General features: G+C 64.8%; 54 protein-coding genes (2 of these 54 only partly in view). 20 read left to right on the plus strand and 34 right to left on the minus strand.

Annotated features, from left to right (window positions below; translation table 11 throughout):
* Positions 1-329: the 5' portion of an Lrp/AsnC family transcriptional regulator gene (locus tag AB3X95_RS21390; protein WP_217710841.1), read on the minus strand. It extends 184 nt beyond the left edge of the window; only the first 329 of its 513 coding nucleotides appear in the window; the start codon lies at positions 327-329; the stop codon falls past the left edge of the window.
* Positions 330-462: 133 nt separating this feature from the next.
* On the opposite strand from AB3X95_RS21390, the gene AB3X95_RS21395 reads away from it, so the two are divergent.
* A complete protein-coding gene (locus AB3X95_RS21395) occupies positions 463-1,479 on the plus strand; it encodes a 1-aminocyclopropane-1-carboxylate deaminase (protein ID WP_368622473.1) in 1,017 nt (338 codons plus the stop codon).
* Between the two features lie 15 nt (positions 1,480-1,494).
* Here AB3X95_RS21395 and AB3X95_RS21400 read toward each other — a convergent pair whose 3' ends face one another.
* Positions 1,495-2,406, minus strand: a complete 912-nt coding sequence (locus AB3X95_RS21400; protein ID WP_184227397.1) for a LysR family transcriptional regulator — start codon at positions 2,404-2,406, stop codon at positions 1,495-1,497.
* 138 nt (positions 2,407-2,544) lie between these two features.
* Between AB3X95_RS21400 and AB3X95_RS21405 the strand changes: the two genes are divergently transcribed.
* Complete coding sequence (locus tag AB3X95_RS21405; RefSeq protein ID WP_176123768.1) at positions 2,545-3,270, plus strand: pirin family protein; 726 nt, start codon at positions 2,545-2,547, stop codon at positions 3,268-3,270.
* A 97-nt stretch (positions 3,271-3,367) separates the two neighbouring features.
* Positions 3,368-3,781, plus strand: coding sequence for a DoxX family protein (locus tag AB3X95_RS21410; RefSeq protein ID WP_176123767.1), 414 nt, complete (start codon positions 3,368-3,370; stop codon positions 3,779-3,781).
* A gap of 110 nt (positions 3,782-3,891) precedes the next feature.
* Here the strand turns inward: AB3X95_RS21410 and ahpF are convergent, their stop codons facing one another.
* From ahpF to prpR, 3 genes are all read right to left on the minus strand, one after another.
* Positions 3,892-5,484 (minus strand): alkyl hydroperoxide reductase subunit F, encoded by a 1,593-nt coding sequence (gene ahpF, locus AB3X95_RS21415; RefSeq protein WP_184227395.1) that lies wholly within the window; start codon positions 5,482-5,484, stop codon positions 3,892-3,894.
* Positions 5,485-5,657: 173 nt separating this feature from the next.
* Complete coding sequence (gene ahpC, locus AB3X95_RS21420) at positions 5,658-6,221, minus strand: alkyl hydroperoxide reductase subunit C (protein WP_176106032.1); 564 nt, start codon at positions 6,219-6,221, stop codon at positions 5,658-5,660.
* 149 nt (positions 6,222-6,370) lie between these two features.
* On the minus strand, positions 6,371-8,392 hold the full coding sequence (gene prpR / locus AB3X95_RS21425) for a propionate catabolism operon regulatory protein PrpR (RefSeq protein ID WP_184227394.1): 2,022 nt from the start codon (positions 8,390-8,392) through the stop codon (positions 6,371-6,373).
* A gap of 201 nt (positions 8,393-8,593) precedes the next feature.
* Here prpR and AB3X95_RS21430 point away from each other — a divergent pair, with 201 nt between their 5' ends.
* From AB3X95_RS21430 to AB3X95_RS21440, 3 genes are all read left to right on the plus strand, one after another.
* Positions 8,594-9,478 carry an oxaloacetate decarboxylase gene (locus AB3X95_RS21430; protein ID WP_176106034.1) on the plus strand — a complete coding sequence of 295 codons (885 nt, stop codon included), beginning with the start codon at positions 8,594-8,596 and terminating at the stop codon, positions 9,476-9,478.
* Positions 9,479-9,722: 244 nt separating this feature from the next.
* The gene (locus tag AB3X95_RS21435; protein WP_176123763.1) at positions 9,723-11,162 is read left to right on the plus strand and encodes an MFS transporter; all 1,440 of its coding nucleotides are present in this window, start codon (positions 9,723-9,725) and stop codon (positions 11,160-11,162) included.
* Positions 11,163-11,199: 37 nt separating this feature from the next.
* Positions 11,200-11,637, plus strand: a complete 438-nt coding sequence (locus tag AB3X95_RS21440) for a GNAT family N-acetyltransferase (RefSeq protein ID WP_368622474.1) — start codon at positions 11,200-11,202, stop codon at positions 11,635-11,637.
* Positions 11,638-11,645: 8 nt separating this feature from the next.
* Here AB3X95_RS21440 and AB3X95_RS21445 read toward each other — a convergent pair whose 3' ends face one another.
* The 8 genes from AB3X95_RS21445 to AB3X95_RS21480 all read right to left on the minus strand — a co-directional run bounded on the left by AB3X95_RS21445 (position 11,646) and on the right by AB3X95_RS21480 (position 17,905).
* Positions 11,646-12,506, minus strand: coding sequence for a 2OG-Fe(II) oxygenase (locus tag AB3X95_RS21445; protein ID WP_368622475.1), 861 nt, complete (start codon positions 12,504-12,506; stop codon positions 11,646-11,648).
* Between the two features lie 93 nt (positions 12,507-12,599).
* Positions 12,600-13,085 (minus strand): nuclear transport factor 2 family protein, encoded by a 486-nt coding sequence (locus tag AB3X95_RS21450; protein WP_176123760.1) that lies wholly within the window; start codon positions 13,083-13,085, stop codon positions 12,600-12,602.
* Positions 13,086-13,297: 212 nt separating this feature from the next.
* The gene (locus tag AB3X95_RS21455) at positions 13,298-13,717 is read right to left on the minus strand and encodes a winged helix-turn-helix domain-containing protein (protein ID WP_254905988.1); all 420 of its coding nucleotides are present in this window, start codon (positions 13,715-13,717) and stop codon (positions 13,298-13,300) included.
* Between the two features lie 38 nt (positions 13,718-13,755).
* Complete coding sequence (locus AB3X95_RS21460; protein ID WP_368622569.1) at positions 13,756-14,289, minus strand: nitrogen fixation protein NifQ; 534 nt, start codon at positions 14,287-14,289, stop codon at positions 13,756-13,758.
* Positions 14,290-14,326: 37 nt separating this feature from the next.
* Positions 14,327-15,766 (minus strand): nicotinate phosphoribosyltransferase, encoded by a 1,440-nt coding sequence (locus tag AB3X95_RS21465; protein WP_368622476.1) that lies wholly within the window; start codon positions 15,764-15,766, stop codon positions 14,327-14,329.
* A 136-nt stretch (positions 15,767-15,902) separates the two neighbouring features.
* Entirely contained in the window at positions 15,903-17,105 is a 1,203-nt protein-coding gene (locus AB3X95_RS21470; protein WP_368622477.1) for a CpaE family protein, read from the minus strand.
* 184 nt (positions 17,106-17,289) lie between these two features.
* Positions 17,290-17,559 carry a hypothetical protein gene (locus AB3X95_RS21475; RefSeq protein WP_176123834.1) on the minus strand — a complete coding sequence of 90 codons (270 nt, stop codon included), beginning with the start codon at positions 17,557-17,559 and terminating at the stop codon, positions 17,290-17,292.
* 163 nt (positions 17,560-17,722) lie between these two features.
* The gene (locus AB3X95_RS21480; protein ID WP_176367106.1) at positions 17,723-17,905 is read right to left on the minus strand and encodes a hypothetical protein; all 183 of its coding nucleotides are present in this window, start codon (positions 17,903-17,905) and stop codon (positions 17,723-17,725) included.
* A 980-nt stretch (positions 17,906-18,885) separates the two neighbouring features.
* Between AB3X95_RS21480 and AB3X95_RS21485 the strand changes: the two genes are divergently transcribed.
* Both AB3X95_RS21485 and AB3X95_RS21490 read left to right on the plus strand, forming a co-directional pair.
* Positions 18,886-20,313, plus strand: a complete 1,428-nt coding sequence (locus AB3X95_RS21485; protein WP_176123755.1) for a sigma-54 dependent transcriptional regulator — start codon at positions 18,886-18,888, stop codon at positions 20,311-20,313.
* A 418-nt stretch (positions 20,314-20,731) separates the two neighbouring features.
* Positions 20,732-23,263 carry a mechanosensitive ion channel domain-containing protein gene (locus tag AB3X95_RS21490; RefSeq protein ID WP_368622478.1) on the plus strand — a complete coding sequence of 844 codons (2,532 nt, stop codon included), beginning with the start codon at positions 20,732-20,734 and terminating at the stop codon, positions 23,261-23,263.
* 51 nt (positions 23,264-23,314) lie between these two features.
* On the opposite strand, the gene AB3X95_RS21495 is transcribed toward AB3X95_RS21490, so the two are convergent.
* The 6 genes from AB3X95_RS21495 to AB3X95_RS21520 all read right to left on the minus strand — a co-directional run bounded on the left by AB3X95_RS21495 (position 23,315) and on the right by AB3X95_RS21520 (position 31,335).
* Positions 23,315-25,576 (minus strand): ATP-dependent DNA helicase, encoded by a 2,262-nt coding sequence (locus tag AB3X95_RS21495; RefSeq protein WP_368622479.1) that lies wholly within the window; start codon positions 25,574-25,576, stop codon positions 23,315-23,317.
* On the minus strand, positions 25,573-27,342 hold the full coding sequence (locus AB3X95_RS21500) for a VRR-NUC domain-containing protein (RefSeq protein WP_368622480.1): 1,770 nt from the start codon (positions 27,340-27,342) through the stop codon (positions 25,573-25,575). Before AB3X95_RS21500 ends, AB3X95_RS21495 begins: the two co-directional genes overlap by 4 nt.
* A 69-nt stretch (positions 27,343-27,411) precedes the next feature.
* A complete protein-coding gene (locus tag AB3X95_RS21505; protein WP_368622481.1) occupies positions 27,412-27,996 on the minus strand; it encodes a lactate utilization protein C in 585 nt (194 codons plus the stop codon).
* A complete protein-coding gene (locus AB3X95_RS21510; RefSeq protein ID WP_368622482.1) occupies positions 27,983-29,386 on the minus strand; it encodes a lactate utilization protein B in 1,404 nt (467 codons plus the stop codon). Before AB3X95_RS21510 ends, AB3X95_RS21505 begins: the two co-directional genes overlap by 14 nt.
* A complete protein-coding gene (locus tag AB3X95_RS21515) occupies positions 29,383-30,126 on the minus strand; it encodes a (Fe-S)-binding protein (protein WP_368622483.1) in 744 nt (247 codons plus the stop codon). The genes AB3X95_RS21510 and AB3X95_RS21515 overlap by 4 nt, the downstream gene beginning before the upstream one ends.
* Positions 30,127-30,342: 216 nt before the next feature.
* Positions 30,343-31,335, minus strand: a complete 993-nt coding sequence (locus tag AB3X95_RS21520) for a LacI family DNA-binding transcriptional regulator (RefSeq protein ID WP_368589989.1) — start codon at positions 31,333-31,335, stop codon at positions 30,343-30,345.
* A gap of 227 nt (positions 31,336-31,562) precedes the next feature.
* Here AB3X95_RS21520 and AB3X95_RS21525 point away from each other — a divergent pair, with 227 nt between their 5' ends.
* The gene (locus tag AB3X95_RS21525; RefSeq protein ID WP_368622484.1) at positions 31,563-32,330 is read left to right on the plus strand and encodes a sugar phosphate isomerase/epimerase family protein; all 768 of its coding nucleotides are present in this window, start codon (positions 31,563-31,565) and stop codon (positions 32,328-32,330) included.
* Positions 32,331-32,333: 3 nt separating this feature from the next.
* Positions 32,334-33,473, plus strand: coding sequence for a Gfo/Idh/MocA family protein (locus tag AB3X95_RS21530; RefSeq protein WP_368622485.1), 1,140 nt, complete (start codon positions 32,334-32,336; stop codon positions 33,471-33,473).
* 47 nt (positions 33,474-33,520) lie between these two features.
* Here the strand turns inward: AB3X95_RS21530 and AB3X95_RS21535 are convergent, their stop codons facing one another.
* The gene (locus AB3X95_RS21535) at positions 33,521-34,267 is read right to left on the minus strand and encodes a FadR/GntR family transcriptional regulator (RefSeq protein WP_176106054.1); all 747 of its coding nucleotides are present in this window, start codon (positions 34,265-34,267) and stop codon (positions 33,521-33,523) included.
* Between the two features lie 95 nt (positions 34,268-34,362).
* A complete protein-coding gene (locus AB3X95_RS21540) occupies positions 34,363-36,102 on the minus strand; it encodes a S10 family peptidase (RefSeq protein ID WP_368622486.1) in 1,740 nt (579 codons plus the stop codon).
* A gap of 217 nt (positions 36,103-36,319) precedes the next feature.
* Here AB3X95_RS21540 and AB3X95_RS21545 point away from each other — a divergent pair, with 217 nt between their 5' ends.
* A complete protein-coding gene (locus AB3X95_RS21545) occupies positions 36,320-37,309 on the plus strand; it encodes a ferritin-like domain-containing protein (RefSeq protein WP_176123744.1) in 990 nt (329 codons plus the stop codon).
* Positions 37,310-37,502: 193 nt separating this feature from the next.
* Positions 37,503-38,300 carry a sulfotransferase gene (locus tag AB3X95_RS21550; protein WP_368622488.1) on the plus strand — a complete coding sequence of 266 codons (798 nt, stop codon included), beginning with the start codon at positions 37,503-37,505 and terminating at the stop codon, positions 38,298-38,300.
* A gap of 9 nt (positions 38,301-38,309) precedes the next feature.
* Here AB3X95_RS21550 and AB3X95_RS21555 read toward each other — a convergent pair whose 3' ends face one another.
* Both AB3X95_RS21555 and AB3X95_RS21560 read right to left on the minus strand, forming a co-directional pair.
* Complete coding sequence (locus tag AB3X95_RS21555; RefSeq protein ID WP_368622489.1) at positions 38,310-39,485, minus strand: pyridoxal phosphate-dependent aminotransferase; 1,176 nt, start codon at positions 39,483-39,485, stop codon at positions 38,310-38,312.
* A 165-nt stretch (positions 39,486-39,650) separates the two neighbouring features.
* A complete protein-coding gene (locus AB3X95_RS21560) occupies positions 39,651-41,135 on the minus strand; it encodes an RNA polymerase factor sigma-54 (RefSeq protein ID WP_176123741.1) in 1,485 nt (494 codons plus the stop codon).
* 509 nt (positions 41,136-41,644) lie between these two features.
* Here AB3X95_RS21560 and AB3X95_RS21565 point away from each other — a divergent pair.
* Positions 41,645-41,983, plus strand: a complete 339-nt coding sequence (locus tag AB3X95_RS21565; RefSeq protein ID WP_176123740.1) for a BON domain-containing protein — start codon at positions 41,645-41,647, stop codon at positions 41,981-41,983.
* Between the two features lie 92 nt (positions 41,984-42,075).
* Here the strand turns inward: AB3X95_RS21565 and AB3X95_RS21570 are convergent, their stop codons facing one another.
* Positions 42,076-42,528 carry a PA2169 family four-helix-bundle protein gene (locus AB3X95_RS21570; RefSeq protein ID WP_176123739.1) on the minus strand — a complete coding sequence of 151 codons (453 nt, stop codon included), beginning with the start codon at positions 42,526-42,528 and terminating at the stop codon, positions 42,076-42,078.
* 220 nt (positions 42,529-42,748) lie between these two features.
* Between AB3X95_RS21570 and AB3X95_RS21575 the strand changes: the two genes are divergently transcribed.
* Positions 42,749-42,988: a hypothetical protein gene (locus AB3X95_RS21575; protein WP_368622490.1), complete on the plus strand. Its 240-nt coding sequence runs from the start codon at positions 42,749-42,751 to the stop codon at positions 42,986-42,988.
* Between the two features lie 86 nt (positions 42,989-43,074).
* Here AB3X95_RS21575 and AB3X95_RS21580 read toward each other — a convergent pair whose 3' ends face one another.
* The 5 genes from AB3X95_RS21580 to AB3X95_RS21600 form a co-directional block, all read right to left on the minus strand.
* Positions 43,075-43,656, minus strand: coding sequence for a hypothetical protein (locus AB3X95_RS21580; protein ID WP_176383051.1), 582 nt, complete (start codon positions 43,654-43,656; stop codon positions 43,075-43,077).
* Positions 43,657-43,756: 100 nt separating this feature from the next.
* Positions 43,757-44,101: a DUF1488 domain-containing protein gene (locus tag AB3X95_RS21585; RefSeq protein WP_176123736.1), complete on the minus strand. Its 345-nt coding sequence runs from the start codon at positions 44,099-44,101 to the stop codon at positions 43,757-43,759.
* Positions 44,098-44,670 (minus strand): DUF4142 domain-containing protein, encoded by a 573-nt coding sequence (locus tag AB3X95_RS21590; protein WP_368622491.1) that lies wholly within the window; start codon positions 44,668-44,670, stop codon positions 44,098-44,100. Before AB3X95_RS21590 ends, AB3X95_RS21585 begins: the two co-directional genes overlap by 4 nt.
* Before the next feature lie 80 nt (positions 44,671-44,750).
* The gene (locus AB3X95_RS21595) at positions 44,751-45,302 is read right to left on the minus strand and encodes a type 1 glutamine amidotransferase domain-containing protein (protein ID WP_013091830.1); all 552 of its coding nucleotides are present in this window, start codon (positions 45,300-45,302) and stop codon (positions 44,751-44,753) included.
* A gap of 146 nt (positions 45,303-45,448) precedes the next feature.
* Positions 45,449-45,793: a chemotaxis protein gene (locus AB3X95_RS21600; protein WP_368622492.1), complete on the minus strand. Its 345-nt coding sequence runs from the start codon at positions 45,791-45,793 to the stop codon at positions 45,449-45,451.
* Between the two features lie 123 nt (positions 45,794-45,916).
* On the opposite strand from AB3X95_RS21600, the gene AB3X95_RS21605 reads away from it, so the two are divergent.
* The gene (locus AB3X95_RS21605; protein WP_368622493.1) at positions 45,917-47,197 is read left to right on the plus strand and encodes a DNA topoisomerase IB; all 1,281 of its coding nucleotides are present in this window, start codon (positions 45,917-45,919) and stop codon (positions 47,195-47,197) included.
* Positions 47,198-47,224: 27 nt separating this feature from the next.
* Here AB3X95_RS21605 and AB3X95_RS21610 read toward each other — a convergent pair whose 3' ends face one another.
* Positions 47,225-47,521 carry a hypothetical protein gene (locus tag AB3X95_RS21610; protein WP_176106067.1) on the minus strand — a complete coding sequence of 99 codons (297 nt, stop codon included), beginning with the start codon at positions 47,519-47,521 and terminating at the stop codon, positions 47,225-47,227.
* A gap of 86 nt (positions 47,522-47,607) precedes the next feature.
* On the minus strand, positions 47,608-47,919 hold the full coding sequence (locus AB3X95_RS21615) for a hypothetical protein (protein WP_018438198.1): 312 nt from the start codon (positions 47,917-47,919) through the stop codon (positions 47,608-47,610).
* A gap of 325 nt (positions 47,920-48,244) precedes the next feature.
* Between AB3X95_RS21615 and AB3X95_RS21620 the strand changes: the two genes are divergently transcribed.
* The gene (locus AB3X95_RS21620) at positions 48,245-48,751 is read left to right on the plus strand and encodes a PRC-barrel domain-containing protein (RefSeq protein WP_176106069.1); all 507 of its coding nucleotides are present in this window, start codon (positions 48,245-48,247) and stop codon (positions 48,749-48,751) included.
* A gap of 62 nt (positions 48,752-48,813) precedes the next feature.
* Entirely contained in the window at positions 48,814-49,227 is a 414-nt protein-coding gene (locus tag AB3X95_RS21625; RefSeq protein ID WP_368622494.1) for a DUF3175 domain-containing protein, read from the plus strand.
* A 24-nt stretch (positions 49,228-49,251) separates the two neighbouring features.
* Here the strand turns inward: AB3X95_RS21625 and AB3X95_RS21630 are convergent, their stop codons facing one another.
* Entirely contained in the window at positions 49,252-50,400 is a 1,149-nt protein-coding gene (locus tag AB3X95_RS21630) for a branched-chain amino acid ABC transporter substrate-binding protein (protein ID WP_184227372.1), read from the minus strand.
* Between the two features lie 35 nt (positions 50,401-50,435).
* On the minus strand, positions 50,436-51,668 hold the full coding sequence (locus AB3X95_RS21635) for an NAD(P)/FAD-dependent oxidoreductase (RefSeq protein ID WP_368622495.1): 1,233 nt from the start codon (positions 51,666-51,668) through the stop codon (positions 50,436-50,438).
* 344 nt (positions 51,669-52,012) lie between these two features.
* Here AB3X95_RS21635 and AB3X95_RS21640 point away from each other — a divergent pair, with 344 nt between their 5' ends.
* Positions 52,013-53,440: a PLP-dependent aminotransferase family protein gene (locus tag AB3X95_RS21640; protein WP_176106073.1), complete on the plus strand. Its 1,428-nt coding sequence runs from the start codon at positions 52,013-52,015 to the stop codon at positions 53,438-53,440.
* A gap of 72 nt (positions 53,441-53,512) precedes the next feature.
* Positions 53,513-54,085, plus strand: coding sequence for an aromatic acid exporter family protein (locus tag AB3X95_RS21645; protein WP_176123728.1), 573 nt, complete (start codon positions 53,513-53,515; stop codon positions 54,083-54,085).
* Between the two features lie 27 nt (positions 54,086-54,112).
* Here AB3X95_RS21645 and AB3X95_RS21650 read toward each other — a convergent pair whose 3' ends face one another.
* Positions 54,113-55,090, minus strand: a complete 978-nt coding sequence (locus tag AB3X95_RS21650) for a cupin domain-containing protein (protein ID WP_368622496.1) — start codon at positions 55,088-55,090, stop codon at positions 54,113-54,115.
* A gap of 116 nt (positions 55,091-55,206) precedes the next feature.
* Between AB3X95_RS21650 and AB3X95_RS21655 the strand changes: the two genes are divergently transcribed.
* Positions 55,207-55,272, plus strand: the beginning of a protein-coding gene (locus AB3X95_RS21655; RefSeq protein ID WP_176123726.1) for a carboxymuconolactone decarboxylase family protein. The gene runs 276 nt beyond the window's last position; 66 of the gene's 342 nt are visible here — the first part of the coding sequence; the start codon lies at positions 55,207-55,209; its stop codon lies beyond the right edge, outside the window.

Raw genomic sequence — 55,272 nt, forward strand, 5'->3', positions numbered from 1 at the left:
GCCACCTTCTGCGCGGCCTTTTCGAATTCGGCGAACGACTCGGGCGTCGAGCGATCGAGCACCACGCCGATGATCACCAGCATGCCCGCGCCCGCCGCCTTCGGGTCGAGCAGCGCGACCACGCCGCGAATCAGCCCCGATTCCTTCAAGCGTTCGACGCGCCGCAAACACGCCGGCGCGCTCAGCTTCACTTTCGCGGCGAGCGCCACGTTCGAAATGGACGCGTCGGTTTGCAGCTGCCGCAGGATCGCGCGATCGATGCGATCGAGCGCGTGGTGGGGATCGGATGGTTTCGACCCAGTACGAACTTTTGTTGCGCTGATGGCCATGTACACGAACTTTTATGGGGAAGAAGACATTCGTCAATTTTTAAAAGTACGTGCGCGCGATTTTTTTCGCAAGCTCATTTCTGATGGTTTTTTCTAACATGAACCCACGGAAATCACCCACCACGGAGCCGCGATGAACCTGCAACGTTTCCCCCGCTACTCGCTCACCTTCGGGCCGACGCCGATCCAGCCGCTCAACCGTCTGAGCGAGCATCTCGGCGGCAAAGTCAAGCTTTATGCCAAGCGCGAGGACTGCAACAGCGGCCTCGCGTTCGGCGGCAACAAGACCCGCAAGCTCGAATATCTGATCCCCGACGCGCTCGCGCAGGGCTGCGACACGCTCGTGTCGATCGGCGGCATCCAGTCGAACCAGACGCGCCAGGTCGCGGCGGTTGCCGCGCATCTGGGCCTGAAATGCGTGCTGGTGCAGGAGAACTGGGTCAATAACTCGGATGCGGTGTACGACCGCGTCGGCAACATCCAGATGTCGCGCATGATGGGAGCCGACGTGCGGCTCGTGCCGGACGGCTTCGACATCGGCTTTCGCAAGAGCTGGGAGGACGCGCTCGACAGCGTGCGCGCGGCCGGCGGCAAGCCGTACGCGATTCCGGCCGGCTGCTCGGATCATCCGCTGGGCGGGCTCGGCTTCGTCGGCTTCGCAGAAGAGGTGCGCCAGCAGGAAGCCGAACTGGGCTTCAAATTCGACTACATCGTCGTGTGCTCGGTGACGGGCAGCACCCAGGCGGGCATGGTGGTCGGCTTCGCCGCCGACGGCCGCGCCGATCGGGTGATCGGCATCGACGCCTCGGCGAAACCGGCGCAGACGCGCGAGCAGATCACCCGCATCGCGAAGCGGACCGCCGAGAGCGTCGAGCTGGGCCGCGACATCACCGCGAAGGACATCGTGCTCGACGAACGCTACGGCGGCCCGGAATACGGTCTGCCGAACGACGGCACGCTCGAGGCGATCCGTCTGTGCGCGCGGCTCGAAGGCACGCTGACCGATCCGGTGTACGAGGGAAAATCGATGCACGGCATGATCGACAAGGTGCGTAACGGCGAATTTCCGGCCGGCTCGCGCGTGCTGTATGCGCACCTGGGCGGCGTGCCGGCGTTGAGCGCGTACAGCTTCATCTTCCGCGACGGTTGATGTGGTTCAGGTGATTTAGCCGCCGGGCGTCCGCGGTTCGGCCGCGAGCTTTTTCCTCAAATGCTTGCGCAGAAACTCGACGAATGCCCGGATCGTGACCGAGCTTTGCCGATGCTGCGGATACACGGCATAGACGCCCGTCGCCGACGGCAGAAACGCTTCGAGCACGGGCACGAGCTGTCCGCTGGCGAGCGCATCGGCGATGATGAAATCGGGCAGCCGGACGATTCCCAGTCCCGCGACGGCCGAATCGCGAATCAGCTCGCCGTTATTGGCCCGCAACGGCCCGCGCACCTCGACGCTCCTGACCGCGCCGTCGACCCGAAACTCCCAGCTCACCGCGCCGCCGTGGCCGTACAGCAGGCAATCGTGATTCACGAGATCGGCCGGCACGGCCGGGCTGCCACGCCGCCGCAGATAACCGGGGCTGCAGCACGCGATCATCCTCACATCGATCAGCTTTTGCGCGATCAGCGACGAATCCGCCAGCGTGCCGATACGGATCGCCATGTCGAAGCCCTCGCCGACCACATCGACGGAGCGATCGCTCAGTTCCATATCGAAGCGCACGTCGCGATGCTCGCGCAGAAACGCCGCGACGAGCGGCGACAGATGCGTCATGCCGAACGACATCGGCGCGCTCACGCGTAGCAGCCCGCGCGGCCCGGCACGGCGCAACGACATCGCCTGCTCGGCGTCCTCGACCTCGCCGAGGATGCGCCTCGCCCGCTCGTAGAACTCCTGGCCCAGATCGGTCACCGCCAGCTTGCGCGTATTGCGAATCAGCAGTTGCACGCCGAGCGCTTCCTCGAGCGCCATCACACGGCGGCTCACGAACTGTTTCGACAGCGACAGCCGGTTTGCCGCGGCGGTGAAATTGTGGGCGTCGACGGTCGCGACGAAGATTCGCATGTCATCGAGTTGCATCGTATTGTCCACTTCATTGCGACAGTGTTTCCGTTTTTACCATGATTATAACGATCCGGATTGACCTACACTGTCATTCATCGATCGCAGCCAAACATCTGGCCTGGATCACACGACAAAACTCAAGGAGAAAACAGCATGCTCGAAATCAGACACGCCAACCAACGTGGCCGCGCGGAACACGGCTGGCTCAGCTCGCGCCATACGTTTTCGTTCGCGCACTATCATGATCCGAAGCAGAACGGCTTCTCCGACCTGCTCGTGATCAACGACGACCGTGTGGCGCCGGCGCAAGGCTTCGGCAAGCATCCGCATCGCGACATGGAGATCTTTTCGTACGTGCTCGAAGGCGCGCTCGAACACAAGGACACGATGGGCACGGGCTCGGTGATCGTGCCGGGCGACATCCAGTTGATGAGCGCGGGCACCGGCGTGGCGCACAGCGAATACAACCATTCGAAGAGAGAGCCGGTGCATTTCCTGCAAATCTGGATCGCGCCGTCGCAGCAAGGCACGAAGCCGCGCTATCAGCAACAGCACTTCGGCGCGGCCGACAAGCGCGGCGTGCTGCGGCTGGTGCTGTCGCCGGACGGTGCGGACGGTTCGCTGCAATTGCAACAGGACGCACGTGTGTATGCGGGTCTTTTCAACGGCGACGAAACCGCGCGGCTCGAACTCGCGAAGGACCGTTACGCGTATGTTCATGTGGCGCGCGGCAGCGTCACGGTGAATGGCGTCGAGCTTGGCGAGGGCGACGGGGCACGGGTGCGTGGCGAAGAAGCGCTGACGTTCACGCAGGGCCGCGACGCGGAAGTGCTCGTGTTCGACCTGCGCAACATCGAGACCTCGGCACTGTGGGCATAAGCGCTCCGCTTGCGCCGTTAATGACTCAATCTTGAACGTGGCTCGCTGGACGACGATGTTCAGCGAGCTTCAACTCTCTACCCTAACGGGAAAAATCATGCGCTATACGCTGTTTGAAAACCAGAAAGACGCTGTGGTTCTCGTCGCTCGAATCCTGCTGATGGTGCTGTTCGTAATGTTCGGCTGGTCGAAGCTGACCGGCTTTTCCGGCACCGTCGCTTATATGACGTCGACCGGCGCGCCTGTGCCGGAGTTGTCGGCCGTTATCGCGGTGGTGATGGAACTGGTCGTGGGCGTCGCGCTGCTGGTGGGTTTCTTCACGCGACCGCTGGCGCTGCTGCTTGCGCTGTATACGCTCGGCACCGCGATCATCGGCCACCACTACTGGAACATGACGGGCGCGATGCAATACGACAACATGATTCATTTCTACAAGAACATCGGCATCATCGGTGGCTTGCTGTTGTTGTGCGTGACCGGCCCCGGCAAGTATTCGTTCGACCGGCGTTGATATCGATTTCCGTGCTCTAACGAAAAAGGCCCGCATGCAGCGGGTCTTTTTTCGTGCGCAAACTGAAACGGCGGCCCGCGGGCCGCCGTTTGCGTCTCTCATCTGCCGGATCAAACCGCTGCTTCGGCTTCCGCTTCGCTGACCGCCGCGACTTCTTCGCTGTGGCGAATCAGGTGATCGAACGCGGACAGCGATGCCTTCGCGCCTTCGCCCACCGCGATGACGATCTGCTTGAACGGCACCGTGGTCACGTCGCCGGCGGCGAACACGCCCGGCACCGACGTCGCGCCGCGCGCATCGACGACGATCTCGCCATGCTTCGACAGTTCGACCGTGCCCTTCAGCCATTCGGTATTCGGCACGAGACCGATCTGCACGAACACGCCTTCGAGTTCGACCTTCCTCACTTCGCCCGAAGCGAGGTTCTTATAGACCAGTCCGTTGACCTTCTTGCCGTCGCCGGTGATTTCCGTGGTCTGCGCCTGCGTGACGATCGTCACGTTCGACAGGCTGCGCAGCTTGCGTTGCAGCACTTCGTCGGCACGCAGCGTCGCACCGAATTCGAGCAGCGTTACTTCGCGCACGAGACCCGCGAGGTCGATCGCCGCCTCGACACCCGAGTTGCCGCCGCCAATCACCGCGACGCGCTTGCCCTTGAACAGCGGGCCATCGCAGTGCGGGCAGTAGGCGACGCCGTGATTGCGGTACTCGCGCTCGCCCGGCACGTTGATTTCGCGCCAGCGTGCACCGGTCGCGAGGATGATCGTCTTCGCCTTGAGCACCGCGCCATTCGCGAGACGCACTTCGTTGATGCGCCCCGGAATCAGCGCTTCGGCGCGCTGCACGTCCATGATGTCGACGTCATAGGCCTTCACGTGCTGTTCGAGCGCGGTCGCGAACTTCGGCCCTTCGGTTTCGGTCACCGACACGAAGTTTTCGATCGCCAGCGTATCGAGCACCTGGCCGCCGAAACGCTCGGCCACGACGCCAGTCGCAATGCCCTTGCGCGCCGAGTAGATCGCCGCCGCAGCGCCCGCCGGACCGCCGCCGACGATCAGCGTATCGAACACCGGCTTCTTTTCCAGTTCCTTCGCGGCGCGCGCGCCGGCGTTGGTGTCGAGCTTCGCGAGGATTTCCTTCACGCCGCTGCGGCCCTGGCCGAAGGTCTCGCCGTTCAGGAACATCGTCGGTACCGCCATGATCTGGCGCGCTTCGACTTCGTTCTGGAACAGCGCGCCGTCAATCGCGACGTGACGGATGCGCGGATTGATCAACGCCATCACGTTCAGCGCCTGCACGACTTCCGGGCAGTTCTGGCACGACAGCGAGAAATACGTTTCGAATTGATAGTCGCCGTCGAGGCTGCGGATCTGTTCGATCACCGCATCGTCGAGTTTGACCGGATGGCCACCGACCTGCAGCAGTGCGAGGACGAGCGACGTGAATTCATGACCCATCGGAATGCCGGCGAAACGAATGCCCGCTTCCTTGCCCGCTTCGCCGATCGAAAACGACGGCTTGCGCTCGTCGTCACCGCGACGCTCGATCACCGTAACGCGCTCCGACAGAGTCGCGATGTCGTTCAGCAGGGCCAGCAGTTCCTGCGATTTCGCGCTGTCGTCGAGCGATGCGACGAGCTCGATAGGCCTGCTAACTTTTTCGAGGTACGACTTCAGTTGAGTCTTGAGATTGGCGTCAAGCATGGCGTTGCGATTCCGTGACGAGGGGTGTTGGTGTCCCGGCGCCGCGCACGTCCGGATAGGACATGCTGGGCCCGGGGAACGCGCGAAACGCCGTAGCAGGCGATTCGCGCGGTGATGCGCCGGGATGACCCCGGCAGATGCAGACTGCGAGTGCAGCGTGAGCTGCGCGGACCTTAGATCTTGCCGATCAGGTCGAGCGACGGGGTCAGCGTTTCTGCGCCCGGCGTCCACTTGGCGGGGCACACTTGACCCGGGTGAGCCGCGATGTATTGCGCAGCCTGAACCTTGCGCAGCAGTTCGCCAGCGTCACGGCCGATGCCGTTGTCGTGGATTTCGCACAGCTTGATCTCGCCTTCCGGGTTGATCACGAACGTGCCGCGCAGCGCGAGGCCTTCTTCTTCGATCAGCACGTCGAAGTTGCGCGAGATGGCGAGCGTCGGGTCAGCCAGCATCGGGTACTTGATCTTCTGGATCGTGTCCGACGTGTCGTGCCATGCCTTGTGCGTGAAGTGCGTATCGGTCGACACGCTGTAGATCTCAACGCCAATCTTCTTGAACTCTTCGTAACGATCGGCCAGGTCGCCCAGTTCGGTCGGGCACACGAAGGTGAAGTCCGCCGGGTAGAACACGAAAACCGACCACTTGCCCTTCAGGTCTTCTTCAGTGACGGTCTTGAAATCGCCGTTGTGGTAAGCCTGTGCTTTGAACGGTTTGACTTGACTGTTGATGATCGGCATTTGCTGAATCCTCTTTGGAGGGTGGTTGGAAAGTAGAGTCAGTATCTCAGACTACACTTAATAGGTAAAGTGGATTGTTTTAATGAGTTCGATAGTTCCACCCTATTAATCTTGTCGGTCGAGACTATCGGGTCGAATGGCGCGGCGTTTCAGCCCTTCAGAAGCCGCCACAGCGTGGTTCGGCCGATGCCGAGCGCGCGGCTGGCGGCGGCACGATTGCCGCCGGATTGTTCGAGGGCGCGCAGCACGTCCTCGCGGCTGGGGCTGGCGCGGGGCGCCGTGCTGCCAGGCCTCGCGTCCTGAGACGCTTCCGTGATTCGCTCGTCCCCGGACAGCCTGATCCGGCCGAACTCGGGAAACACCGCCAACCAGTCTGGCAAGGCGTCAGCGGTCGAGTTCCCAGACATCTCGCTGGTCCCGTCGCCGATATAAATCGCCGCGCGCGCCAGCAGATTTTCCAGTTCGCGGACGTTGCCGGGCCACGCGTAGTTCGCGAAAAGCGGGTCGAGAAACGCGAGCACCCGCCCGAGCGCCGCCGCCGACAAGCCGTACTGCAGCGCGCTGCGCTCCAGCAGATGCCGCGCCAGCGGCGCGATGTCGGCGCGGCGTTCGCGCAGCGGCGGCAATTTTATCTGAAGCAGATTTAATCTGAAATACAGATCCGCGCGAAACGCACCCTGCTCGACTAGCGCATGAAGATCGCGGTGCGTCGCGGCGATCACTCTCACGTCGACCGGCGTCGCGCGGCCCGCGCCGAGTTTCATCACCTCGCGTTCCTGCAGCACTCGTAATAACCGGCTTTGCAGCGCGGCCGGCATTTCGCCGATTTCATCGAGAAAGATGGTACCTGTGTGTGCGATTTCAAATAGCCCCGGCTTGCCGCCGCGTCGCGCGCCCGTGAACGCCCCTTCCTCGTGCCCGAACAGCTCGCTTTCGATCAGCCCCTCGGGCAGCGCCGCGCAGTTGAACGCGACGAACGGATTGCCGCGCCGCCGACTCGCGTTATGGATGCCCTGCGCGACCAGTTCCTTGCCGGTGCCGCTTTCGCCGCTCAGCAGCACGGTCGCGTCGTGCGCGGCGCCGGCGCGCGCGAGCCGGCGCACGCGCTCGAGCGCCACCGACGCGCCGATCAGATCGTCGAGCCGATGCCGCGCGACCAGATGCCTCGGCCGCTGGCTGGTACGCAGCGAGCGGTCGATCCGTTGCGCAACGAGCGCGTCCTGCGCGGTCACGACGAAACCGGCCCGCGCGCCCTGCTCGATGATCGGCACACAGCTGACGATCAGCGCGCGCCCGCCGATCTGCTCGATGCGTTCGTCGACCGGCTGGTCGGCGACGCGCGTCTCACGCAACAGCGGCGCGAGCGCGCGTCCGACCCGCGCGGAGGTGTCCTCGTCGTCCTGCGGGGCCGCCTGTGCGGAGCCTGAACCGAGCAGGTCGAGCATCGCCGGGTTGACGGCTTCGAGCTGGCCGGCTTCGTCGAACGCGGCGACGCCGTCGCGCAGGTGCGCGACGATCGTATTCAGGCGCACCCGCTTCGATTCCTTCTGGCGGCTCACCCGCGCCAGTTCGACCGAGCGCTCGAACGCTTCCTCGACCGCGGCGAGCGAGTACAGGAACACGCTTTCCATGCCGGCCTGCTGGGCCAGATCGCAGGCCATGCCCGCGCCGACCACCACGCGGCAGCCCTGCGCGGCGAGTTCATCGACCGCGAGCCGCACTTCGTCGATCGACCTGTACGCGCGCTGCCGCAGATCGACGTTCAGCAGCGGGCTCAGGTCGGCCAGCTCCTGCGCGATCGCTTCATGCAGCACCAGCCCGATGCGCGCTTGCGGCCACGTGGCGGTGGCGCGCGTGATTGCGCTCAACACGTCGAAGCCGTTCACCTTGACCATCACGACCGGCACGCTGAGATTCTCTTGCAGATACGCGCCGTTCGAGCCGGCGGACAGTACGACATCGACTGAACCAGCGTCCACGTACGCCTGCAGCGCGGCGACGGCCGCGCCGTAACCCTCCCGTACCGTGAAGAATTTCGCGCGGCCCGCATAGCGCGGCGCTACCGCCTCGCAAAGCGATTGCAGTCGGCTGATACTGACGAGTGCGACGCCGGGGCGGCCGACATCGACAGCGGGGCTCGGGTTCGCGAGGAATGGGGTGAACGTGGACACCGCGGCTCTCCTTGATTGAAACGTTCCGCGAAACGTTTCATGAAACGTTCCACCGATTGTGCCACGAACGCCCCGGGCCGAGCCCACCGCGCGCAAACCATTGTTCCATCGGCACAACGCGTGGAACGCCCGCCAATGGCACGTTTCCTGCAGAATGTCGCCCGCGTTCCACGACCCATTTTCCTTCTGGAGACCCCCATCATGACCACCACTTCCGCCACCCGCCGCGCCGCCTTTCGCGCCAAGGTCAACCAGCGTCAGGGCCTGCTCGTGCCCGGCGCGTTCAATGCGATGAGCGCGCGCGTGATCGAGGACGCCGGCTTCGAGGCGGTCTACATCACCGGCGCGGGCGTCACCAATATGTCGCTCGGTCTGCCCGATCTCGGCTTCATTGGCCTCGCCGAAGTCGCCGAGCACACCGCGCGCATCCGCGACGCGGTCGCGCTGCCGCTGATCGTCGATGCCGACACCGGCTTCGGCAACGCGTTGAACGTGCGCCAGACCGTGCGCGTGCTCGAACGCAGCGGCGCCGATGTGATCCAGTTCGAAGACCAGGTGATGCCGAAGAAATGCGGCCACTTTGCGGGCAAGGAAGTCGTCGCGACGAGCGAGATGGTTGGCAAGATCCGCGCGGCCGTCGACGCGCGCGAGGACGCGAACCTGCAGATCATGGCGCGTACCGACGCGGCGGCGGTCCACGGCATCGAGGACGCGATCGAGCGCGGTCATCGCTTCATCGAGGCCGGTGCCGACATCCTGTTCATCGAGGCGACCGAATCGCTCGCCGACATCGAGCGTCTGCCGGGGCTGTTCGACGTGCCGCAGCTCATCAACATCGTGATCGGCGGCAAGACGCCGGTGCAGTCGCGCGATGCGCTCGCGAAGCTCGGCTACGGCATCGTGCTGTACGCGAACGCGGCGCTGCAGGGCGCGGTGCTCGGCATGCAGCGCGCGCTCGGCACGCTGCAAAGCAACGGCCGCCTCGACGAGGACGCGACGATCGTCGCGCCGTTCAGCGAGCGCCAGCGGCTCGTCAACAAGCCGCTGTATGACCGGCTGGACAAGGAATACGCGGCCAAGGACTGACGCAACGGCGGCGGCGCGGCGGCGCGCCGCACGCCTGCGTGAAAAGGGACCCTTTCTTGCGTTAGGATTCAGGGCTGGAAAGCGGGGCTGAAAATCAGGCAAGCTGATGTCACCGCCAGCCCGAAGCACAAAAACGCACACGACAGGTAATCTCAAGCACCATGAAGTCAAACCCTTCGCGCGCCGCGCGCCGGCCCGTCAATGGTCTTTGCGCGCCTGCCAGCGCGCCGCGGGAGCTCGCGCGATGAGCAGCAGCGGCACCCGCACCGCGCATGTCGGCTGGCTGCCGTACATCGTCGCGGCCACCTTCTTCATGGAGTACCTCGACACCACGGTGATCGCCACCGCGCTGCCGCAGATGGCGCGTTCGTTCGGCGTCGGTCCGAACAGCCTGAGCCTCGGCATGACCGCCTACATGCTCGCGCTCGCGATCTTCATCCCGGCGAGCGGCTGGGTCGCCGACCGCTGCGGCGCGCGCACGGTGTTCGTCAGCGCGATCGGCGTGTTCACGGTCGCGTCGGTGCTGTGCGGGCTGTCGCAGAACGTGCCCGAGTTCACGGCCGCGCGGCTGCTGCAAGGCATCGGCGGCGCGATGATGGTGCCGGTCGGCCGTCTGATCGTGGTCCGCAGCACCGAGAAAGCCCGCATGATGCAGGCGATTTCGACGATCACCTGGCCGGCCATCGCGGCGCCGGTGGTCGGCCCGCCGATCGGCGGCTTCATCACGACTTACGCGTCGTGGCGCTGGATCTTCCTGCTGAACGTGCCGTTCGGCCTCGCGGCGATCGCCGTCGCGCTCGCCATCGTGCCGAACCTGCGCGGCACCGAACGCAAGCCGCTCGACGTCGTCGGCCTGCTGCTGAGCGGCGTCGCGCTGACCGCGATCCTGTACGGCGCGGAGCTCGCGAGCCAGCCGGCCACCAATGCGTGGCTCGCGATCGCGGTCGTGGCGGGCGGTCTGCTGGTCGGCGCGATCGCGTTCCTGCACGCGAAGCGTCATCCGCATCCGCTCGTCGACGTGTCGACGCTGAAGGTGCCGACGTTCTCGGTGACCGTCGTTACCGGTTCATTCACGCGCATCGGCATCGGCGCGGTGCCCTATCTGATGCCGCTGCTGTTCCAGGTCGGCTTCGGGCTGTCGGCGTTCCGTTCGGGGCTGCTGCTGCTCGCGAGCGCGGTCGGCAACCTCGGCATGAAGGCGCTGACCACGCGCATCCTGCAGCGCTACGGCTTCCGGACGGTGGCAATCGTCGACGTGGTCGTGGCAGGCATTTTCATCACCTTGTGCGGACTGCTGACGCCGGACGTGCCGCTCGTGTTCGTGCTGATCGTGGTGTTCGTGTACGGCGTCACGCGCTCGATGCAGTTCTCGACGCTGGCGACGCTCGCCTACGCCGATATCCAGCAGACGCAGATGAGTGCGGCGAGCACGCTGTGGAGCGCGGCCATGCAAATGACGATCGGTCTGGGCATCGCGTTCGGCGCGGTGTCGCTGCGCGTGGCGGCGCTGTTCAACGGCGAGACGACCGGCCACGTGTTCACGCTCGACGATTTCCGCCTCGCGTTCCTGTTCGCCGGCGTGCTGACGCTGCTGTCGGTGATCGGTTATATGGGGCTCGCGCGCAATGCCGGACAGAGCATTGGCGGGGGTTCGCGCGGTGGCGAGACTGCCGCGAAGGGCTAAGGCACACGCCGCCGCTACGCGAACCAGGAGACACCCCGTGCAAGCAAGCGAACTGACGATTTCCAGCCGCATCGACGATCTCGACCTCGACATGGTCTACGCGTTCCTGTCGCAGCAAACGCCGTGGGCCAAGGGCATGCCGCGCGCGACCTTCGAGCGGGCGGTCGCCGGTTCGCTGTGCTTTGGCGGTTTTGTCGACGGCGAGCAGATCGCGTTCGCGCGTCTGATCACCGACGAGGCGACCTTCGCTTACCTGTGCGACGTGTTCGTGCTGCCGGCGTATCGCGGCAAGGGGTATGCGTCGGCGCTGATGAAACATATGTTTGCGAGCCCGTCGCTCGCCAGTCTGCGCAGAGTCGTGCTGGTCACGACCGACGCGCATCATGTCTATGCGCCGCACGGGTTCACGTCGCTCGCGAACCCCGAGCGGTATATGGAGCTGCATCGGCCGGATGTTTATAAAGCGGCCGAATAGGCGCCGCCTCAGCCGTACGCGCGCTCGCGCATCCACTTCGTCATGATCCATTTGTCGCCGGCCAGCACCGGCGCGCCACCGTGCAGCGTCGACGAGTCGAGCTGGCGTTCACCGTTCATGTAGCGGAAATAGACCGCGCCGCCCGCCCGCGCCGCGACCGATAGGCCCGCCGTGGGAAACACCGTCTCTCCGCCGTCCGCAACGTCGTTCAGATAGATGATCAGTGTCGCGACGCGTTGGCCGCCCTGCGCGGTATGGACCGCGCTGCCCGGCTGATCGGGCGCGAAGTAGTCGAAATGCGGGCTGTACTCGCCGCGCGTATCGTAATGAAGCACCTGCAGGCCTTCGCCGTTTTCGAGCGGCCAGTTCGTCAGGCTCGCGATGCGTCGTTCGATTCGCGCGATCAACCGGTCCTCGCCGCGCCGATACCAGACGCCATCGCTGGTCCGGCTGCGGATCACGTCTTCGTGGCCGGTGTGTGGATTGACCGTCGTCGAGCGCTTCAACCGATGTCGCGAGCGTTCGATCAGCTCGGCGCATTCCACGGCCGACAGCACGTCGGCGAACACGACCAGCTGTGGGCGCTCACAGCGTAGCAACACGCGTACGTCGCGGTCAGCGGCGCGGATCAGGTTGCCGCGCGCGAGCGGCGCAGCGTCGTATCGATAAGGATTGGTGGCGGGATCGGCCACTGTGGCGGGTGGTGAGGGGCCGCACGCGCGCCGGTCGAACGCATGGTGGACCGCCACACGGGCTTCGCCGTCGGCAAAGCCGGCCTGCACCATCGCGTCGATCATCGAGCCCGGCGTGCAGCCGCGCGCGACATTGCTGCTCAGCCATTCTTGCCAGGCGGCATCGACGACTCGCATAGCGTTTCCTGTGCGGCGGCCCGGCAAGGCGTGCGGGCACGCGCGTGCTTCGATGATAGCAAGCGCGATGCGCGCGCCGCCGCCCGCACGCGCCTAGCCGCGCTCGCGATTCAACTGCCCGCGATAGTGCAGCAGCCCCCGGCGCGCCTGCTGCCTGAGCATCCGCTGCACGAACGGCGACCAGCCGAACAGCGTGCCGCGCACGCCCATCGCCTGGCGCATCCACAGCCACAGATCGAAGCGGTCGCGATGCTCGACGATGAGCCCGTCGCGGAACACGAAACGCGCTTCGACCCGGTTCACGACGTCGCGCCCGGTCTGGACGAAACGGTAGCGCGCCACCCACTGTGCGCGGCCGCTACGGTCGTCCGCCTCGATGTCGCTGAAGCTTAGCGTGAAGTCCTGCGCATGCTTGACGAGCATGCGCCACATATCGCGCACTTCGTCGCCGACCAGCTCGCCGAAGGCGGGGTCGCTGAAGACGGCGTCGTCGGCATAACAGGCGACCATGGTCTCGGCGTCGCGATGCTGGAAGGCGGTGTAGAAGCGTTCGATCAGCTCGGTGTTGGGATGGCTCATTGATGTCGTGTGGTGTATTGCGGGAGCGCATCACGTGTCATGCACGCGCAGAGTCGCGCCGCGCTCCGGAAAAACAGCCCGCGCGCGGCAGGCGGCGGGCATGGCGCACACGATATAGGAAAACGGAGTCAATGGGGGGCCGGCGCGAGCCGACGACGGCTTTACCCTTCCGATACCGCCACACCGATAGCGCCGACGCCATCGTGGGCCCATCACGAGCGGATCAGTTTCACCAGTTCGGCGATCTGCTTCGCGCAGCTTCGCCGCGCCTCTTCCTCGACGTCCCGATACAGCCGGATGATGGTTTCGCCGACCGGCGTCAGCGTGCAGCCGCCGCCGCTCTGACCGCCCTGCTCCGATTGCGTGGCCGGCGACTTCAGCGAGCGATTCAGCTCGTCGATCAACAGCCACGCGCGCCGGTATGACATGTCGAGACTCCGCGCCGCCGCCGAGATCGATCCATATTCGCGCACCGCTTCGAGCAGATCGACCTTGCCTGGCCCGAGTGCAACCGCATCGCCGTTGCGGATGCGCATTCTGAAGCGCACCTCGGGACGCGCCCTGGTGGACTTCGTCGCCGGAGCGGCTCTGCTTTTAGCGGGTTTTGCGGTGTCGGCCATGCGCGCAAGCATACACGAACGGTTTCGCGCCGACCCCTCAGTGGCGCGCTTCAAGGCTGCCGTGCAAAGCAGTACCCGTAGTCTTCGCAGCCCGGGCAACCCGGCGCGGGTCCCGGTTGCAGACCCAACGAGATCGCGCATTGCGCGGCGAGGAATTTTTTCCAGCGCAGGTTATCGACGTTGCGCTCGACCAGCGTCGGGAAGTAGCGCGTGAGCATCCACGTCACTTCATCGCGGCCCGCGAGGCCAAGGTCGCGCCATAGATGATCCGGACGCAAACACGCATGGGCGATGATCGTCGCGAGACAGTGCGCGTCGTCGGGATGGACCGTGCTGCTCGCGCTCGCGACGAGCAGCGCGTGCAGTGCATGGACGAAGCTCGCGTGTTCGCTGGGGACCACCGGAAGCGGCAATGCCGGAATGCGCGCACGGACGAAGTGCCTCGCTAGCAGCGCGCGCCATGCATGCGCTTGCAGGCCGAGCAACGCGAGTTCGTTGCGAGCGTCGCGTGCGGCGATCAGTTTGGCGAACAGACGCGTATCGGCGTCCTCGGGTTCGCTGGCCTCGCGTAGCCACCCACGCATGCAGTCGGCCGTCAACGGATCGTCAGGCATGGCTGGATCAAACTTCCTCCGCATAGGCGCGGCCTCGAATCTCGGCCAGCGACGTATCGACCAGCAAGCGGCCCGTATCGAACACCGTCTCGAGCACTTCGTCCCACTCGCCCGCCACCGTGCGCTCGTCCCACACGATCGGCAACGTGACCGTCCGGTACTCGCCGCTGCTGCGATGGCGCAGCAACGTGAGCCGGCCTTTCTTCGAGCGCTTGCCGTGATCCGTGACCGGGTCCTTCGACACATCGTGCCACGTGTCGCCGAGCCGGATCGCGGAGCACTTCATCGCGAAGCGCTGCGTATCGCGGTTGATCTTCTGCAACAGCGCGCCGCCCATGCCGAACACGATGTTGTCGGCGGCGAAGCCGGCCTCGTCCATCGCGGCAAGAATCGCGGGAATCGAATCCGGATTCACCTCGTCACCCTGGATCACACGTACGTGGTCGAGCACGCGCCGCCCCTTGCTGTTCGTCTGCGAGCCGAACGACGCCTCCAGCGAGCGCAGCGTGTACAGCACGATCGTGCAAGGATCGCCGGAATCCGGGCGAATCACCAGCGTGCCGCCGGAATCGAGCACGGCCTGCTTCAACTCGCCGCCCCATGCGTTCAGCGCGGCGAACAGGTCGTAAGAGTCGGACACCACAGAAACGATCGCGCCCGGCTTGCCGAAGCGGGCGATCATGTTGCGATACGCGTCGACTTCGCGCTCGCGGCCCCACGCCGTGATCGTGCTGTGCTCGGCCGCCGGCACCGAGAACGCGGCCATGCTGTCGTGGTAGTAGTGATTCGCCGCAACCACGCCGAGCACCGTATCCGAGCCCATGAAGCTGACGAGGTGCGCCGCGCCGCCGATCGCGGCCGACTCCGCGCTCGACACGCCGCGCGCACCGAAATCGTGCAGTTTGAACGACAACTGCGAGAGATCGTCGCTGCTTTTCAGCAGAGCTGCGCGGATCGTCTGACGCAGATGCCAGCTTTGTGTCGCGACCGTGATCGGATACCACACGCGCATCAGCATCGTCTCCAGATACGACGTGAGCCAGAACACGTGGGGATCGTCGCATTCGACAGTGACGAGCACGTTGTGCGTCGGCACGACCGAGCCTTCGGGCACCGCGCGAATCCGCACCGGCAGATGGCCGCCATATTGCTGCACGACGTAGCGCCAGCCCGCTTCGTTGAACGGCTCGCCGTGCGCGCTGAAGAACGCGCGCGCCTGGTCGATCATCGCGCCGGTGACCGGCCGGCATAGGTATTCCTTCAGCAGCATTTGCAAGCCGAAAAACAGCGTGCGCTCGTAACGTCCGCCGCGCGATTCGATATACGAGAACATTGCCGTCGCGTCGGGCGGATATTGTAGAAAGTGCGATGCCTTGTACGAATCCGTATTCAGAATCGGATTGGACAGGATCGACGCGAGGTCGCTGAAACCCTGCGCGTTTTGCATGGACGGTGCTGCGCTCACGTGATTTTCTCGCTCGAGTGACCGGACGGCGCGAGCCGCTCTACCTCTTCAGAATAGGCCGGGGGATGACCCCGTATCTCACCTTACTACGGTATGCGCGATAGCGCTCGTCGTCGGCCTAGACCCCTGGCTTCAATTGCGGCGGCAGATTCGGCCACGTCGCGAACAGCCGGCCGAGCATGCTTCTGCGGCGCTCCGCACCCGCCGGCCACAGCATGTTCGCGAGCAGGACGATGCCTTGCGCGAGCCCGCTGTCGCGTGCGCACGCGACCAGCGGCACGCCGAGGCTCAGCGCCTCGTCCACGTGCCGATCGTCGCGCGGCAGTTGATGCGCGACCCTTGCGCCGAACGTGCGTTCGAGCATCGGCAGATTGATCTGCGCGTCCTTGTCGTACTGATTGACGACAACCCGCACCTTGCTGGCCGGATGCCCCAGCTCGCGAAAGATATCGAGCATGCGGCGCGCGCCATGCAGGTACAGCGGATTCTGCCGCACCACCATGCAGATCGCGTCGCTATGCGCGAGCGCGCGGATCGTCAACGGATTCAAGCTCGGGCCGACGTCGATCAGCACCGCGTCGTAGCGCTCGCGCACCAGCGTCAGAATCCGCTCGAGTTGGCCGGGCAGCAGTTCGGCGGCCTTCAGCGGATCGCCGGCCCCGGCGAGCAGATCGAGGTTCGGGCGCACGTGCATCGCGCATGCGTCGAACAGCGCCGCGTCGAGTTGCTCATTGCGCGTGCACAGATCGGCGAGCGTCATCGGCGGCGGGCGATTCGCCATCAGCAGGCTCGCGTCGGCGAATTGCTGGCTCAGGTCGATCAGCAGCACGCGCCGCTCACGCCGCGCGGCGAGCGCGCACGCGAGGTTGACCGCGATCAGCGTGGTGCCGCTGCCGCCCTTGCTCGACGCGAGGGTAACCACGCGCGCGCGGCGCCGCTGGGGCGCGCGACGCCGCGCTTCGATCTGCGCGAGCGCATCGGCGACGGCGTGAGCGTCGAGCGGCCACGACAGCACCTGCCGCACGCCGACGCGCAGCGCCGCGCCGATCAGCGCGCTGGACGGCGCCGGCGTCACCAGCATGCAATGGAGCGTCGGCGCGCAGGCGAGCGCTTCCTCGACGCCGTCCAGTCCGCGGACGTTCAGACGGGCGTCGTCGACGATCAGCAGGTCGGCCGTGCGGAGCATGCGCGCGTGGATCGGCAGTTGCCGGGCCGAACCATACGCGGTGTGCAGCCGATAACGCACGCCGCTCTGTTCGAGCCGCACGACGATGCGCTGTGCGTTTTCAATGCTCGCGGCAATCAGGAAGATGTCGATCATGGCAGCTCTGCGGCGCGTGGCGCGTCATGCGCGGGTTTTTATTCAAGTCGTCTGTTCACGATTGACGACGCAGGCTGCGGCGCGAACTCCTTACCGCGGCGCTCCTCCGTGAAAACCATGAGCCGGCAAACGGTGCTATCGAATTCCTGTACGGCCGTCGCGAGCCGGTATCGAGCGGCAAGCGTCAAACCTCGTTTTCATCTTCGTCGTGCCGATGCGCCGCGTTGCGATCAGCGCGCACCGGCATCTCGTACAGCGCGTCGCGCAGCACGGCGCGGCGGAGCTCGGCCTGGGCGCGGCGCTCGAGCGTCTCGGCGACGACGAGCGCCAGCAGATCGACCGAGGACCCCGCCGTCTGCGCGAAAAAGCGCGCGCGCGACGCCGCGACATACCGCCGGTAACTGCGCCCCGTTCCGTCCGAAGCGGCCAGCCTGCGAATCAGTTGTGGTTTCATGACAGCCCCCGATGTCGATCGGATTTGCGCGAGGTCACGCCGCTTCGTCGCAGCGCCCCGGCCGTCGGGCCAGGTTGCCGTGCCCGTGCCAACCCACGGACACGGCCCCTGGTTCACTTCGTACATTCGTCTCTCTGTGGAGACGATGGCCTCTCTCCCCGCTTCATCGCGCCGGCCGGTCCTGATCCGGCGCTGCCCCTTCCCTTTGCGGCGCGTCGCTCGCGAAAGTCGCCAGCGCGTTGCCTGTCGTTATCGCCATCCTTTTCGCGTCGTCAGGACAAAAAAGTCGAAAAGGAAAAACGGCGAAGTCGATGCCTTTTTTCGTCCGGTTTTGAATGGCCGTCATACCGGTCCGCCACTCAACCGTTTTTCTCACGTATTTAATAAGGCCCCGCCGCGCTCCCGCAGACGCTTGATGGCTTCCCCGACCATGCCTACGAGTGAGCTTTTTACCGCCAGTCTTTTTTAATCCGGTTTTCCCCGTACCGTCGACCTGGCTGCAAAACATTTTTCTGTGCAGACCTTATTGCAACGCTTATGCCAACCCGCTTAACAAGCGGTAAGGCGCCCGTCAAAGCTTCACCCTGCCGTGAAATCGGTTTACTTTCGACGCGGCACGAGCCTGCCCGATTTTTGGCGCAGCGCGCATTGATTCGTTTCTGACACGCCAATTCGCCGCGCGCTGGCGGCAAAGCGCGCTCCTCGCTGCCTCCCGCCAGCCTCCAGGCTGGCCGCAAGGCCGGCTACACGCGGCTTCGCCGTTCCTCAAGGTTGCAAAAGCGTCCCGCCCGGCACGGCAAAGCGCAGTCGACTCGTGCTGTCCAATCTGTCGCAACTGTGAAACACGACTGCTTACGCTTCGTCAGTTTTAGTCACGCCTTAATACCAGGGCAATTGCTACGCAATGTGCGATTCCTCGCATAACCGACCTTGACCGTTTATTCATTAGTGATCCGTGTTAATCCGAAAGCCAACACGCATTCCTGATCCATGATTCTTTTGTCTGGCGCTTTCAAGCGCTTTCGCTTATCGTTAGGCCGTGCGCCAATCAGAGCGCTTGTATCAGGTCAACGAGGTAAGCCACGGTTCAAGTGGTTTTCACGATTCGGGGATAAAGTCGCCGGGCAGTTTCAGCAATGAACGACAAGGTCGCCGCCATTGCATGAATCGGTCCGCCATGCAGCGCGTTCCGGTTCGCGCCGCGCTTGTAGTGTCCCTTGTTCGTGTTCGCTGCTGCCGTGAATGCGTCGCAGCCGGAGTGCAGTAACTGGCCGCCTGAATCTCACAACGCCGCACAGCAGTCCTGAGGGTCGAACGGGGGGAATCATGACTACGACTTGCACGCCGGCCGACACGGAACGCACCGTTCTGTACGTGGCGAACGCGCCCGACCAGAAACTCGCCGAGTTTCTGGCCGCGTCGGGATGGCAAGCCGTGCACGCAAAAAGCACGGCCGTGGCCGAACGCATGATCGAACGCGGCAACATCAAGGTTGGTCTCGTTCAGTTGCCCGAAGATTGCACGTCTCAGCAGCTATCCGCGTTCGCGCTGTGCATGCGCCGCGTCGAGACCAACTGGGTCGCGCAGATCGTGCCGGGCCAGGCCGACAACGAACTGGTCAGCCGTTTCATCCTCGATTACTGCTTCGACTTCGTCACGCAGCCGTGGCTCAACGAGCGGCTCGTGTTCGCGCTCGGCCACGCTCATGGGCTGTCGAACCTGCGTCAGCCGCGCGTCGCGCCGGAGCCGTCGGTCGGCCGTCACGGCATGGTCGGTCAATGCGAGCCGATGCAGCAGCTCTACCGGCGCATCGACAAATGCGGCGTGACCGACGCACCCGTGTTCATTGCAGGCGAATCGGGCACCGGCAAGGAGCTGACCGCTCGTGCTATTCATGATCGCTCGCCGCGCGCGGGCCGCACGTTCGTCGCGATCAATTGCGCGGCGATTCCGCCGAGCCTGTTGCAGGCCGAACTGTTCGGCCACGAGCGCGGCGCATTTACCGGCGCGCTGCAACGCAAGATCGGCCGCATCGAGAGTGCGCATGAAGGCACGCTGTTTCTCGACGAAATCGGCGACATGCCGCACGAATGTCAGGCGGTGCTGCTGCGCTTCCTGCAGGAAGGCACGATCGAGCGGCTTGGCGGCAACGGTCCGATCAGCGTCGACGTGCGGGTGATCTCGGCCACCCACGTCGACCTGGAGCGCGCCGTCGAGGACGGCCGTTTCCGCTCAGACCTCTATCACCGGCTCTGCGTGCTGCGACTCGTCGAGCCGCCGCTGCGCGAGCGCGGCGGCGACATCAAGCTGCTCGCCAATTACGCGCTCAGCATGTACAAGCAGGACGGCGCGCGCAAGCTGCGCGGGCTGTCGAGCGACGCGATCGTCGCCATGTCGAACTACCCGTGGCCCGGCAACGTGCGCGAGCTGATCAACTGCGTGCGCCGCGCGGTCGTGATGAGCGAGGGCCGCTTCATCACGGCGAGCGACCTGGGCCTGCCCGAGGCCGACAATGGCCCGGCGGTCACGCTCGCGGAAATCCGCAGCAAGGCCGAAAAGGATGCGATCGAGAACGCGCTGCTGCGACACGGCTACAAGCTGTCCGATGCGGCCGCCGAACTCGGCATTTCGCGCGCGACGCTGTACCGGCTGATGCACGCGAACCGGCTGCATCAGGAGCCACCCGGACGCGGCGCGAGCAGCGGTCCCGATGCCGACGACGAAGCCGAGCGCCAGACCTCGTCGTTGGCATGAGCGCGGATGTAAGCGTTTTTTGCAGTGAACGCTTAGCAGCGCATGGTGACAGCAATTGATCGATGAAGACTCACAAGCGCTCTGCTTGCAGCTAGCGTAGTCATGCGGCGCGTCCCCGCGTCACCGCAATCATTGCCACCCGGCAGGCGGCCTCCTACCCCTTGCGCCGCCTCGCCCACGGGGCCTTCCGGGCAGGCTTTCTGCCCACTTCGCCAGGCCTGCCGGCCATCATCGGCTATGCTATCGGCTCAACGCCCCAACCGGCGAGCGCCGCCCTCGCGGCCCTTTCGCCCGTCCGGCGGGCCTCCGCCGCAGGAACTTCAGCGCCCGAACCCGTGTCCGTCCGGGGTCGCCCCGCTGAAACAGCCCTGCGTTCCGGCACAATCGTCCGCCCTGGCTTCGTCCCGCTCTACACCCCATGCAAAAATTTCTCCGTATCTGTTTTTTCATTTTTCTGGTCGCCGGCGCGGCGCCCGTGTTCGCCGCCGCGCCTGAGCCCGCCCATTCCACGCCCGCTTCCGCCGCCGTCACGCTGACACCTCAGCAGGCTCGCGACGCGCTCTCCGTCCTGAACGACCCCAAACGCCGCGCGCAGGTCGCGGATACGCTGCAGGCGATCGCCGCGGCCGGCGCGTTGAGCGCGCCGCCCGCTTCCGCGCCGGCAGCGGCGTCGGCACCGGCCGCCGCCAGCGGCGCAGCCTCGCTCGTGCCGGCCGCGTTCAAAAGCAATGGCCTCGCGTCGCAGATCGCGCGTCAGGGCGCGCATTACGCCGGCTATCTCGCGACCTCGCTGCGCGGCTCGGTCGCCGCGCTGCTCGATGTCGCTTCGGTGCGCGCATGGTGGAACTGGCAGTTCGCCAACCCGCACGCGCGCGTGGTGCTGCTCAAGGTGCTGTCGTCGCTGCTCGCCGCGCTGATTCCCGCGCTGTTGCTCGAATGGCTGACGCGCCGGCTGCTGCGTCGCATCTACCGGGCGATCGCTGCGCGCCGCGAAGCCGCGCAGCAGGATGACAACGGCGCCGCGCCGCCTTCCACGCGTGCCGCAGGCGCCGCGCCGTACCCGACGCCATCCGAGAAAGGCCGCGCGATCGAAGCCGAAGGCAAGCGCAACGCGACGCACCACTGGACGCTGCTGCAACGCCTGCCGCGCGCGTTGCTTATCACGCTGGTCAGGCTGATTCCGCTTGCCGTGTTCGTCGCCGCGGCAAGCGCGGTGATTTCGATCATCGCCGACAACGGCACGCCGCAGGACCGCGCGCTCGATTCGCTGATCGACGTCTACGTGGTGTGCCGCTGCGTCGTGATCGTCGGCGCGTTCTTCCTGCAGCCGAGCGCGCCGCGTCTGCGGCTGCTGCGCATGGGCGATGCGTGGGCCGCGTTCATCCTCGGCTGGATCGTGCGAATCGTCGGCGTGGTCGGCGCCGGCGTCGCGCTAGCCGAAGTCGCGCAGGCGCTCGGCATGAACGACGCCGCGCATCTCGCGCTGCTGAAAGTGGTCGCGCTGGTCGGTCACGTGATGATCTCGATCCTCGTGCTGCGCTGTGCGAAGCCGGTTGCCAACCGGATTCGCATTCGCTTTTCCGCGCACGAGTCGTTGCAGATGTTCGGCAACGCGCTCGCGGACGCGTGGGCCTGGGTTGCCGTGGTCATCGTGATGGGCCTGTGGTTCGTGTGGGCCTTCGACGTACAGAACGGCTATCACGCGCTCGTGAATATCGGCGGCATGACGCTCGCGATACTGATCGGCGCGCGGCTCGTGTCGATCGTGATCTTCGGTGCGCTCGCGCGCATCTTCCACGTGCAGGACGAAGCGTCGCGCTCGCTCGTGCATCAGCACGCGTACCGATACTATCCGGCGCTGCGGCGCGTGATCGGCTGGGTCATCGGCATTGTCACCGCGTTCGTGCTGTTGCAGGCGTGGGGCGTCGATGTCGTCGATCTGTTCCGCAGCGGCACGATCGGCCATCGCCTCGCCTCGGCGCTCGCGACGATCGCGGTCGCAGCGATCATCGCGCTGGTGGTGTGGGAGGTAGTCAACGTCTCGGCCGAACGCCGCCTCGACGACTGGACGAGCAGCGGCGATCTGGTGCGCGCCGCGCGCCTGCGCACGCTGATGCCGATGCTGCGCAGCGCGCTGTTCTGCGTAATCGCGCTCGTCGTCGTGCTGACGGGACTGAGCGAACTCGGCGTGAACATCGGGCCGCTGCTCGCGGGCGCGAGCATCTTCGGCGTCGCGCTCGGCTTCGGCTCACAGAAGCTGGTGCAGGATTTCATCACCGGCATCTTCCTGCTGATGGAAAACGCGATGCAGGTCGGCGACTGGGTCACGCTCGCGGGCGTGTCGGGCACCGTCGAATATCTGTCGATTCGCACCGTGCGCCTGCGCGGCAGCGACGGCTCGCTGTTTACGGTGCCGTTCAGTTCGGTGTCGACCGTGAACAACACGAATCGCGGCATCGGCAACGCGGCGGTGCGCGTGAATATCGTGTTCGGCCAGGACGTCGAGCGCGCGATCGACACGCTGAAGGAAATCGGCGCATCGCTGCGCGCGGATGACAAGTTCAAGGACGGCATCCTCGCGGACTTCTCGTTCTGGGGCGTCGATGCGGTCGACGGTTCCGCGATCACGCTGGCCGGCCAGATGCAATGCCGCGATACGTCGCGCTGGGGCGTGCAGCGCGAGTTCAACCGGCGCATCCTCGAGCGCTTCAGCGAGCTCGGCATCGAGATCGCGAATCCGCAGCGCCATCTGCTCACGTGGGACCCGGCCAGCAAGGCCAAGGTCGATGCGGGCGTGCCGCGCATCCACCAGATTGGACAGTCTGATGGCGGCGAGCACACTCCGCACAAGGGCGACGCGCCGCTCGACGATCAGATCCCCGTCGATCCGAGCCCGGCCGGTGGCCCCGGTACGCCCGCCAATCCGGGCTCGACCTCGCCGCACGCGTGACGTGACACGCCGCACGTCGCACGCGTAACGGTTCGCTAGCGCCGCGCAGCGCTAGCGAACCTGCCACCAGCGCGGCAGCAGGCGCCGCACTTCCGGCCTGCGGAAGCGGTCGTCGATCAGATGCACGACGCCGCGATCCTGTTCGGTGCGGATCACGCGCCCCGCCGCCTGCACGACTTTCTGCAATCCCGGGTACAGGTACATATAGTCGTAGCCATTGCCGAAGCGCGCATCGAGCGCACGGCGCATCTGCTCGTTGACGTCGTTGACCTGCGGCAGACCGAGCGTCGCAACGAACGCGCCGACCAGTTGCTGTCCGGTCAGATCCACTCCCTCCGAAAACGCGCCGCCGAGCACCGCGAAGCCGATCCCCTGATTCATCGTTTTGAAGCGCGCGAGAAACGCATCACGCGCGGCTTCGTCCATGCCGGGCTCCTGGGTCCACACCGGCAAGCCGGGATGCCGCTCGCGCAGCAGCGCGACCACGCGTTGCAGATAATCGAAACTGCTCAGGAACCCGAGATAATTGCCGGGCTGCGTGCCGTACTGCTTCGCAATCAGTTCGACGATCGGCGCGAGCGAGCGCTCGCGATCGCGCCAGCGCGTCGATACATGAGCCGCTACGTGCACCTGCAACTGCTCCGCGCGAAACGGTCCTTCGACATCGAGCCATTGCGTATCGTCGGCGAGCCCAAGCGTGTCGCGATAGAAATGCTGCGGATTCAGCGTGCCGGAGAACAGCACCGTGGTACGCGCGACCGCATAGCGTGGCGCGAGAAACGGCGCGGGGATCACGTTGCGCACGCATAGCGTCGCACTGGTCTTGTCGCGCGGCGCGTAACGATCGGCGCTCAATGTCACGTCGAACATCGAGTGCTCGCCGAACTGCTCGGCGAGCGCGACGAAGTGCATCGCATCGAAGAAAAAGCGCAGCGCGTGTTCGTCGATCGACAACGGCGCGTCGGCGAGCTGATCGGTCACTGCGCCAATCAGATTCTGCGCGGCGGATAGCAACTTTCCGGGGATCTCCGCGTACACGTGGTAGCTGGCCGTCTGCGCGCGCTTCAGCGCATTCCATTCGCGCTGCAAGCGTTCGAGCGGTTTCTTCAGCGCCGCCGGCGCGCTGTTGCGCGCGAGCCGGAACGCGCTTTGATCGAGCGACGCGGTATACATGCGCCGCGCGCGTTCCAGCAGGTTGTGCGCTTCGTCCACCAGCACGCCCACGCGCCACTGATTGATCTGCGCGAGCGCATGCAGCATCGCGCTCGCGTCGTAGTAGTAGTTGTAATCGCCGACGATCACGTCGGCCCAGCGCGCGAGCTCCTGCGCCAGATAGTACGGACACACGTCGTGCGCGAGCGCGGCCTCGCGCACCGCCGCGCGATCGAGCCGCGGCGTCGCGAGCGCCGCGGCTCGCGCCGCATCGAGACGATCGTAAAAGCCGCGCGCGAGCGGACATGACTCGCCGTTGCAGGCTTTATCCGGATGCTCGCAGGCCTTGTCGCGCGCGACGAGTTCGAGCGTTCTGAGCGGCAACGGCGCGCTCCGATGCAGCGAGTCGATCGCATCGAGCGCAAGCGCGCGGCCCGGCGTCTTCGCGGTCAGAAAGAACACGCGATCGAGCCGGTCTTCGCCGCAGGCTTTGAGCAACGGAAAAATCGTCGCCAGCGTTTTGCCGATGCCGGTCGGCGCCTGCGCCATCAACGGCTTGCCGTCGCGCGCCGCACGATACACGGCTACCGCGAGCTCGCGCTGCCCACGGCGAAACTGCCCATACGGAAACTGCAACTCGACGAGCGCCGCATTGCGCGCAGCGCGATGCGCGTCTTCCTGCACGGCCCAATCGAGAAATCGTTCGCACTGGTCGACGAAAAAGATTTCGAGTTCGCGCGCGCTGTGCTGCTGTGTCAGCACGGTTTCCTTCTGACTGCCGATATCGAAGTACACCAGCGCGACCGTCAGCTCGCCGAGCCCGCGCGCCCGGCACAGCAGATGCCCATAGACGAGCGCCTGTGCCCAGTGCAGCACGCGATGATTGGCGGGCATGCGCGCGAGATCGCCGCGATAGGTCTTCACTTCTTCGAGCCGGTTCGCGATTGGATCGTAGCCGTCCGCGCGGCCACGCACGGTCAGACTGCGATGCGTGCCCGTCAGCGTGAGTTCGGTTTCGTAGCCGCCCGCGCGACGGCCGGCGACCATCTGATGACCGGCAATGCCTTCGAGCGAAGTCGGCGCGGGCGTGAAGCGCAGATCGAGATCGCCGCGCCGCGCGGTGAATTCGCACATCGCGCGGACAGCTACCACGTAGCTCATACGACGCGCTCCGCTTCGGCTCGCGTCGCGACGTCCGCTTCGCCCTGCGCCTCTTGCCCGGCCCAGCGCACATCGACGACGCGCACCGGCATGCCGTGCTGCGCGCAGTACGCGAGCCAGCGGATCTGGTTGTCCTGCAGACGATCGCCGGGGCCTTTTACCTCGATCAATTCATAGCGACGCTCGGCCGGCCAGAACCGGATCAGGTCGGGCAAGCCGGAACGATTGCCGCGAATGTCGCGCAGCAAGCGCTCGAACCACAGCTTCAGATGTGCGGCGGGCAGACAGTCGAGCGCAAGCGCGACGAGTTCGGGCGTCAACAGTCCCCAGAATACGAAGGGCGACTGCATACCGGTCTTCTGATGCAGATGCCGCAGAATCGTGTCGCGATACACACCGCTATCGAGTTGCGCGAAGCACGCCGCGAACTGCGTGGCGCGACGCGCGTGAAAATCCGGCGCGTGCAGATCGGCCGGTTCGCGCTGGAACGGATGAAAAAAAGCGCCGGGCAGCGCCGCGAACACCGCCTCCCAGCACAGCAGGCCGAACAGCGAATTGATCAGCGCGTTCTCGACGTAGTGCACCGGCGCGGCGTCGCTGCTCAGATGATCGCGCACCACGTATTCGACGGGCACCGGCGTGTCAGGCTTCGGCAGCACCAGCGTGCCGCGCTCCACCCGTCGCGCCGCCACGGCGCACGGCACGGGCACGCCGCATTTGCGCCGCAAGCGCGGCAACATCCGGGCGACACGCTGCGCCTCTTCTTCGCTCTCGGGCGCTGCATCGGCCTGCAAAGCCAGCGCGAGCGCTTCGCCGTCACGCTCGCTGCGCTCGAGCACGCGCATGCGTCGATGACGCGCACCCGGCCACGCGCATGCGTCGTACACCTCGAGTGCGGTGCTCCACTGTTCGCGCCGCTCGCACTCCTGGCCGATCCGGAACAGCAGTTTCGCGCGACGCGTTTCCAGCCACGGATTCGCAGTATCGATCGAGCGGACGGTCGCGATCAGTTCTTCAAGCGTGGCGGCGCCGGTGTCGGCCGGTAGCCATTCGAGCGCTTCGCGGCACGCGTGCAGCGCGAGATAAGCGTCGATATCCGCGCGTTTCTGGAACGCGCGCGACGACGGTCCGAACGCGACCTTCTCGTACTGGAACACGCCAAGATCGGCGAGTACGAACTCCGACCAGTCCTGATATAGATTGCCGAAGAACATCAGCCGCAAGCGATCGCACAACGGCGCGATCGCAACGTGCAGCACGCGGTCCGTAGTAGCGTCGTGCCACGCGGCGAGCGGACGTGATGGGCATGCTTGCGCTTCGCCGCTTTCAGTTTCGTAAAACGCACGCAGCGTTTCGAGCAGATCCGGTTTGCGCAATGCCTTTGCGCCGGGAATTCGCGCGATCGCGTCCGCGAACATCTCCAGCAATTGCGCACGTGTGCTGAGGGCAAACAGATCGTCGAGCGACAGAGCCGGCTCGGTGTCGATCCAGCGATGCACCGTCATCGGCATCGCCGCCTGCAACGGACAGCCGATTTCCTCATAAACGAGGCGGCTCGCGCGAAACAGCATGCCCTTGCGCATCAGCATGCGCACCAGCAACGCACGCGAAGCCTGCGGCAATGTCGCGAAAGTGCGCAGAAAAGCGTGCTCTTCGTCGTCGAGCAGGTCGTCGTAACGCGCGGCGAGCCACGCCAGCGCGCGCTCGAAATTCAGCAGGTAGTAAAGGGCCTCAGAGCGGATCTCTGAGCGAGCATCGGTTGCCACGGACTTTGTGCAGGACCTGTATGTTTATACAGTGATGATAGCAAAGTCCGGCGCGGTAACTGCCGCGCGTTAGGCTGCGAGCCACACCACCGTCAACGAGCGCACGCCCTGCGCGCCGCGAATCAGTACGCCCTCGATATCGGCGGTGGCTGAAGGGCCGGTAACCAGCGCCGCGTAGCGCGCGCTGCGGAAATCGTCGCGACGATAGACGTCTTGCAGTCCATCGAGCAATTGCGCCGGATCGAGCAACACGACCAGATGCTGGACGATGTAGCCCAAGGCATTGACCACATATTCGCGCTCGCTGAACCACACCGAGCCGGTTTCGGCAACGCCAAAACGCGCCCGCACCACACCGACGTCGACGTCCTGCAGCGACGCGGGGTCCGTATCGGCGCCGATCACGCGCGTGCCCGGCACTTGCGCGCTCGCCGATGCAATCGATACCGCCGCGCCAAAACGCTCGCGAATCAGTTCGCTAACGTCGCTCGCGCTTGCTGCCTCGACGCAAGTGCCGCCCATCGTTTGCAGCGCCGCTGTGAAACGCGCTCGCGGATCGCCGCCAACCGCATCGAACAGCGGCACGTCGGGACGCGGCCGCGCGGCCGGTTGCGCGGCGCGTACTTTGGCAAGAAAAGCCTCACGCGTTGTCATTGCCGCCTCCGCGATTCTTTTTGTACCAGGCATGGAAAGTCATCTTCGGCGCTTCCGGCAATTCGCGCTGCCGGCCCCAGATATTCAGCGGGTTGTACAGCACGAAATTCGGCAGCCGCCGTAACGCGCTGCCCATCGACGCCACCGTCGCGCGATACAAGGTCGGACTCGATAGCAGACGCCCCGCCATCTTCAGCACTTCCTGCTTCACGAACGGCACTTCGTGCTGCTCGGCGATCACCGCGCGCCATTTATAGATCTGCTCGTGAATGTTGATCTTCACCGGACACACGTTCGTGCAACTGCCGTTGAGTGTCGATGCGAACGGCAACGCGCTATAGCGCTTCAGATCGAAAGTCGGATTGATGATCGCGCCGATCGGCCCCGAATAGGTGCCGCCATACGAGAGGCCGCCGCTGCGTCGATACACCGGACACGTATTCATGCACGCGCCGCAGCGGATGCATTTGAGCGAGTACCAGAAGTCCTCCATCGCGAGCCGTTCCGAGCGGCCATGATCGACGAGAATGAAATGCATCTCGGTGCCCGGCCGCGGCGCACGAAAATGCGATGTGTACTGCGTGATCGGCGAACCCAACGCACTGCGCGACAGCATGCGCACGAACACGCCGAGATCCGACACCTTCGGTATCAGCTTCTCGATCCCGATCGATGCGATATGCAACGGCGGAACGTTCGCTGAAAGATCGGCATTGCCTTCGTTCGTGCAGACAACTACCGTGCCCGTTTCCGCCACCGCGAAATTGCAGCCGGTCATGCCAGCCGTTTTCTCGCGCACGAAATACGGCCGGGTATTCATGCGCTGGCTTTCGGCCAGATAATGGATGTCGCTATTCTTCGGATCGGTGCCGATGGTGCGGCCGAACAGTTCGGCCACGTCCGCGCGCAGCTTGTGCACGGCCGGCACGACCATATGACTCGGGTCCTGATGATCGAGCTGCTGGATGCGCTCGCCGAGGTCCGTCTCCATCACGGTAATGCCGCGCGGTTCGAGGTACTCGCGCATCCGGCATTCGTCGGTCAGCATCGACTTGCTTTTCACGAGCGTCGTCATGCCGCGCTCGGACATCAGCTGGTGGACGATCGCGTTGTGCTCTTCCGCGTTCGCCGCCCAATGCACGACCACGCCATTGGCCGCGGCGGCCGCCGCGAACTGCTCCAGATAGTCGGCCAGATGCGACAGCGTGTGTTCCTTGATGCCCGACGCCAGCGAGCGCAACGTTTCCCATTCCGCAATGCCGTGCGCCTGCGCGTCGCGCTTCTCGCGCAGGTCCCACAGACGCTTGTCGTGAAACGCGACATGCTCGGTTTTGCCGATAAAAGAACCCGCGGCTTTGGCGTGATCGATGCGTTGATGGTCGCCGCTCATGCGCGTGCTCCATTGAGAACCTGCGCGATATGAATGAAGCGCGCGTCGGCCTTCATGCGTTCGGCGCAACCCTGTTGGTGCATCAGGCAGGACATATCACCCGAAACGATGTACTCGGCACCCGCATTCAGATGGTCGCGAACCTTGTCCTGCCCCATGCGCACCGACACCGCCTCTTCGGTGACCGAGAACGTGCCGCCAAAACCGCAGCATTCGTCGGGCCTCGCCGGCTTAACGAACTCGATGCCTCTCACGCCTTCGAGCAATGCGCGGGGCTTTGAAAACGGCGTGCCGGCAATTTCCGACGCCGACGCCTGCCTCAGATGACGCAGCGCGCTGCAACTGGTGTGCAGACCGACGCGATGCCGAAACTCGGCCCACGGAAATTCGCGCGCGCCGATCACGTCGTGCAGAAACTCGACCAACTCATAAGCGCTTGCGCGCACTTTCTTCACTTCATCGGTCTGCTCGAGCGCGGTCAAATGCTCTCGCACGTGATGAATGCAACTCGCGGACGGCCCGACGATGTAGTCGTAGCCGGCGAAGTTGCGCGCGAATAGTCGCTCGGTGGCGGCGGCGTCCGCATGCGCGCCGCTATTGGCCATCGGCTGGCCGCAGCAGGTCTGCTGTTGCGGATAGTCGACCTCGATGCCGAAACGTTCGAGCAGTTCGAGCGTCGCGATGCCGACCTCGGGATAGAACGCGTCGATAAAGCACGGGATGAACAGCGCGACTTTCATAGGGCCTTCAGGAAATGCGGCGGGGATGATGCCGGTTGACCGGTGCGGCCCGTTCTGCCGGTTTGGTCATGTTGGTCTGACCAAGACTATAAGAAAGTCGGTTGGCGGTGTCAATTCGAGCGGCCCGATCACCACGGCAGAGTAAGTGCGACCTTCGGCAGCGGGAGCTTGTTCGTCGGCCATCGAGCCGCCGCGTTCGTTCTCCAACACGACCGCTCAAACCGACTCCCGCAGCACCAGCCGATGCTGCAAGATGCGCGGCGCGGGGCGTCGGCCGTCCAGCAGCGCCAGCAGCATTTCGGCGGCCGCGGCGCCCAGTTCGACCATCGGCTGGGCCACGGTCGTCAGCCCCGGCTCGAAGATGTCGGCGATGGGCACATCGTCGAAGCCCATTACCGCCACGTCGTGCGGCACCCGCCGGCCGGCCTTGCTAAAGCACTTGATCGCGCCGATCGCCAACGTGTCCGACACGGCGAACACCGCGCTCGGCGGGTCCACCACCGCCAGCAGACTTGCCGCCGCCTGGCTTCCGGCGGCGTAGCTGTTGTCGCCAGTCACACAGACAAGCTCGGGCGCAGGCGCGAGGCCGGCGCGCAACAGTGCCGCGTCATAGCCCTCGCGGCGCTGACGCGCATACAGGAAGCGCTCATCGCTGGTGATGAAGCCGATGCGCCGGTGGCCCTTGTTGATCAGGTACTGCACTGCGTCCGTCGCGGCCTGGCGGTGATCGATGCTGACATAAGGCACATCACTACCGGGCATGAACTCCGAGCAATTGACCCACGGCTTGCCATTCGCCGCTTCGCGCCGGGCTGCCTGGTCGGACATCGGCACGAGATTGATGACGCCGTCGCTCAGACTGCCGAGCAGCGTCGGCAGCGACGCGTCCGCTGTGCCCGCCCAGGCTTCCAGGTCCGCCGGAAGCAGCGTGTAACCGGCCTGGCGACTGACCGCGGCGGCCCCGCGCACGATCTCGGCGTAATAGGGGTTCGCGAAGTCCGGCATCAGCATCAGCAGAATGCGGCTCTGCCCGGTACTCAGGCTGCGGCCGAACGGATTGACGCGGTAATCCAGTGCGCTCACAGCCGCCTCGACCCGCTCGCGCGTGGCCGCCGACACGGGCTTCGTCCCGTTGAGCACACGCGACACCGTGGCAATCGATACGCCAGCTTCGCGGGCTACGGCTTCGATAGAGGGTTTGCTTCGCATAGGTAACAATTGTAGCACCGCTGGGAAAATTTTTTCCCGATATGCGTTACCCATAAGCAGTGGAGATGCAGACGTAGATTGCCGGTGCCGTGGCTATACCTGCCTGCATAGGGGTAAAGCCCATGTTCCGGAGAAGCAGGAAAGCGCTTACCCTCTGACCTGCACTGCTTCACTGCAATCGCTGCTCCAATCCGTGCCGCATCCCTTGACTCCTTGGACTGACGACCATGAATCAAGCCTTGCCCATTTCCATCCAGATTTACAGCCTGCGTAATGCGGGCGACTTCGACCGGCAGTTCGACATTGCAGCCCAAGCCGGATTTCGCCAGGTCGAGCTGATCGGGTCCTTGCTGGAAGATGCGGCCGACACCCGGAACAAGCTTCGGGCCCGCGGCCTGAGCGCCTCGTCCAGCCATCTCAGCATGGCCATGCTGCGTGAGCGTTTGCAAGAAGTGATCGCGGCGTGCGAGACGATCGGTTTCACCCAGCTGGTCATGCCCGCCGTGCCGCCGGCCGAGCGCGACAGTGATGCCGCATATTGGCGGGCGCTCGGCAGCGAGCTGGGCGAACTCGCTCATCGGCTGGCCGATCAGGGCATCGGTCTCGCTTACCACAACCATGATTGGGAACTGAGAGCGAAAAAGAACGGCGCCACGGCGCTGGAACTGCTGTTCGAGTCCGCCGGGGCAAGCCCGCTCGGCTGGCAGGTGGATGTAGCCTGGCTCGTTCGCGGCGGCGCCGATCCGCTGCCGTGGCTGCGTCGTTATACGGGCCGTGTGGTCTCGGCCCATGCGAAAGACCTCGCGCCCGCGGGTGAAAAACTGGACGAAGACGGCTGGGCCGACGTGGGTCACGGCGTCATGGATTGGCCCACGCTCTCCGCTGCCTGCCGCGAAGCCGGTGCGCGTTTCCTCGCCGCCGAGCACGACAATCCCAGCGACGGCGAACGCTTCGCCCGCAATGCCTTTGCCTATCTGCACCAGCTCGGAGCCTGATCCATGAAACCTGTCCTCATCGGCATCATCGGTTGCGGCAACATCAGCGATGCGTATTTCACCGGCGCGGCGAATTCGGAGTTCGCGCGCGTCAAGGCTTGCGCGGACTTGCGTCCGGAAGCCGCCCGGGCCAAGGCCGCGCAGCACGGCGTTGCCGCGATGACGGTGGACGCGCTGCTGGCCGACCCCGACATCGAAATCGTCATCAACCTGACGGTGCCGCACGCGCATGTGCCGGTAAGCCTGCAGATTCTCGAGGCGGGCAAGCACGTCTACCTCGAAAAGCCTTTGGCTACCGACTTTGCGTCCGCACGCGCGATGCTGGCGCGAGCCGAGGCGTCGGGATTACGCGTGGGCTGCGCACCTGACACTTTCTTCGGCGCTGCCCATCAGGCCTGCCGCGCGGCGCTGGATGCCGGCCGCATCGGGCGCGCCATTGGCGGGGCCGTGGCCGTGTTGTCCCGCGGCATGGAATCCTGGCACCCCAATCCAGAGTTTTTTTTCAAGCCGGGCGGCGGTCCCATTCACGACATGGGCCCGTATTACGTGACTCAGCTGGTCAACCTGCTGGGACCGGTAGCACGCGTGACCGCGTGCGCGAGCATCGGTTTTCCACAGCGCATCATCTCCAGTGAGCCGCTCCGCGGCCAGATCATCGATGTCGAGGTGCCCACGACGGTCAACGGCATCCTGCATTTTGCGAGCGGAGCCAACGTGTCGATGAGTGCCTCGTGGGACGTGTGGGCCCATCAGCGTGCGCCCATCGAGATCTATGGCACCGAAGGCACGCTGTTGGGCGTCGACCCGAATTTCTTTGGCGGAAGTCCGCGCGTGGCCGAACGTGATAGCGGCTTCAAGCCGCTCGACACACAGCATCATCCCTTTGGTGTCGACAACTTCACGTTGAGGAGCGGCGCGCACGTGGCCAACTACCGCGCTGTGGGCGTACTGGACATGGCGGTGGCGTTGCGTCGGGATCGGCCGCATCGCGCAAGCGGCGAACTGGCGTTGCATGTGCTCGAGGTATTGGATGCCTTCGAACGCTCTTCGCGCGAGGGGCGGCACATCGATATCGACACCGCCGTGCAGCGACCCGTGGTCGTGCCGTTGGGACGAGGCGAAGAGGTATTTCTCGCCGACTGACCCGCCGCCTCGCCTCCGTCGCCAGAGGTTTCGCGTGGCCGGGCAACTCAGGAAATCACGGCAGCCGACGGCTTCGTCGCATCGTCCTTGTAGATCTCGCGCACGAAGGCCAGATGCCGCTCGGCGGCCTTGCGTGCTTTGGGCGCATCGCGTGCGACGACCGCGTCGTAAATCGCCTGGTGCTGGCTCATCAACTGCTTTTCCATCGCATCGTCGTAATCGATCAAGCGATGATACTGGCGCATGCCCTCGCGAATCAGCGTGTGAATGCCGTGCATCACGTGCGCCAGCGCGACGTTGTGCGTGGAGTCGGCGATCGCGAGATGAAACGCGGCATCGAGTTCGGCGAGATTCGCGCGATCGCGCGACAAGGACGCAGCCTTCAAGGCCTCGAACGCCGCGCGGATTTTCTTCAGGTCGGTGGCGGTTGCGCGCTGCGCGGCATAGACCGTCGAAATCGCTTCGAGCCCTTGGCGCAATTCCAGAATGTCGGCGCTGGTACGCGGATTCTGCAGCAGCAGTTCGGCAAGCGGCTTCGAGATGATCGGCGCGGTCACGTCTACCACCGTGAAACCGCCGCGCCCCGACGTTTCGATGTAACCGTCCGCTTCCAGCCTGATCAGAGCCTCGCGCAGCGACGGCCGCGACACGCCGAGCTGCGCCGCGAGATCGCGCTCGGCCGGCAGCCGGTCACCGGGCATCAGCGAGCCCTCGGAGATCAGTTGCTTGATCTGGTCGGAAACCACGTCGGAAATGCGCTTGCGCGCGAAGGACGGAATCGGGGTGAATGGCATAAGCGGCAAACGATGAAGCGCAGTTGACGAAGCGCGCGGCTACTGCACGGTGCGTGGAATTATACCGTTCGACATCGTGCGCCGATTCGCCGATCTCAACGCGGCTGAGCCGTATAAAAGCTCACGAGATCACGCTTCATCGCGTGCATCGCGGCATCGTCGAGGTACACCATGTGGCCGGTCGGATAGTAGGCAATCCGCACGTTCTCGCGCAGCGACCGGTCGAGGCCGAGATGCGCGAGCGCATATTCGGTCGCGTAGAACGGCGTGGCGAGATCGAAGTAGCCGTTCAGCGACAGCACCCGCAACTGCGGATTCTGCCGCATCGCTTCGGCCAGATCGCCGCCCGCGTACGGCAGCTCCAGCCGTTCGCCCCACCATTCACGGTGTTTCCAGTCCCACTGCTTCAACGCGTCGTCGCTGAACACCAGATAACGGTCGGTCGGCGTGTAATGCAGGTCTTCCGACAGATGCTGATGAAGCGCCGCATTGAACGCATTCGACACGCTGTTCACCGACGCATCGAAATCGGGATCTTCCGCTGCATCGTCGTAATTCCGGCCTTCGACTCGCGCATCGTAGCGCCCTACGCTGCGCGACTCGTTGCGCAGCAACTCGTTTCGAAAGCGCGACGGATAAAGACGCAGACGGTTGCGCTTCACGAAGCCCACGTCGAGACCGGTGAAGTACGCGACGCGCGCGGCGATCGCGTCGCGCTGATCGTCGGGCAGCGCATCGCCCTGATCGAGCGCCTGCGCATACGGTCCGCGTGCGAACGCGCGCGCTTCGTCGAGAAACGCCGTCAAGTTCGCGGGCTTCGGCGCGACCTTGTCGTGATACCACGCGATCGCCGCGAAACTCGGCAGATAACTCACGCTCTTGAAATCGGTGCCGGGCGTGAACGCCGCGGAATTGAGCACCGACGACAGCAGGATCACGCCGTTCAGCGCGATATTGTTCTGCCCCAGCCGATAAGCGAGCATCGCGGCGCGCGCGGTGCCATACGATTCGCCGAACAGGTACTTCGGCGAATTCCAGCGCTGATTCACCGTCAGATAACGGTCGATGAATTGCGCAAAAGCACTGACGTCCTGATCGACGCCCCAGAAGTCCTTGCCCGTGCCATGCCCGACCGGTCTCGACAGGCCCGCGCCGACCGCGTCGACGAACACGAGGTCCGAGACCTCGAGCAGGCTGTCGGGGTTGTCTTCGAGCGTGTACGGCGCGGGCGGCGTGCTCGCGGGGCTCGCGGTGCGCACCCGCTTCGGGCCGACCGAGCCCATCATCAGGAATACGCTGCCAGCGCCTGGGCCGCCGTTGAACAGAAAGGTGATCGGACGCGTCGCCGGCGTTTTGGTCGGCACCGTGTACGCGACATAGAACACGCTCGCGGTGGGCGCGCCGGACTTATCGTGCAGCAACAAATTGCCGGCGCTCGCCGTGTAGTCGAGCTTGCGACCGTTCATGCGAAGCGAATGCGTAGTCACGCTGGTGGTTTCGGGCGGCACCGGAATCGCCGGCGCCGACGCCCGGTCGTTGTGAGGCCTCGCCGTCGCGTCGGCCGAGTCCGGTGCATTCGATGCAGCCGTCCGCTTGCGCGGCTCGTCGTTCGGGCGCGCTGTCATCGGGTGCGACTCGCCCGATTCGCCGACCTGCGGCGCGGTCGGCGCGGATGCGGCGGCGTCCGTGCCTCCCCTCGCATCGGCCGGTCCGGCTGCCATGCACCGTTCGCCGAACGACACCACAGCGGCGACGCAAAGCGTCACCGTCAGCGCGGCGGCCGGCAATGCCACCGTCAGCAAGCGGCGCAATGAGGAAGAGAAGCGAAGAATCATGAAGTGGTCCGCGACGAGTCGAAATGCGCTGGAATTCCGTCTAGCCGGATTCCGGGGCAAACCCGGCGTTCGATTCTTGACGCAAGTTTGCGCGGCGTCAACCGTCGGTGTCACGGCACGCGCCAACATTACATTGCGCTTTTTCCTCCACGTGGCGCACACCTGCGCAGTCATGGCAGAATCGACAGCGCCTTCGTCGCCTTGCCGAGAATACCCAATGGACCAACTGGTACTGGATGCATTCGACGCCGCCGCGCTGATCCCCGGCTTTCGCGCGCCGCACCTGCCGCAGGAACAGCCGGACGCCTCGACCCTCGACGCCGCCGAGCACGCGATGCGGCACTGGACGAGCGCCGTCAGCGGCCCGCTGACGCCCGGCTCGGACGTGCACCGGCGCGAAATGTGCCGCATGTTTCGCGAAACCTTCAATCCGTATCGCCCGTCCGTGCTCGCATGGCCGCCGCTCGAAGCCGCGACGCTCAAGCGCATCGTCGATCTGCCGATCTGGGACATCGCCGTGCAAACCGAAGGCAGAGCGCGCCTGCGCATGGCCGCCTACGCGGCGACGCTCGACACCCCGGACCTGCGCGACGCGCTCGCTCTTAACGCGTGGGAAGAAAACCGCCATAAAGAAGTGTTGTCGCGCATGGTGCATGCGTATGGCATCGAGCTCGCGAGCGAGCCGCCGTACGTCTATCCGAAAGACACGGAACGGGCTTACCTCGTGACCGGCTATAGCGAATGTATCGACAGCTTCTTCGCGTTCGGCCTGTTCGAGGTGGCGCGGCGCTCGGGCCTGTTTCCGCCGGAACTGACCGAGACGTTCGAGCCGGTGATGCAGGAAGAGTGCCGCCACATTCTGCTGTTCGCGAACTGGGTCGCCTGGCATCGCGCGCAGCTTTCGTGGTGGCAGCGCATCCGCTTCGAGCTCAAGGTGGCGGGCGTGTGGGCGTTTCTGATTTGGGAGCGTATCGGGCTCGCGCGTGCGATGGATGCCGATGGCAACGTCCACGAGCACGATAACAACTTCACGGTCAACGGCGCGCAGTCAGTGACGGATGTCGATATCAGCGTGCCCGAATTGATGCAACTGTGTCTTCAGGAAAACGAACGTCGCTTCGCGGGGTATGACCCACGGCTGTTGCGGCCCGAAACGATGCCGCGGCTGGTGCGCTTCGGCTTGAAGTTCGTGCGCAAGAAAAGGTAAACCGCGAGTAAGCCACGCCGAACGCATACGCGTTCTGCCGGCGTGCGCCCCACATTCGAGAATTGCGAATCGCTGCTTGAGGGTCGAAGTCACTCGCCATCGAAGCGAATGGCGCGGCAGTCATGCCCGCGTCAGGCTGACGCCATGCGGCGTGCGTAAGCTAGGAACCCGGACGAACGACAAGGAGCGCGCAATGGAGTCTTTCCCGCTTTTCATCGTCGGCTCGCCCAGGTCCGGAACGACCTTTCTTTGTTCCGTGTTGAACGCGCATCCTCTGATCCAGCTGACCAACGAATGCCGCGTCTTTGCATTGCTGAAGGACTTCCTCGAAGTCGGCTGCCATCGCGCCGATCTGCTCGGCGAGACTTCACGCGACCGCCTGCTCGCATTCGGCCATCGTACGTTTGGCGGATGGGTCGAGCGCTTCTATCGCGAAGAACTGAAGTTCGGCGCGCCGATCTGGGGCGACAAGCATCCGTCGTACGCCGACCCTACGGTACTGTCGGGCCGAACGGGTTCGATCGAACGCCTGCCGCGCTCCGGTTCCTGCTTGCGTCTGATACGCGAACTGCTGCCGCAGGCGCGCTTCATTCATATCCACCGCGATCCTCGCCACGTGGCCAATTCGCTCTTGCACAAGCATTGGACCGGATCGATCGAAGACGGCATCCGCGTGTGGGGGCAATACGTCGGCGAGATCAACGCATTCTTCGAAGAGATCCCGGCGCCTCACGCGCTGACCGTGCCGTACCGGAAGGTCGTCGAAGAACCGTGTGAGACGGCGGCCCGCATCGGGCAGTTTCTCGGCCTCGCGGATGCATCGCCGATCAGCGACTTCCTGATCTCGCAACGCCACTCGCCGACGCCGTTCAGCGATCCGGTGACCGATATCGGCGATCTATATCTGATTCCCGATACGGCCGCGAGCGACGACACCCTGCTCGCTCTCGCCGGAATCCAGGCGCGCCGGCTGGGTTATGCGGCGGCCTGAGGTGGCCTCTCAGCCGCGCACCCCTTCCACGAATCGCGCGATCCTGTCGCACGCCTCGATCAATCGATCCTCGCCCACCACCAGCCCCAACCTGACGAAGCCGTTCGCCGTTTCCCCGAACGCGCTCGCGTCGAGCACGGCCACGCCTTGCGCGCGAAACAGCTGCCACGTGAACTCGGTCGTATCGAGCCCGGTCCCGCTGACATCGACCATCACGAACATGCCGGCTTCGGGCAACAGGCATCGCAAGCCCGGCACGCGACACAAGCGCTCGAACACGACGTCGCGCCGCCGCCGGTAGATCTCGCGGATCTCGGCGACGAACTCGGCCCTGTTCTCCAATGCCGTCAATGCGGCCTGCTGGATGAAGCCCGGCAGGCCGTACAGCATTGCGAGCGCGAGCCGCGCCATGTGCTCGATCAGCGTCGCCGGCCCGATTGCCCAGCCGACGCGCCATCCCGCCATCGCGTGCGACTTCGACAAGCTGCCGATCGTGACCGTGCGCTCCGCCATGCCGGGCAGCGACGCAATGCTCACATGGTCGCGTTCGAACGTCAGTTCCGCATAGACCTCGTCGGACAGCACCCACAGGTCGTGTTCGCACGCAAGCCGCGCGATGCGCTCGAGATCCGCGCGCTGCATCACGACGCCGGTCGGATTGCACGGCGTCGCGAAGAAGATCGCCTTCGTGCGCGGCGTGATCGCCGCTGCGAGCGCGTCGCAATCGACGTGAAACGCGCGCGCCGGATCGACCGGCACCGCGACCAGCGTCGCGCCCGCCGCGCGCACGCAGGCCTCGTAGGTCAGATACATCGGCTCGGGAACGATCACTTCGTCGCCGGCTTCGAGCAGGCACAGCGACACCGCGAACACGCCGTTTTGCGCGCCGGCGGTCAGCACCACGTTGGCCGCGCTCACGTCACGGCCCGTGGTACGCGCGTGCTCGGCGGCGATCGCGGCGCGCAGCGGCTCGCGACCAGCCATCGCCGTATAGTGCGTATCGCCGGCGCGCAGCGCATCGATCGCGCGCTCGACGATCGGCGCCGGCGTCGAGAACTCGGGGTCTCCTACGCTCAGCACGATCACGTCTTCGCCCCTCGCTGCCGCCTGCTGCGCGACCCGATGAATTTCCCACGCCGACGTGCGACGCCCTTGCAGCCGCTCGACCAGATTCGAATACTTCATTGCGCTCACCCGTTCCATTCGACCCGCCAATGTAAAGGCACGCCGGCGAAACGTCCAGATACGAAAAAGGGTCATGCGAGCGGACAACCTCGCATGACCCTGTGCGCAATGTACTGCTGTTTGAACGACTGCTTTGCTTCAAACCCCCGTTAAAACTTCGGTGCGTCAAAGCTGCCGGCGCAGTTCCGCCGGCGGCACCTTCATCAGATGCCGGTATTTCGCCACCGTGCGCCGCGCGACCAGCACGCCCTGATCCGCGAGCATCTTCGCGAGCGTCACGTCCGACAGCGGATCGCGCGTGTTCTCCGCGGCGATCATCTCCTTGAGCAGCGCGCGCACCGCCGCGGCCGAGCAGGTGCCGCCGCTTTCGGTGCCGAGCTCGCGCGGGAAGAAATGCTTGAACTCGAAGATGCCGCGCGGCGTCGCCATATATTTGTTGCCCGTCGCCCGCGAGATCGTCGATTCGTGCAGACCCAGCTCGTCAGCGACGTCGCGCAACACCATCGGCTTCAGCGCGATCTCGCCGTACTGGAAGAAGGCCTTCTGATGCGCGACGATGCATTCGGCCACCCGCTGGATCGTGTCGAAGCGCTGCTGCGCGTTGCGGATCAGCCAGCGTGCTTCCTGCAGCTGCTGTGCGAGCGGCGAGCGGCTCGCGCCGGCCGACTGCGCGAACAGCTGCGCATACATGCGATGGATTCGCGCGCGCGGCTGCACTGCCGGATTGATCGACACGACCCACTTGTTGCGCGCCTGACGCACGATCACGTCGGGCACCACATAGTTATCCTCGGCGCGGCCGTAGCAATTGCCCGGCTTCGGATCGAGCTTGCGCACCAGCGCGCAGGCCACGCGCAGTTCCTCCGCGCTGCAGCCGATCTGCTTTTGCAACTCGGCCTGTTCGCGGCGCGCGAGACGTTCCAGATGATGCTCGGCGATCTGCCGCGCGACGTCGCGCCCCGGCGTATTGGCGGGCAGCGCATTGATCTGCAGCGCGAGGCATTCCGACAGCGAACGCGCGCCGAGCCCCGGACGATCGAGCGATTGCACGAGGCGCAACGCGACCAGCAGTTCTTCCTCGGTCAGCGTGGGCTCGAGATCGACGCTGTCAGCGAGGTCGGCGAGGGACTGCCGCATATACCCGTCTTCGTCGAGTGCCTCGATGATGAAACGGGCCACCGCGCGATCGCGGTCGTCGAGCCGGTATAGGCGCAACGCGTCGTGCAACTGCTCGCGCAGCGTGGGTTGCGAGCGAGCCCATTCGGCCGGGTCGCTGCCGTCTGCGTCGCCGTTCTGGCGCGCCGAACTGCGCGAACCGTAGTCGCCGGAAAAATCGGCGGGCATGTCGTCCTGGCCCGCGCTTTCGAGCGTATCGCTAGCGGAGTTTTCCGCCGGCAGTCCGTCCGGCTCGGCGGCGGCTAGCGTATCGGCGGCGGACACGTTGGCGTCTTCGCCATCAGCCGGCGTCGTGCCGGCGAGCGCGACGTCCTCTGCTTCGGATGAGTCGTATTCGAGGAACGGATTGGTATCGAGCGCCGTGCGCAATTCCTGCTGGAACTCGAGAGCCGACAATTGCAAGAGACGCACCGACTGCTGAAGACGAGGCGTCAGTGCAAGAGACTGCCTTGTGCGTAGTTCGATTGAAGGCATTGGAGTAGATCCCGTTCGTTGGTAGTCAAAGACTCAATGAGCCGAGTGCACTCTTCAACGCAACGTCCGTACCAGGTCGCGCAAGACGCTGTTTTGATTACGCTTTGTTTATTCAGACGGAGGAATTGACGGGACCGCCGGCGCCGGTTTTTACAAACGGCTGGCAATTTCCGGTCCCTTTTCTTCACACCTCGGGCGGCCTCGGGCACGGCCGCAGCGCAGCCCGATTCATCAGTCGAAAAACCCTGATGGATACGGCTTTCGCGAGCGGTGTCACCGGGATCGCAGCGGCCGGGCACGATGCATGCGGAGCAGCGTTGTGTGGACGGACGCCGCCCTTCGTAAACACGCCAGTCATGGTGGATGCGAGTACGGCGCCCGGTGTCGAGAAACGGGCCCCTGACGGTACCGTAGCGGCGACGACCCCACGTGTGTCATCAGCGGCTTGCGCCGCGATCGGCCACCGGCAACAAGACCGCCATTTTCATCACCACCTGAAGGAGAAAACCATGAAGACGATCCAGCTTCTGAAGACCGCAGGCAGTATCGCTGTCGTCGCGTTCGCGCTGAACGCGAACGCCCAGACCAGCGCTTCGGCTCCGCCCGCGGCGTCGGAAAGCGTCGGCCAGCATATCGACGACGGCACCATTACGACCAAGGTCAAGGCCGATCTGCTTGCCGCGAAGAACGTCAAATCGACGCATATCCACGTGAAGACCGTTAAGGGCGTCGTGTGGCTCACGGGTTCGGTGCCATCGGCCGAAGACAAGACCGCCGCCGAGGATGTAGTGCAGAACGTGAAGGGTGTCGAGAGCGTGAAGAACCATCTGAAGGTGGCCGCCGACTGATATCCGCATGATCGGTTCACGCCGATTCGACTGAGCGGAACGAAAAAGAGCCGGCTGCGGAGCCGGCTCTTTCTATTGCATCGATGCGTCGATCAACGCTTCATCGCCGCATACCGGTCGCGCAGATCGCGCACGCGATCATGATTCTGCAGTACGCCCTGGTATTGCCGCTCGACGATCGCACGCACATCGGCCGGCAAATCCTTTTCGAGCGCATCGTGATAGCGCTTCTTCGCGACGTCCTCGCCCTTTTCGCACTCGGCGAGAATCGCATAGTCGCTGCGATCCGAAACCGCCGATCTGACGTCGACCCAGCCGCGATGCAGCGCACCGGTCATGCTGCCGCCGGTTTCCGGCTTGCCGCCCAGGGTCTGAACGACATCCTGCAACTCACGCGCGCCGCGCGAGCACTCGTCTGCTGTCGAGCGAAACAGCATCTTCAGCTCTTCGTCGTGCGCATCCTCAGCTGCCTTCATAAAGCCCTTTTCGCCATCCTTCGACGTTTCGACCAGGTCATTCAATACGGAAACAACGTTGGTAGCCATTCAATACCTCCAAGGGTTTCGTTCATCGCGGAATCCGCCGCGCGGAGCTTTTTATGTGCGTCGCGATGAATCGGTTCGACGCGCGGCGGGCTGCATTGGATAGCTCGCATCACGCGTGCCCGGCATACACGCCTGGCGCCGCGTTTCGATCTTCGCTGGAGTGGCACAGCGGTTGCTAATCCAATCGATTCGGCAATCTATAACGACAGGGGGAATCACGATGAAAAAATCCGGCAGCATCAAATTTCTGGCGGCGGTCGCAATCGTCAGTTCGGCTACCGTGATGCAGATTCGCGCGCACATCGCGTCGCCGGACGCGGCGGCGCGTCAGCCGCATGCAACGATATCGAACGGCCGCTCGCATGACGGCATCACGGCGGCCTCATGCTGGCCGACGAATAGCGAAAGGCAGCTCGAACGATTTCAGCCGCCGCACGACACGCGGCAACCGTGGGCGTAGCGCGACGTAGAAAGCGCGCGATAAACCGAAAACGGCCCGATCATCGTCATCGGGCCGTTTTCCGTTGGCATACCGCATCCCTTACATCACTCGCGTTTCTCCGCGAATTCCTTGATCGGTTCGGGCGTCTTCAGCGGATCGAAATCGGCCCAGTGTCCCTGCTGCCAGCGGCCGGTCGCCTTCTCGATCGACACGCCGCCCGCTTCACGCAGCACGCGTGCGGCATCGAGCTGATTGTCGGGCGACACATGCACGGCGACGAGCACGCCCGATTTGCGGGCCTCCTCGTGATACGGCACGCGATAGTCCGATTTGCCATGCTCCTTGGTGCGCAACATCGCGCCGATCAGCGAGCCGACATACGCGCCGACGCCCGCCGCGATCGGCGACACCAGCAGCGGTGCGGAAAACGCCGCGAAAATCGCCACGCCGATCACCGCGCCGATAACCGCACCGATCGTCACGCCCATGCCTACGCCTTTAGGCGCCTCTCGCGCGCCGGGGTCGGTATCCGTGTCGCCGCCGATCGGGAAACGTGCGTGCTGGCCGCGCGGATTGACGAAAAACAGCGTGACGTCCTCTTCGACGAAACCCGCCTCGAAAAGCTTTTGCGCCGCGCCTTCCGCGGCCGGAAACGTCGTGAAGCGTGCTGCGACGATGAGTGACATTACGCCTCCTTTATCGTTGACTAGCGTTCACGGACCATACCGTCGCCGGGGTGGCGCGCGTCACGAGCAGCGCGCCCAGTCAGTGCAACACGCGGCAGCCCTACGCCGCGGTGCCGCGATCCGGTTCCATGCCTTCCACTCTGAACAGTCCGCTATGCAACACCACGCCTTCTCCGTTGTTCTGGTCGAGCGCTTCCGCGCAGACCGAGCGGATGCGCTGACGGCCTCTGTCGAAGGCGCCCATCAACGCAGGTTCGAGCGCGGATTCCGCGCCGAAATGATCTTCCAGAGCCTCGGCGGTGATCGAGCAGACCACCGGCTCGCCATCGACGCGCGCAAGAAACCGCACGGTCAGATTGGCGCCGTCGAAGACCGGGTCGTCGTCGGGGAAAGTGATCTGCATCAGAGAGTCCTCATAGGCAGGCCGTGGCAGGATCGCGTTCATGACGAGCCCTTCAATTTGCCGGCCAGTTGCTGCGCCATCTCGAGGTGATGCTTGATGGTTGGCAGCGCTTGTATGGCCGCGGCCTTCAGTTGCGCGTCGGTGCCGCTTTCGCTTTGCTGTTGGAACAGATCCACCGCACGCTGATGCGCTTCCACGCCGACCTGCTCGACGTAGGCCGCATCGAATTCGGAGCCCTTCAACGTCTGCAGTTTGCCGACCAGCGCGGAATCCGCGGACGGCGTCGGCTTGAAGCCCTTCTTCGCGACCAGCGCGGCCATCGCATGCGACAGCTTCGTGTGGTCCGCGATCATCTGTTGCGCGAACTTCTTGACCTGCGGATCGTTCGAGTTCTTCAGCGCGATCTTGCTGGCGGCGATTTCGGTGGCGTCCGACTTCGACGCTTCGAGCACGAACTGCTGATCCGCGGGCGACAGCGTCGTTTTTCCGGCCGGCGCGGCACTCGCGGGCGCATCGCTCGCCTGCGCGCTGGCCGTGCCGATCGTTGCCGCGCTCGCGCCCAACGCAGCCAGCGCGGCGGTCAACACTTGTAGGGAATACCGGAATTTCATGCACTTTCTCCCTGTCGAATCGCCGATGCGCAGTGTCGAATCACAATGCGCCGGCGTCGAAGCCAGCGCGCCGCCTTCGATCAAGCCGCCTTGCGCTTCGTCAGTTGCCCGATCAGCGTCTTGTTGAACGCGGGCAGGTCGGCGGGTTTGCGGCTCGAAATCAGATTGCCGTCCTCGACCACTTCCTGATCGACCCACGTGCCGCCCGCGTTACGAATATCGTCCTGCAGGCTAGGCCAGCTCGTCACCGTGCGCCCCTTGATGATCCCCGCCGATACCGGCAGCCACGTGCCGTGGCAGATCACCGCGATCGGCTTCTTCGCGTTGTCGACCGCTTTGACGAAAGCCTGCGCCTGCGGCAGCAGTCGCAACGCATCGCCGTTCACGACGCCGCCTGGCAACACCAGCGCGTCGTAGTCTTCGGGACGGGCCTTGTCGAACGTCGCATCGACATCGACGGTGTCGCCCTTGTCGACGTGCTTGAAGCCCTGGATCTTGCCCGGCTTCGCCGAAATCACGTGGACCGTCGCGCCCGCCTCGGTGAGCGCGCGTTTCGGCTCCACGAGTTCCGCCTGCTCGAAGCCGTCTACGGCGAGTACCGCTACCTTGTAGCCATTCAGTGCATCAGTCATGCGTCCTCTCCTTCGAGTGGCGCCGCGCTCGCTTGCTCGTTATGCAGGTGCATAGCGCGGCGCCTTCACTAAAACGTTGTCCCGCAAGACACGTGCCCGCTTGCGCCGGTCAGCGCGAGCCGCTTCGTGCGCGAAACGCAACCTGGTCAGACATCGGTTTCCTCTTCACCGGATCGCTCCGCGCCCGGAGGCACTCGCGGATCGACGACGTGGTCGGTGTCGATATCGCGATCCGCTTCCAACGTCGAATCGCCGTCGGCCGACGCGCGCTCGCCCGTACCCGAGCGATCGGTATCGCTGCCGAGTTCCGCGTCGCCGGTTTCGAGCGCGTGATTGTCGAGCTCCGTATCGACGTCGAAATCGTGACGCTTCGCGCCCGCCACGTCGCTGCCGCTATCGGACGAGTCGCTGGGACCCAGCGCGCCCGTCGTGTCGGAGGTTTGCTTGACAGTCCGCTGCGGCTCTTCATCGGGATTGAGTGTGCTGGTCATGAAAGCCCCCTTTCCAGTTGGTCACATCGACTTTTTCCGCAAGGACCGTTCCGCTCAAGCGCCCTGGTTCAGTGTGAATGGCATTCCCCTTGCTACAGCCGCTTGAAACTTCTACTTGCGACCATGACTACCGCGACTCATTCCACGACCGCATCACGCAACCCGGCGAGCGCGACCGACAACACCGCACCGCAGCCGATGCCGCCGGGCCTGCGCCACGCCGACGACACGAAACCCGGCTACACGCGCAAGCGCGAGCGGGACGGCTTCATCTATTTCGACCTGAACGGCAGGCGCATCGTCGATGAGAACGAGATCCAGCGCATCAACTCGCTCGCGATTCCCCCCGCCTATGAAAACGTGTGGATCTGCCCCGATCCGCGAGGTCATCTTCAAGCGACCGGCCGCGACGCGCGCGGCCGTAAGCAGTACCGCTATCACCCGCGCTGGCGCGAAACGCGCGACGCCGACAAGTACGAACGGATGGCCGAGTTCGGCCGCGCATTGCCGAAAATCCGCGCGCGTGTCGCGCGTGACCTGAAGCTGACCGGCATGCCGCTCGACAAGGTCGTCGCGGCCATCGTGCAGTTGCTCGACACGACGCTGATTCGCGTCGGCAGCGCCGAATATGCGCGCGACAATCAGTCATTCGGATTAACGACGTTGCGCAAGCGGCACGTGAAGATAAAGGCCGGTCAATTGCGCTTCCAGTTTCGCGGTAAGAGCGGCATCGAGCACGACGTGACCGTGGACAATCCAGCCGTCAAGCGCATCGTGCGACGTTGCGCGGAGCTGCCCGGCCACGACCTGTTCCAGTATCTCGACGAAGACGGCACGCGCCACGGCGTCGGCTCGACCGATATCAATGACTACCTGCGCCGCGTGAGCGGCGCCGACTTCACCGCGAAGGACTACCGCACATGGGCCGGCAGCGTATACGCACTGGCGGCATTGCGCCGTTTGATGTGCAGCAGCGCAGCCGAAGCGCGCGGTCATATCGTCGCAACCGTGAAAGAGGTGGCGAGCCTGCTGCGCAATACGCCCGCTGTCTGCCGGCGCTGTTATATCCACCCGGCGATCATCAGCGCGTTCGAGGCCGACGAATTGCGGAGCCTCGCGCCAGGTCAAGCGCGCCGCGGACTCAAGGTGGATGAAGTGGCCTTCGCGGTGCTGCTGGCGCAGGCGGAAAAACGCGCGGCGAAACTCGCGCGCGCGACCAGTGGGAAAGGACGCAAGACGCGGGAGTCGCCGGCCGACGACACCATCAACGGTTCGCTGACGAGTCTGCTGAAAAAATCGCGCGTGGTGCGCAAGAAATCCCCCGCCGCGAAACACGAAAGCGCCGCGGCCCAAATGCACACTGGGCTGGAACTTCCATCTGAATCGAAACCGGCGGCCCAGTGACGGGCTCGGCGATGAATCGGCGAAGGCTCAAACGTCTTCCTCGAATGCCGCCATCACGAGCCAGACATCGCGCTCGCCGTCCCGTATCTCCGCCGCCAGCGCATACTCGTCGCCAGGCGAACAAACGCTCGCGAGCGTGTTATGCGCGACTTCGCCGTTGTCGAACACGCGCTCCGACAACGGCCGCACTTCCTGCTTGCCTTCGAACATCGGCTGTTGCCGACGATACACGAGCGTCTCGGATTTCCAGTTGCTGAAGCACTCGCGAACGTGCGCGAAGTCCCCCCCGCAGATGTTCGCCTGATAGTGAATGTTCCTGGTCACGATATTCTCCCCCCGATGCGAAGCGGCATCGTCCGTGCGTCACGACGAACGCAACGGTGCATCGCCGCCCGCGCATCGGTCCAGCGTTACTGTCCCTTTGTATCGCTGCTGGCATCGGCGCCGGGCGTGTTCGTCGTGTCGTTCATTGGCTTCGTTGCCTTCGACTTCTTGTGATGGTGTTTCATCGACGAAGTCGAGCCCCCGGTGCTGCCCATCGCATTCGGTGCGGGCTCGTTGCCCGCCGTCGGCGCGGCGGTCGCCGCGCCATGCGCATTGCCGCCGCCGGCGCCGCTATTGCCGTTGCCGCCGCCCGTCTGCGCGAACGCGGCGCCCGACGCGACGGCGCCCGACGCGGCCACACATGCCGCGACCAGCCATGCCTTCGGATACTTGCTCATCTGGCTTCTCTCCATGAAGTAAAAAGGACGGTTGTGATCCCTCAGTTCCTGCCGCCATCGCTGAAAGTCGAGCAAGGCCTATGCCGCGCGATGCATGCGTCGCATGCGCGCATCGCGCTTCGCCGGGCAGCGCTTGCGTCGGCATGGACGCAATAATTGCAAACGTGCTCGCATCCTTTACGCGCGCGGCGCCTCGTCGGGAGAATGCGGCGCCGGCTGGTATCGAGAAACTGCCGAGTAACGGCGGAGCAACTGCGCCGCACGGCTCGATGGAACGGCCGTTGCTAAATGTCTCGGTACATTCACCCCATCAAAGGAGCCCATCATGGTGATGCAGACCCAGACGCAAGGCGCGAACATCGTCGGCAAAGGCGCCGCGACCGCGGAAGGCCCAGGCCCGGACGTAATGGCTGCGGCTACGCTCGACGGCAACAAGGTCATCAGCAGCGACGGCGAGCACATCGGCAAGATCAAGGACATCATGCTCGACGTGCGGTCGGGCCGCATCGCGTATGCAGTGCTGTCGAGCGGCGGTTTTCTCGGCATCGGCGACAAGCTGCTCGCGATTCCGTGGAGTGCGCTGACGCTCGATACGCAGGAAAAATGCTTTGTATTGAACATGGTGGCCGAGCGCGTGAAGAACGCACCGGGATTCGATAAGGATCACTGGCCATCGATGGCGGATCAGACGTGGGCCACCACCGTGCATCAGTACTACGGCAGCGAACCGTACTGGGGCGGCGACGTCTATACGAACCGCAACGACGTGGGCGTCGGTGAAATTCCCCCGGGTTCGTCGGATGCACCCGAGGCCGGCGGCGTGAAGCTCTGATCGCCGAACCGACCATTTCCGATGCGTGGCCAGTCCGGCATTGCGCTTCAGGAGCAAACACAATGGCGACCCGAAAGGCCAGCAGCAGATCGAAACGCCCTGTGTCGCGTGGCAAGTCGGGACGGCCACCGCGCCAGCGCCATGCGCAGGCGCAGGCCGCGCATCGCGCCAAAACCGCGAAGTCGAGCGGCGCATCCGGCGCGAAGAAATGGTCGCATCACGTGATGGAAACGAGCGACGCGATGGACATCCAGAAGAATATTTTCAAAACCGGCAGCGCGGAGTCCATCGCGCAATCGTTGAAGCACTCGTCGACGGTGAGCCGACGACGCAAAGGCACGCCGTTTCAATCGGCGATGTCGATGCTCAATTTCTACATCAATCGGGCGGGCCGAAACCTGCCGAAGGAGCGGCGCGATACGTTGCAACAGGCCAAGCGCAAGCTGCGCGAAGCGTTTGGACGCGAGCCGCGGTGAGCTGCCGGGATCGCGGCGGCACTCTCACACCCCACCGCCGCCCACGGTCCGCTGACTCTTCCACTGCCCCTGCTGCACCTCGAACAGCGTATAAGGCGGCTTGATCAGATCCCCATGCGGATCGAACGCGATTTTCCCCGTCACGCCCGTTATGCTCACTTTCGGGAAAGCCGCGACGATCTTCGCGCGATCGAGCGAGTCCGCGCTCTGAATTGCCTGAATCATCGCGAGCGCGGCATCGTAGGCGAACGGCGCATACAGCTCGACATCCTGATTGAAGCGCGCCTTGTAGCGCTTGCCGAACTCCTGCGCGGACGGCAGCTTGTCGAGCGCGGGACCGGGCTCGAGATCGCGCGTCCCCTCGCCCGCGTTGCCCGCAATCTGCAGGAACGCGTTGCTCTTCAGCGCCCCCGCGCCAAACAGTTGCGCCGGCATGCCGAGCGAGCGCATCTGTTTGACCAGCATCGCGCCCTGCTCGTCGAGTCCGCCGAAGAAGATCAGGTCGACGTTTTTCTGCTTCAACGAAGTCAGGATCGCGCGCAGATCGACCGCCTTGTCGTTCGTGAATTCGCGATCGACGACATTGCCGTTCGCCTGCTTTGCGCCCTTCTCGAACGCATCGGCGAGGCCCTGGCCGAACGCGGTGCGATCGTCGATGATGCCGATGCGCTTCGCCTTCAACTGCTGCACCGCGAACTCGCCCGCGATCACACCGCCCACGCCGTCGTGCCCCATCGTGCGAAACACGTTCGCGAAACCCTGCGCCGTGAGCGCCGGATTCGTCGATCCCGGCGTAATCATCGCGACGTTCGCCGTGTGATAGACGGCCGAGGCCGGAATGCTGCAGCCCGAGTTGTAATGGCCGATCACGCCGACCACGCCGTCGTCGACGAGCTTCTGCGCGACCTGGATCGCGATGCGCGGATCGGCCTGATCGTCCTGCACGTCGAGCACATATTTGACGGGTTTGCCGCCGATCATCGGATGCTTCGCGTTCGCTTCATCCACCGCGAGCTGCGCGCCGTTCTGCAGGTCCTTGCCGACCCGCGCGACCGGTCCGGTCAGCGGTCCGACGAAGCCGATCTTGACGATTTGCGGCTCGGCGCCGTACGACGGCGCATGCGCGCACAACATCCCAAGGGCGAGTGCGACAACCAGGTTTCTGCGTTTCATGATGTCCGTCCTCTTCCGTGCAGCAGTTGCGGTGATTAAAAACGACGCGGGCTATAAGGCTCGAGATCGACCGGCGGCACGCGCCCCGCCACCAGATCGGCGACGACGCTGCCCGTCACGCCGCCCAGCGTGACGCCCAGATGCTGATGACCGAATGCGTAGACGACGCGCGGCGACGCGCTCGACGCTCCGACGACCGGCAGGCCGTCGGGCAGGCTCGGCCGGAAACCGAGCCAGTCGCTATCCGATTGAGGCAATTGCGGCAGCGCGAGCCGCGCGGAGCGCGTGATCAGATCGAGCAGCGCGGCATTGCGCTGCGGTCCATAGCCGCCCAGTTCGACGGTGCCCGCGGCGCGGATGCCGCCGTCCATCGGCACCATGTAGAAGCCGCGCTCGGCCCAGCCGCACGGCCGTGAAATCAGCGACGACGTGCCGGGGAAGCGCACGTGATAGCCGCGCTCGGTATCGAGAGGTACGCGGTCGCCGCATTGGCGTGCGAAGCGGCCGGAAAATGCGCCGGCACAGACGACCGCCTGCGCGGCATCATATGCGCGACCCGCGTCGTCGACGATGCGCACGCTGTTGGCGCCCGGCACGAGCGTGCGAACCGCGACGCGCTCATGCCTGAGGCCGCGAGCGAGCAGCGCCGCGTGCAACGCCTGCAAGAAGCCGCGCGGGTCGCCGAGGAACCAGCTGTCGTTGAACAACGTGCCGTGCGCAAAGATCGGCGCGAGATTCGGTTCGAGTGCGGCAATGCCGGCGCGGTCGAAGTTTTCGAAGCGCACGCCGAGCGAGCGGCGCAACGCGAGCGACGGCTGGGCCGCGTCGAACGACGCCGCATTCGAATACAGGTACAGGCATTCGCGCGGCCGCACGAAGCGCGACAGGTTATCGCTTTCGAGCATCTCGCGGTAACCGTCGAACGCGCGCGACAGCAGGCTTGCGAGCGCTCGAGCGCTGTGCTCGTAGCGCCGCGGCATCGACGCGCATAGAAAGCGCACAAGCCAAGGCGCGAGTTGCGGCAGATAGCGCCAGCGAATCCGCAGCGGACTCGTCGGCGAAAACAGGAAACGCGGCAGATTGCGGAACACCGCCGGGTTGTTCACCGGAATGCAGCCATAGTTGGCGAACGTGCCCGCATTGCCGTATGACGTGGCCTCGCCCGGACCGAGCGCGTCGAACAGCGTGACGTGGTGACCGTCGCGCATCAGCCAGTAGGCGCTCGACAGGCCGATGAAGCCCGCGCCCAGCACGGCGACTTCGCTCATCGCGTGCGCCGCCCGGCCGCACTGGCCGCCCGACCCGAATTTCCGCCCGATGCATCGACCGGCAGGAGCGTGCTCTGCTGCTCTGTCACGACCGTCCCTCCTGTACCACAGTTGCGCGTCGTCTTTCGACGCAACGCCACACAAATCATGCTTTAATACTCACACAAAGTTTTTTTGTGTGCAATTAATTTGGCTTTGTGTGGACTTAGGTACTTTCCCCGAGCGAAATGGGCTGGCATCGTGCAGTGCGATGTACTTCCAGTTGCCGATCCGACGACGAACGGGTTTAGTATTGGCAGGGTCCTGCACGCTCGAACGGGTTTTTGCATGGAGATTCACGCTGGATGAAAAGCGCAATTGACCACACAAACGGTGAGGACGTGCTCCAGACAAAGGGCCGTCAGCCGACTTATCTCGAAGTGTCGCGCAGCCTCGAGGAACAAGTCCGCAGCGGCCTCTACCCGCCGGGCAGCCGTCTGCCGCCGCAGCGCGAGCTCGCGTTGGAGCTGGGCCTGAATGTCTCCACCGTGTCGCGCGCGTACAAGGAGTTGCAGGCGCGTGGGCTGATCGTCGCGAGCAAGCGGCGCGGCTCGATCGTCACCGGCGGCGCCATGCCTGCCGTGCATGCCCGCAGCGACAGCACATCGGCAAGCGGCCACGCCGACGCGAACGCCGTGCTGGACCTGACCGTGAACCGGCCCGCCACCGGTGAATTCCTCACGCAGCTCGCGCGGACGATGGCCCAGATCGCGCACGATCCCCGCTATCCGCAGACCCAGGAATATCAGCCGCCGCAGGGCCCCGAATGGGCGCGGGCCGCGGGCGCGCAATGGCTCGCCGCGCCCGGCTTCACGCCCAGCGCCGACAGCGTGGTCGTGACGAGCGGCGCGCAGCATGGCCTGTATGCGGTGCTGAGCAGCCTGATGGGGCATGAAGGCGTGATTCTGTCGGATCAGCTGACCTACTATGGCCTGAAAGCCCTCGCGCCGGTGTTTCAGTTCGAACTGGTCGGCATTCCGAGCGACGACGAAGGGCTGCTGCCCGACCGTCTCGAAGACGCGTGCCGGCATCGGCGCGTAAAGGCGATCTTCACGGTGCCGAATCTGCAGAACCCGACCGTGGTGACGATGAGCCTCGCGCGTCGCGCGGCGCTCGCCGAGATCGCGCGCCGGCATCACATCGTGATCATCGAGGACGACGTGTACGGTCCGCTGCTGCAAGCGCGCTTGCCGACGATCGCGAGTCTGTGCCCGGAGCTGACCTTCCACATCACGTCGACCTCGAAGATCCTCGCACCGGGCCTGCGCATCGGCTATCTGCACACGCCGCCGCATGGCGCGGCGCTGGCCGCGGAAGCGGTGCGCACGACCGCGTGGATGCCCGCGCCGCTGTCGACGCTGATCGCCACGCGCTGGATCGAGGACGGCACCGCGCAGACGATCCTCGACGCGCAACGCGCCGAGTTGCGCGCTCGCCAGGAGATCGCGCGCGAACTACTGCCCGCCGAGCATCTGAAGAGCGATCCCGCATGCATGTTCGTGTGGTTGCGCGTGCCGCCGCCGTGGCGCTCGGACGATTTCGCGGCCAACGCGCTCGCGCGCGGCGTCAACACGATGCCGGCCTCCGCGTTCGCGGTGGATCGCTCGACGGTCGAACACGGCGTGCGCATCAATCTCGCTTGCGCCGAGTCGCGCGAGCAGCTGACGCGCGGCCTGCAAATTCTCGCGCACACGCTGCGCGACCGGCCGCGCGCGCTGTTCGGCACGATCTAGACAGCGGTGGAAGCGTCGGGTGGAGCCGCTAGAATATGGCACGACCCTGCCCCTGCGAGCCGCCTTCATCCGATGACTCCGTCCGACGATTCAAGCCCCTCCTCGCGCACGCCCGCCGCCGATGCGCTGTTCGCTTTCCTGAAGACGCTGCCGCTCGGCGACCGCTTGATCGAGGGCGGCTTCATGGCCCTGCAGGCGGTGGCGGGCGCGAGTCTCGCGTTCGGCATCGGCCGCGCGCTGCACACCGAGCAGGCGTTCTGGGCCGCGATCACCGCGATCGCGGTGAGCCAGCACAGCTATATCGACACTCGCAAGCTGTCGCGCGACCAGTTCATCGGCGCGATGGTCGGCGGCATTTGCGGGCTGATCGGCACGCTCGCGGGCGGCGGCCATTTTGCCGCGTACGCGGCGACCGTCGCGGCCGCGATCTTGATCTGCTGGGTCGTCAACGTCGGCAGCGCGGCGCGCCTTGGCGGCATCACGGCGACGATCATGCTGCTGGCGCCAGGCATCGGCCCCGCGTGGGACAAGGCTTTTCTGCGGCTTGCCGAAGTGACGCTCGGGACGGTCTGCGCGCTCGTGGTCGCGCGGCTGATGGCGTCGCTCGAAAGACGTGCGTTCAGCAAGGGCGAAACGCCCAAATAGAATCACGCGCGCGCGTCGATTCTTTAGTCAGTCATCCGGAGCATCGTCCGTTTGCGTGCGACGCCGGTAACGTCCCGGCGTCACACCGACGCTTTGCGCAAACGCCTTGCCGAACGCCGCCTCCGACTGATAGCCGACCGCCTCGCCGATGTCCGCCGCGCTGCGTTGCGTGCGCAACAGCAGGTCGCTGGCGATCGCCATGCGGATCTGCGTCAGAAAATCCATCACGGTCATGCCCGCGCGCTCGTTGAAACGGCGCGCGTAGGTCGCGCGCGACATCGCCGCGCGCTCGCCGAGTTCGGAGATCGTCCACGCGCGTTCGGGTGCGTCGAGCATCGCTTGCACCGATGCGCCGAGTCGTGCGTCCGTCAGCAACGCGAGCATGCCGGCGCTGTCCGCATTGCGCTCGCCGTGCACGCGCAGTGCCATTGCGAACAGCGCGTGGCTCAAGGCCGTCACGATGGTGAGCGCGCCAGGCTGACGCCGCGCCGCTTCACCGCGCATCAAAGTGATCAGCGTTTGCAATGCATCGAGCGTCTGCGCGTCCCCGAGCGACACGTGCAGCGGATCGGGCAGCGCATCGAGCAGCAACGCCGACGAACCGGGCGCATAGACGAAGCGGCCGCACAGCAGATCGACGCCTTCATGAGTCGCGGTGTGGTTGGGCGTCTGCGCGGATGTGGCGGCTTCCTCACCGTCGTTGCGCCGCACCGGCAGCATGCCGTCGTGCCCGAGCGTCAGCGGCAGGCCGCCCGCCGAGCGCTTCACGTCGCGCACGCGATGCGCGGCGCCACGCGGAAACAGCATGAAATCGCCGGCCTTCAATTCGAGCTGCTCGCCGGCGGCGGTCTCGATCACGCAACTGCCGTCGAGCACCAGATGAAACGGCGCGACGCCCCTCTCCAGCGGCGTGTGATCGATATCGAATGCGCCTGATAGCAGGCAGCGAAGGTCGAGACTCGCTTGCGGCCGGGCAAGGTCGATCAGGCGACTGAGCGTGTCCATGAGACGAGCGCGCTAAAAGTTGAGTCGAATGAGTATTCAGGATATCGCGGCGCGGCGCAATACTGTTTCCACGACGCCGGCAACCGCTGGCGCGCAACGGACCAAGGAGCACTGCCATGTTGAACTGGATCGATTACCGCAAGGAACTGTTCGGCCGAATCGGCGAAATGTCGAAGCTCGCG

Origin of the sequence: Paraburkholderia sp. BR13444 (assembly GCF_040948755.1) — a bacterium.
In the GTDB taxonomy this organism is placed as follows: domain Bacteria; phylum Pseudomonadota; class Gammaproteobacteria; order Burkholderiales; family Burkholderiaceae; genus Paraburkholderia; species Paraburkholderia youngii.

What these genes read in the sequence shown, in the direction of transcription:
- AB3X95_RS21475 (WP_176123834.1), bottom strand. Translation starts at nt 17,559, where the DNA reads ATGAAACCACAACTGATTCGCAGGCTGGCCGCTTCGGACGGAACGGGG.
- AB3X95_RS21495 (WP_368622479.1), bottom strand. Translation starts at nt 25,576, where the DNA reads ATGAGCTACGTGGTAGCTGTCCGCGCGATGTGCGAATTCACCGCGCGG.
- AB3X95_RS21595 (WP_013091830.1), bottom strand. Translation starts at nt 45,302, where the DNA reads ATGACTGATGCACTGAATGGCTACAAGGTAGCGGTACTCGCCGTAGAC.
- AB3X95_RS21550 (WP_368622488.1), top strand. Translation starts at nt 37,503, where the DNA reads ATGGAGTCTTTCCCGCTTTTCATCGTCGGCTCGCCCAGGTCCGGAACG.
- AB3X95_RS21510 (WP_368622482.1), bottom strand. Translation starts at nt 29,386, where the DNA reads ATGAGCGGCGACCATCAACGCATCGATCACGCCAAAGCCGCGGGTTCT.
- AB3X95_RS21410 (WP_176123767.1), top strand. Translation starts at nt 3,368, where the DNA reads ATGCGCTATACGCTGTTTGAAAACCAGAAAGACGCTGTGGTTCTCGTC.
- ahpF (WP_184227395.1), bottom strand. Translation starts at nt 5,484, where the DNA reads ATGCTTGACGCCAATCTCAAGACTCAACTGAAGTCGTACCTCGAAAAA.
- AB3X95_RS21485 (WP_176123755.1), top strand. Translation starts at nt 18,886, where the DNA reads ATGACTACGACTTGCACGCCGGCCGACACGGAACGCACCGTTCTGTAC.
- AB3X95_RS21570 (WP_176123739.1), bottom strand. Translation starts at nt 42,528, where the DNA reads ATGGCTACCAACGTTGTTTCCGTATTGAATGACCTGGTCGAAACGTCG.
- AB3X95_RS21630 (WP_184227372.1), bottom strand. Translation starts at nt 50,400, where the DNA reads ATGAAACGCAGAAACCTGGTTGTCGCACTCGCCCTTGGGATGTTGTGC.
- AB3X95_RS21530 (WP_368622485.1), top strand. Translation starts at nt 32,334, where the DNA reads ATGAAACCTGTCCTCATCGGCATCATCGGTTGCGGCAACATCAGCGAT.
- AB3X95_RS21640 (WP_176106073.1), top strand. Translation starts at nt 52,013, where the DNA reads ATGAAAAGCGCAATTGACCACACAAACGGTGAGGACGTGCTCCAGACA.
- AB3X95_RS21505 (WP_368622481.1), bottom strand. Translation starts at nt 27,996, where the DNA reads ATGACAACGCGTGAGGCTTTTCTTGCCAAAGTACGCGCCGCGCAACCG.
- AB3X95_RS21490 (WP_368622478.1), top strand. Translation starts at nt 20,732, where the DNA reads ATGCAAAAATTTCTCCGTATCTGTTTTTTCATTTTTCTGGTCGCCGGC.
- AB3X95_RS21515 (WP_368622483.1), bottom strand. Translation starts at nt 30,126, where the DNA reads ATGAAAGTCGCGCTGTTCATCCCGTGCTTTATCGACGCGTTCTATCCC.
- AB3X95_RS21445 (WP_368622475.1), bottom strand. Translation starts at nt 12,506, where the DNA reads ATGCGAGTCGTCGATGCCGCCTGGCAAGAATGGCTGAGCAGCAATGTC.
- AB3X95_RS21540 (WP_368622486.1), bottom strand. Translation starts at nt 36,102, where the DNA reads ATGATTCTTCGCTTCTCTTCCTCATTGCGCCGCTTGCTGACGGTGGCA.
- AB3X95_RS21405 (WP_176123768.1), top strand. Translation starts at nt 2,545, where the DNA reads ATGCTCGAAATCAGACACGCCAACCAACGTGGCCGCGCGGAACACGGC.
- AB3X95_RS21470 (WP_368622477.1), bottom strand. Translation starts at nt 17,105, where the DNA reads ATGATCGACATCTTCCTGATTGCCGCGAGCATTGAAAACGCACAGCGC.
- AB3X95_RS21545 (WP_176123744.1), top strand. Translation starts at nt 36,320, where the DNA reads ATGGACCAACTGGTACTGGATGCATTCGACGCCGCCGCGCTGATCCCC.
- AB3X95_RS21615 (WP_018438198.1), bottom strand. Translation starts at nt 47,919, where the DNA reads ATGAGCAAGTATCCGAAGGCATGGCTGGTCGCGGCATGTGTGGCCGCG.
- AB3X95_RS21600 (WP_368622492.1), bottom strand. Translation starts at nt 45,793, where the DNA reads ATGACCAGCACACTCAATCCCGATGAAGAGCCGCAGCGGACTGTCAAG.
- AB3X95_RS21645 (WP_176123728.1), top strand. Translation starts at nt 53,513, where the DNA reads ATGACTCCGTCCGACGATTCAAGCCCCTCCTCGCGCACGCCCGCCGCC.
- AB3X95_RS21620 (WP_176106069.1), top strand. Translation starts at nt 48,245, where the DNA reads ATGGTGATGCAGACCCAGACGCAAGGCGCGAACATCGTCGGCAAAGGC.
- AB3X95_RS21605 (WP_368622493.1), top strand. Translation starts at nt 45,917, where the DNA reads ATGACTACCGCGACTCATTCCACGACCGCATCACGCAACCCGGCGAGC.
- AB3X95_RS21625 (WP_368622494.1), top strand. Translation starts at nt 48,814, where the DNA reads ATGGCGACCCGAAAGGCCAGCAGCAGATCGAAACGCCCTGTGTCGCGT.
- AB3X95_RS21585 (WP_176123736.1), bottom strand. Translation starts at nt 44,101, where the DNA reads ATGAACGCGATCCTGCCACGGCCTGCCTATGAGGACTCTCTGATGCAG.
- AB3X95_RS21590 (WP_368622491.1), bottom strand. Translation starts at nt 44,670, where the DNA reads ATGAAATTCCGGTATTCCCTACAAGTGTTGACCGCCGCGCTGGCTGCG.
- AB3X95_RS21635 (WP_368622495.1), bottom strand. Translation starts at nt 51,668, where the DNA reads ATGAGCGAAGTCGCCGTGCTGGGCGCGGGCTTCATCGGCCTGTCGAGC.
- AB3X95_RS21480 (WP_176367106.1), bottom strand. Translation starts at nt 17,905, where the DNA reads ATGACGGCCATTCAAAACCGGACGAAAAAAGGCATCGACTTCGCCGTT.
- AB3X95_RS21435 (WP_176123763.1), top strand. Translation starts at nt 9,723, where the DNA reads ATGAGCAGCAGCGGCACCCGCACCGCGCATGTCGGCTGGCTGCCGTAC.
- AB3X95_RS21520 (WP_368589989.1), bottom strand. Translation starts at nt 31,335, where the DNA reads ATGCGAAGCAAACCCTCTATCGAAGCCGTAGCCCGCGAAGCTGGCGTA.
- AB3X95_RS21580 (WP_176383051.1), bottom strand. Translation starts at nt 43,656, where the DNA reads ATGTCACTCATCGTCGCAGCACGCTTCACGACGTTTCCGGCCGCGGAA.
- AB3X95_RS21450 (WP_176123760.1), bottom strand. Translation starts at nt 13,085, where the DNA reads ATGAGCCATCCCAACACCGAGCTGATCGAACGCTTCTACACCGCCTTC.
- ahpC (WP_176106032.1), bottom strand. Translation starts at nt 6,221, where the DNA reads ATGCCGATCATCAACAGTCAAGTCAAACCGTTCAAAGCACAGGCTTAC.
- AB3X95_RS21460 (WP_368622569.1), bottom strand. Translation starts at nt 14,289, where the DNA reads ATGCGTGGGTGGCTACGCGAGGCCAGCGAACCCGAGGACGCCGATACG.
- AB3X95_RS21575 (WP_368622490.1), top strand. Translation starts at nt 42,749, where the DNA reads ATGAAAAAATCCGGCAGCATCAAATTTCTGGCGGCGGTCGCAATCGTC.
- AB3X95_RS21400 (WP_184227397.1), bottom strand. Translation starts at nt 2,406, where the DNA reads ATGCAACTCGATGACATGCGAATCTTCGTCGCGACCGTCGACGCCCAC.
- AB3X95_RS21455 (WP_254905988.1), bottom strand. Translation starts at nt 13,717, where the DNA reads ATGCTTGCGCGCATGGCCGACACCGCAAAACCCGCTAAAAGCAGAGCC.
- AB3X95_RS21395 (WP_368622473.1), top strand. Translation starts at nt 463, where the DNA reads ATGAACCTGCAACGTTTCCCCCGCTACTCGCTCACCTTCGGGCCGACG.
- AB3X95_RS21650 (WP_368622496.1), bottom strand. Translation starts at nt 55,090, where the DNA reads ATGGACACGCTCAGTCGCCTGATCGACCTTGCCCGGCCGCAAGCGAGT.
- AB3X95_RS21430 (WP_176106034.1), top strand. Translation starts at nt 8,594, where the DNA reads ATGACCACCACTTCCGCCACCCGCCGCGCCGCCTTTCGCGCCAAGGTC.
- AB3X95_RS21465 (WP_368622476.1), bottom strand. Translation starts at nt 15,766, where the DNA reads ATGCAAAACGCGCAGGGTTTCAGCGACCTCGCGTCGATCCTGTCCAAT.
- AB3X95_RS21535 (WP_176106054.1), bottom strand. Translation starts at nt 34,267, where the DNA reads ATGCCATTCACCCCGATTCCGTCCTTCGCGCGCAAGCGCATTTCCGAC.
- AB3X95_RS21555 (WP_368622489.1), bottom strand. Translation starts at nt 39,485, where the DNA reads ATGAAGTATTCGAATCTGGTCGAGCGGCTGCAAGGGCGTCGCACGTCG.
- AB3X95_RS21525 (WP_368622484.1), top strand. Translation starts at nt 31,563, where the DNA reads ATGAATCAAGCCTTGCCCATTTCCATCCAGATTTACAGCCTGCGTAAT.
- AB3X95_RS21565 (WP_176123740.1), top strand. Translation starts at nt 41,645, where the DNA reads ATGAAGACGATCCAGCTTCTGAAGACCGCAGGCAGTATCGCTGTCGTC.
- AB3X95_RS21560 (WP_176123741.1), bottom strand. Translation starts at nt 41,135, where the DNA reads ATGCCTTCAATCGAACTACGCACAAGGCAGTCTCTTGCACTGACGCCT.